Genomic DNA, 57,671 nt, shown 5'->3' with positions numbered 1-57,671 from the left:
GGCTCTTGGGTGTGGGGTGCAGCGGGTGCCCGAAGACCAGGGACTGCTCGGCGGCGAGGAAGTGGCTCGGCGGCACCCCGGGCTCGGCGGGTGCGGCGCGGCGTACGGCGAGGAACGCGGCGGTGCGGCGCACCGACTCCGCGACCCGGCCCACGAGCTCCGCGGCCTCCACCGCGCCGGGGATGCGCGCCGGTGCCGCGGCGCCGGTGACACCAGGCTCGCGGCCGGCGGTGTCGCCGCCGGGCCGGGCGTCACCGCCCGCGGGCCGGCCCCCGGTGTCCCCGCCGGAGCCGCCCGGGGCTCCGCCGGGAGCCGCGGGGTCTCCGCTCGCGGCTCCACCGGGAGTCGCGGGGTCTCCGCTCGCGGCTCCACCGGGAGTCGCGGGGGCTCCGCCCCGGGGTCCGGCGCCGCCGGCGGCCGGTCCTGTATCGCCGCCGCCGTCCGCGGTGCGGGGGTTCCGCACCAGGTGGGCGGCCTCGCGTCCGAGCAGGGCGGCGAGGGTCACCGCGTCCACCGGCGGCGCCGGATCCGGCGAGCCCTCCAGCACGGGGCTGCCGAACCGGTGCCAGCCGGTGGCGGACCAGTACCGGACCGGGACCCGCAGCGCCGCGCCACCGGAGGTCGGCGCGATACGCAGCCAGCTGCCCTCGGGGCGGGCCACGCCGGTTTCACGGACCCAGCAGCGCAGCAGGTTCTCCACCGCGGCGGCGTCGGCGGCGACTGCCGGGTCGGGAGCGTTCAGAAGGTCGCCGACGTCGGCGGTCGGCGCCGGGTCGGGAGCGTTCGCAGGACCGGCGCCGGTCGCTGCCGTACCGGGAGCGTTCACAGGACCGCCGACGTCGGCGGTCCGTGCCGGGGCGGGAGCGTTCGCAGGGCAGGCGGCGGCCGGTGCCGGTTCGGAAGTGTTCGGCGGGTCGTCGGTGGCGGCGGTCGGTACCGGATCGACCGAGGCCGCCGGACCGCCGGAGCCGGTGACGGTGGAGCCCGTGGCGGTGGCGGGTGGGGGTGCGGGGTCCGCCGCTCCGGCGGCCGCGGGGGCCGCAGCCGGGTGCCGCCCCTGCCGGGGCACGGCGGGCGCGGCCGCGGGCCCCGGCGTGTGGGCCGCCGCGGCGGGGTCTCCGGCATGGCGGCCGGTCCGGCCCGGTCGCGAGTCCCGGCCGGTCCGGCCGTCCCGCGGCTCCTCCCCTTCGGGCCCGGCCGGTCCGGCGCAGGTCGCCGTGTCCGGGCCGCTGGGGTGACGCCGGTCCGCCCGGTCCGGGCCGTCCCCGGGGTGCTGACCGGCCCGGGGGGCCTGATCCTCCCGGCCCTCCCGGTCTTTCCGGCCCTCCCGGCCCTCCCGGTCATCCCGGTGGTCCCTGCCCTCCCGGTGGTCCCGGGCGTCCGGGCGGGCGGCCGGCAGCGCCGGACCGGGGGCCGGGGCCGGGCCGGGCCGCGGACCGGTGGCGCCGGTGCCGCGCTCCGGGACGGTGGTGGGCCCATCCGGCGGAGCGGGCTGCCTGCGGGGCGCACCGGCCCCGGTGGAGTGCTGCATCTGTGCGGTGGCGCGGGGGTCTCGGCGGTCCTGCCGGGACTCCGGGCGCCTCCCTCCTTCGGCGTGGTCGGGTGGCTTCGGTGACGGGGGACATGGCTCCGGCGGTGGGCCGGTGGCGAAGGGGCGGCCACACCGCGGGGCCGGAGCCCGGCGGCCGTGTGCCGGCGGGACCCCTGTCGACGGCGGGACCCCTGTCGACGGCGGGACCCCTGTCGACGGCGGGACCGCGCCGGCTGCCGCCCGGCCCGGCGGCGGTGGTCCGTCCGCCACCACGGCCCGGGCGAGTGTGCTCACCGCGCGCGGGGCGGCGGCGGGCCGGGGCCGCGGCGGCCGGGGACCTCCCGGCGCCCGGTGGGGCGTCGCGCGCCGCACCCGCGCGGCGGCCGGGCAGCGGCTCCGGCGTCCCGGGCGGGCCGCGTCGGAGGTCGCCCGGGGCGCGGTGTCCGGGCCGAGGGCGGCGGGGCGGGGTTCCGGGCGGCCGCCGGAATCGGCCCGGCGGCAGGGTGCCGCCGGGGACCGCGCAGCCTGCGGCACCGGGAGACGCCGCGCACCCGACCGGCAGCCTTCGGCCGGGCGCCGGTCGGGAGTTGGGTCACGGCCACAGGCGTCGGCCCTCCTGCTGGTGGTGCACGCGGTCGGCTGGTCCCCCGCCCGTACCAACGACGCGGGCACCGGCGGATCACGGGCCGTCGGCAAGATCCTTGACCACCGGCGGAACCGGAGACCCGATGGCGGCCGTCGTAGGCGTCACCGGCATAGTGGGGGGCACCCCAGCTGCTGGGGTGGTGCATGACAAGTGCACGGCACGTACGGAGCAGTCCAGAACCTCTCAGGGGGAGTTCCACCGATGCGATCCATACGCCCGCGCGCCCGCAGGGGCACATCCGCCGTGGCGGCGGCCGCCTTCGCCACCGTGCTGGCGCTGACCGCCACCGCCTGCGGCCCGGAGGACGACACCGCGGACCCCGGTCCCACTGCCTCCGCCGACCAGCAGGGGACGGAGGACGTCGCCCTGCCGGACCTCGACCAGGTTCTGAAGGACCTCGACATCGACCTCGACAAGTGGAAGGACGGGGCCTGGGACAACTGGGACAAGGACAAGTGGCTCCGCGAGGCCGGGGAGTTCATCAACCCGATCATCGAGGACCTGTGGAAGCCGGACCGGATGAGGGAGGCTCAGGAGCCGGACAAGCCGGTCGAGGAGGAGGACATCTCCGGCGACCAGGGCGTCACCGACCCTGACCCGCAGCCGGTGGACGCCAAGCAGGTGTCCTCGCCGTACAGCACCGCCGTCCCTGAGGCGGGCAAGGTCTTCTTCGACGGCCCCGACGGCTCCATGGTCTGCTCGGCCACCGTGGTCCAGGACCCGGCGCACCCGGGCAAGTCCAACCTGGTGTGGACCGCGGGCCACTGCGTCCACGCGGGCAAGGGTGGCGGCTGGTACAAGAACCTCGCGTTCGTCCCGTCCTACAACGACGCCGGCAAGTCGGCGGCGGAGCTGGAGACCGCCACCCGCGAGGAGCTGGCGCCCAAGGGCGTCTGGTGGGCGGACTGGGCGCAGACCTCCTCGCAGTGGATCGACACCGGTGCCAGCGTCGGTGGCCAGGGTGCCCCGTACGACTTCGCGGTGCTGCACGTGAAGCCCGAGGGCGGCAGCGGCAAGTCCCTCGAGGAGACGGTCGGCGGCGCCCTGCCGGTCGAGTTCAACGCCCCGCAGGTCAAGGACATCGCGAACATCACGGCCACCGGCTACCCGGCGGCGCCGCCCTTCGACGGCCAGATGATGCACCAGTGCACCGACAAGCCCGGCCGGCTGTCGCTGGACAGCGCGCAGCCGACGATGTACCGGATCGGCTGCCGGATGACCGCCGGTTCCTCCGGCGGCGGCTGGGTCGCCACCGGCTCGGACGGCAAGCCCGCGCTGGTGTCGAACACCTCGATCGGCCCGGCCAGCGCGACCTGGCTGGCCGGACCGCACCTGGGCCCGGAGGCCAAGGGCGTCTACAACGCGGTGAGCAGGAAGTTCGCCAACAAGTAAGCGCCGGCAGGTGCCTCCCGCGCCGGGAGGCACCCGGCACAACGAGAAGGCCCGCCCCCTGGTGAGGGGGCGGGCCTTCTCGTTGTGTCCGGTGCGCCTGAGCGCCTCGGGCCTACGCGGAAGCCGGCAGGAAGGGCTGCAACTCGGCGGCCAGCTCCTCGTGCACCCGCGCCTTGAGCAGCGTGCCGTCGCCGGTGTGCTCCTCGGAGAGGACCTCGCCCTCGCTGTGCGCACGCGCCACCAGCTTGCCGTGCGTGTACGGCACCAGCGCCTCGATCTCGACCTCCGGGCGCGGCAGCTCCCGGTCGATCAGCGCCAGCAGCTCCTCGATGCCCTGCCCGCTGCGGGCCGACACCGCGATGGCGTGCTTCTCGACCCGCAGCAGCCGCTGGAGGACGAGCGGGTCGGCGGCGTCCGCCTTGTTGACCACCACGATCTCGGGCACGTCGAGGGCGCCCACGTCGCGGATGACCTCGCGCACGGCGGCCAGCTGCTCCTCCGGCACGGGGTGCGAGCCGTCCACGACGTGCAGGATCAGGTCGGAGTCGCCGACCTCCTCCATCGTGGAGCGGAACGCCTCGACCAGGTGGTGCGGCAGGTGCCGGACGAATCCGACGGTGTCCGCCAGGGTGTAGACCCGGCCGCTGGGCGTCTCCGCCCGGCGAACGGTCGGGTCCAGGGTGGCGAACAGCGCGTTCTCCACCAGCACGCCCGCCCCGGTCAGCCGGTTGAGCAGCGAGGACTTCCCGGCGTTGGTGTAGCCGGCGATGGCCACCGAGGGGACCTTGTTACGCCGGCGCTCCTGCCGCTTGATGTCGCGGCCGGTCTTCATCTCGGCGATCTCCCGGCGCATCTTCGCCATCTTCTCGCGGATGCGCCGCCGGTCCGTCTCGATCTTGGTCTCACCGGGACCACGGGTGGCCATGCCGCCGCCCGAGGAGCCCGAGCCACCGCCACCCATCTGCCGGGACAGCGACTGGCCCCAGCCGCGCAGCCGGGGGAGCATGTACTGCATCTGCGCCAGCGAGACCTGGGCCTTGCCCTCGCGGGACTTGGCGTGCTGGGCGAAGATGTCGAGGATCAGGGCGGTCCGGTCGACCACCTTCACCTTGACGACGTCCTCGAGGTGGATCAGCTGGCCCGGGCTGAGCTCACCGTCGCAGACGACGGTGTCGGCCCCGGACTCCAGGACGACGTCGCGCAGTTCCTGCGCCTTGCCGGAGCCGATGTAGGTGGCCGGGTCCGGCTTGTCCCGGCGCTGGATCACCCCGTCCAGCACCAGCGCGCCCGCGGTCTCGGCGAGCGCGGCCAGCTCGGCCAGGGAGTTCTCGGCGTCCCGCACGGTGCCCGAGGTCCACACGCCGACCAGCACCACGCGCTCCAGGCGCAGCTGCCGGTACTCGACCTCGGTGACGTCTTCGAGTTCGGTGGAAAGGCCCGCGACACGGCGCAGTGCCGCCCGCTCGGAGCGGTCGTACTGGTCGCCGTCACGCTCCTCGTCGATCTCCTGACTCCAGGCGACGTCCTCTTCCATCAGGGCGTCGGCCCGAAGGCTGTCGGCGACTCGCGGCTGCCGTTCCTGCGGAAGGGAAGAGGAGAAGGTCAATGCGATCCTTACGTCGTGGGAAGTTGTCACTGTCGACAACGCCGGAGGCCGCCGGAGGATTCCCCGGGGCGCGGCCGCGTTCGCCGACCCGATGATGGTCGCACGTCGCGGGCGGGCCGTCACTCGGGTTTCGGTGCGGGGCGCGACTCCGACCGGGCCCGCTTCGCCGCCGTGCGCCACTCCGGGTGGCCCGGCATCGGCGGGGTCGTCCGGCCGTACAGCCAGGGGTGGAGGAAGCCGGTCAGGTCCCGGCCGGCGATGCGCGCGGCCAGCCGGACGAAGTCCTCGGTGGTGGCCACCCCGTCACGGTGCCGCCGGACCCAGGCGCGCTGCAGCCGCTGGAAGGCGGCGTCGCCGATCTCCTGGCGGAGGGCGTAGAGGACCAGGGCGCTGCCGTCGTAGATCACCGGCCGGAAGATGCCGATCTGGTCCCCGGGGTCGGCGGCCCGGGGGGCGGCCGGCGGCCCGCCGTCGGCCCGCCACACGTCGGAGAGCAGGTACGCCTGGCGCATCCGCTCGGTCAGCGAGGCCTTCCCCCGCTGGTCGGCGTAGAGGGCTTCGTACCAGGTGGCGTGGGCCTCGTTCAGCCACAGGTCGGACCAGCGGTGCGGGCTGACGCTGTTGCCGAACCACTGGTGGGACAGCTCGTGCACCATGATCGATTCGATGTACCAGGCGGGGAAGGCGCCGTCGGTGAACAGTCCGCGCTCGAACAGGGAGAGCGTCTGGGTCTCCAGCTCGAAGCCGGTGGCGGCGTCGGCGATCAGCACACCGTAGTTCTCGAACGGGTAGCGGCCCACCCTCCGTTCCATCCAGGCGATCTGCCGCGGGGTCTTGGCCAGCCATTTCGCCAGCCGGGCGCGGTCCGCGGCGGGCACCACGTCGCGCACCGGGAGCCCGCCGGGACCGCGCCGGCGGACGACGGTGGAGCGGCCGATGGAGATCTGGGCCAGTTCGGTGGCCATCGGGTGCCGCAGCCGGTAGTGCCAGGTGGTGCGGTCCCCCTCCCGGGTCCGGCCCCGCGGCTGCCCGCCGGCGACCACCGTCAGCTCCCGGGGCGCGGTGACGTGGAAGGTGAAGACGGCCTTGTCGGAGGGGTGGTCGTTGCCGGGGAACACCCGGTGCGCGGCATTGGCCTGGTTGGCCATGACCAGCCCGTCCCGGGTACGGACCCAGCCGCCCTTGACCGGGCCGCGCGGGTCGCTGGTGTGCCGGACGGTGATCTCGAAGCGGTCGTGGGCGGCCAGCGGCGTCCGGGGGGTGATCACCAGGTCCTCACCGGCCGTGGTGAACGCGGCGCGCCGCCCGTCGACCGTGACCGAACGGACCGTGCCGTGCGTGAAGTCCAGGTTGACGCGGTTCAGCTCGCGGGTGGCTCGGGCGTCGATGGTGGTCACCGCGTCCAGCGGGCGCCGGTTGCCGTGGTAGTCGAGGTCGATGTCGTACGCGGCGACGTCGTAGCCGGGGTTGCCCAGGTGCGGGAAGAGCCGGTCCCCGAGACCCTGCGGGGCGGGCGGGGCCGGGGGGACGGCGGCCGCGAGGGCCGCGAGGGCGGCGGTCGCCAGGGCCGCGTTGCGGCGGTGCGCCCGGCGGCGGGGGAAAGTGATCGGCATGGGCTACCGCTACCAGCGCCCGCGGAGCGCCACGCGGTGCGGCGTTCCGGGTCCACCCGTTCGGCGGGCGGGCGGCGGAGCGGGTCAGGAGCCGGCCGCCGCCATCCGCCGCCCGGGCCGGGTGACGTCGTAGACCCCGGGCACCCGGCGCATGGCGCGCATCAGGTGCTGCAACCGGTCCGCGTCCGGCAGCTGGAGCGTGTAGGTGTGCCGGACGCGCTGCTCGTGGGGCGGCTCCACGGCGGCCGAGATGACCGCGACCCCCTCGGCGGCGATCGCCTCGGTGAGGTCGGCGAGCAGGTGCGGCCTGCTGAACGCCTCGGCGCACACGGTGACGCGGTAGTCGGTGCCGACCGGGCCGCTGTGCTGGTCCCGCCAGCGCACCCCGACCGGCTGCCGGCCGGCGGCGGTCATCCGCGCCACCGCGGGGCACTCCTGCCGGTGCACCGTGACCGCGCCGCCGCGCACGGTGAAGCCGGTGACCGCGTCCGGCGGCACCGGGGTGCAGCACCCCGCGAGCCGGACCGCCGCGGCGGGGTCGTCGGCGACCGCGCCGGCCTCCCGGGGGGCGCGGCCGGCGGGCCCCGGGGCGGCGGGCCGGCCGGTGCTGGGGACGTCGGCCGCGGGCCCTTCCGCGGCCCCGGGGTGGGCGGCCAGCCAGCCCTCGATGGCGATCCGCGCGGCGGGGGTGCGGGCGTGGTCGAGCCAGTCCCGCGACGGGCCGGAGGCGGCGGCGTCACGGGCCATCAGCAGTTGCAGGGTGTCCCCGTCGCGCAGCACCGTGCCCAGCCCCACCAGGCGGCCGTTGACGCGGGCCCCGATACAGGCGTGCGCGGCCTCGCCGTGCTCGGCGTAGGCGGCGTCCACGCAGCTGGCGCCCGCGGGCAGGCCCAGGGTGCCGCCGTCCGCCCGGAAGACGGTGATCTCCCGGTCCTGGGCGAGGTCGTCGCGGAGGGAGCTCCAGAAGGCGTCCGGGTCGGGGGTGGCGCGCTGCCAGTCCAGCAGCCGGGAGAGCCAGCCGGGCCGGGTGGGGTCGACCCGCTCGGCGTCCTGGCCGTCGGCCCCGCCGTCACCGGTGCCGGGGGCGTACGGGTTGCCGAGGGCCACCACGCCCGCCTCGGCGACGCGGTGCATCTGGTGGGTGCGGATGAGGACTTCGGCGATCCGGCCGTCCGGGCCGGCCACCGCGGTGTGCAGCGACTGGTAGAGGTTGAACTTGGGGACGGCGACGAAGTCCTTGAACTCCGCGATCACGGGGGTGAAGCAGGTGTGGAGTTCGCCGAGGACCGCGTAGCAGTCCGCGTCCTCGGCCACCAGTACCAGGAGCCGGCCGAGGTCGAATCCGGACAGCTCGCCGCGTTTGACCCGCACCCGGTGGACGGAGAGGAAGTGCCGTGGCCGGACGGTGACTTCGGCGGTGATCCCGGCCTCCTGGAGCACGCCGCGCACCTCTTCCGCGACCCGGGCGAGCGGGTCGGGCCGGTCGGCGTGGGCGAGGATCAGCTCACGGGCCCGGACGTACTCGTCGGGGTGGAGGATGGCGAACACCAGGTCCTCCAGCTCGGTCTTGAGCGCCTGGACGCCCAGCCGCTCGGCGAGCGGGATGAGCACGTCCCGGGTGACCTTGGCGATCCGGGCCTGCTTCTCGGGCCGCATCACGCCCAGGGTGCGCATGTTGTGCAGCCGGTCGGCGAGCTTGATGGACATCACCCGGACGTCGTTGCCGGTGGCGACGAGCATCTTGCGGAACGTCTCCGGCTCGGCGGCGGCCCCGTAGTCGACCTTCTCCAGCTTGGTGACGCCGTCGACCAGATAGCGGACCTCGGCGCCGAACTGTTCGCCGACCTGATCGAGGGTCACCTCGGTGTCCTCCACGGTGTCGTGGAGCAGCGAGGCGGTCAACGTCGTGGTCTCCGCGCCGAGTTCGGCGAGGATCAGGGTGACCGCGAGCGGATGGGTGATGTAGGGCTCGCCGCTCTTGCGCATCTGGCCGCGGTGCGAGGACTCGGCGAGCACGTACGCCTGGCGCAACACGTCGAGGTCGGCGCCGGGGTGATGGGCCCGGTGCACCTTGGCGACGTGCTCGATGGCGTCCGGCAGCCGGCCGCGGGAGGCCGGCCCGAGCACGGCGGTCCTGCTGAACCGGCGGATGTTCCGCAGATCGATACGGGGGAGGCCGCGCCTGCGGCCGAGGGCAGTGTGCTCCGTGGCCTCTGCGCTCATGGGCACCTCCGGCTGGTCGGACCGGCGTGGGCTCACCCCCGGGGCCGGTGCTTGATGCTATCGAGCCCATCACGCACGGCCGACCGCCTCTCGCCGAGAGTGAAACGGATCACCCATTCGAGCGAGTTATTTCTTCGGAAACTCGGTTATGGGGCCAGGCCCACCGGAGCCTCAGTGGAGGTTCGCGCCCCACCAGCCCGGATCGATCACGCCTTCGGCGACGATCTCCGCGGGGCCGGTCATCTCCACGGTGCCGTCCGGCAGCTCACTGATCACCAGGCGGCCGCCGAGCACGTCCACGGTGTAGGTGACGGGGACGCCGTCGGCCACCGGGTCCGCGCCGTCCCGGCGGGCGGTGGCCACCGCGACGGCGCAGGCCCCGGTGCCGCAGGAGCGGGTCTCGCCGGAGCCGCGCTCGTGCACCCGCATCGCCACGTGGCGGGGGCCGCGGTCGACCACGAACTCCACGTTGACGCCCTCGGGGTAGACACCGGCCGGCTCCACGCCGGGCGCCGACAGCAGGTTCCCGGCGTACTCCAGGTCCTCGACGAAGGCGACCGCGTGCGGATTGCCCATGTTGACGTTGCGGGCCGGCCAGCTGCGGTCCCCGACTCGCACGGTGGCCTGCTCCTCGGGCAGCCGGGCGCGGCCCATGCCGACCGTGACGTCGCCGTCCTTGGCGAGGTGCACCCGCTTCACGCCCGCCCGGGTGGCGACCGCCAGGTCGCCGGGGCCCACCAGGCCGGCGTGGTGCAGGTAGCGGGCGAAGACCCGGGTGCCGTTGCCGCACATCTCGGCGATCGAGCCGTCGCTGTTGCGGTAGTCCATGAACCACTCGGCCTCGGCCGCCATGTCCCGTGCCTCCGGGTGGGCGGCGGACCGCACGACCCTCAGCACACCGTCGCCGCCGATGCCGGCGCGCCGGTCGCAGAGCCGGGCCACCTCGGCCGCGGACAGCTCCACGACACCGTCCGGGTCGGGGACGATCACGAAGTCGTTCTCGGTGCCGTGGCCCTTGAGGAAAGGCAGGGGTCGCGTAGTGCTCACCCCTCGATCTTACGGGCCGCCGCCGCCGAGCGGCGGGCCGGGCGGGCGCGGCGCAGGTCACGAGGGCGGGCCGCGGGCCGGCCGGGCGCGCCTACCGCAGCCGGGCCACGCGCCAGATCGCCAGCGCGGCCAGCATCGCGACGACGGCCACGTAGAGGGCGACGAACCGCCAGTCCGGGCGGCGCCCGGAGCCGCGCGGCGGCAGCCCCGGCCAGGTGTAGCCGACCCGCCGGGCCGCCATCAGGCCCCAGCCCGCGGCGCAGCAGCTGAGCAGCAGGCCGAGCATGGCGACCACCGCGCCGCCGTCCCCGAACTCGAAGGCGAGCGGGAAGGCGAACATCAGCGAACCGAGGATGGCCAGTCCGACGATCGGGGCGATCTGCCAGATCCGCATCCGCCGCGGCGGACGCAGATCGCGGAAGGACTCACCGGGCGCGGACGCCTCCGGGCCGTCCGGGGCCCCCGGTTCGCCCTCGGTGTCCAGGGCCGCCGGATCGAGCGCGCCCGGGGCGTCCGGGTCGCCGGGGATCCCGTCGTCCCCGGGCCCGTCCGGGACGAGGATCCCCGGGTCGTCCTGCTGCTGCGAAGTGTCGCGAGGGCCGGCCTCCATCGCCACACGCCCTCCCAACTCCAGACACGGCACGATCGAAGCTCGATGATGGCACGGGCACGGCGGCGCTATTGACACACGGGGCGTCCCGATGCAATCACGTGATCAGGCTGTGACCGCTCGTTCGACCAACGCCAGCGCACGGGCCTCGAGTTCCGCCCGGTCGGCGGCCGCTCCGCTGAGCCAGTGGACCCTGGGGTCGCGGCGGAACCAGGAATCCTGACGGCGTGCGAACCGCTTGGTGGCGCGCACCGTCTCGGCGCGGGCGGCCTCCTCGGTGCACTCCCCGGCGAGCGCGGTGAGCACCTGCTGGTAGCCGAGCGCGCGGGAGGCGGTGCGCCCGGAGCGCAGCCCCCGTTCCGCCAGCCGGCGCACCTCGTCGACGAGTCCGGCGTCCCACATCCGGTCCACCCGCCGGGCGATCCGCTCGTCGAGTTCCGGCCGCTCCACGTCGACGCCGATCTGCAGGGTCTCGTAGACCGCCTCGTGGCCGGGGAGGTTGGCGGTGAACGGCCGGCCGGTGATCTCGATGACCTCCAGCGCGCGCACCACCCGGCGGCCGTTGCTGGGCAGGATGGCGCGGGCGGCCTCCGGGTCGGCGGCCGCCAGCCGGGTGTGCAGGGTGCCGGGGCCGACGTCGGCGAGCTCGGCCTCCAGGCGCGCCCGTACCGCCGGGTCGGTGCCGGGGAACTCCAGGGCGTCGATGGCACCGCGGATGTACAGGCCGGAACCGCCCACCAGGACCGGGGTGCGGCCGGCGGCGAGCAGCCGGTCGATCTCGGCGCGGGCCAGCCGCTGGTACTCGGCGACGCTGGCGGTCTCGGTGACGTCCCAGATGTCCAGCAGGCGGTGCGGGATCCCCTGTTGCTCGGCCGGGGTGAGCTTGGCGGTGCCGATGTCCATGCCCCGGTAGAGCTGCATGGAGTCGGCGTTGATCACTTCGCCGCCCAGGCGGCGGGCGAGGGCGACGCCCAGGTCGGACTTGCCGGCCGCGGTGGGCCCGACGACGGCGATGACTCGCGGTGGGGGAACTGCGCTGTTCACGGGGACAGTCTCGCAAACCTCGCGGGGCACCCCCGAACGAGCGACGTGACGCCCCGGCCGCGGGTTCGTTTGCCCGTTGCGAGGTTCTGTGGGCCGGTTGCCCCACCGGAGGGGCGGGGGACGCGAGGGGACACCCGCCCGGCACGTAATTTCGCCCACACGAGTAAGGTATGGAGTTGATATGGGCGTTTTTGCAAGGTTTCGCCGACGTAAGCCCGCGGCGCCGACCGAGACGTCGACAGACGAGACGGCGGCGTGCGCTCGAACGGAGGATCCGGCGGCCCCGGCCGGCGACGCCGCCCCGGAGGCGGCGGACCGGACGGCCGGGGAGCCGGCCCCTGAAGGCGTGGGCATTCCGAAGCAGCAGAGCGCGGACGAGGCGGCCGACAGCGAGACCGGCGAGGGCGCCCGCACCTAGTCGCTGACCAGGGAAGGTGGCTCATGGGCCTGCTGGACACACTCAAGGCGAAGGCCGGCGTCATGAAGGGCAAGGCCGGCGGTTTCGTGCAGCAGCACGAGGAGCAGATCGGCCGGGGCCTCGACAAGGCCGCGAAGACGGTCGACTCGCGGACCAAGGGCAAGTACCGCGACCGGATCGAGACCGGGGCGGGCAAGGCCAAGGGCGCCCTCGGCCGCTTCTCCCACCAGAACGCCGAAGACGGCACCGGCACCACCGGCCCGGGCGGCCGGACCGGTCCGGGGTCGCAGACCGGCACCGCGCCGGACCCGGGCACCGGTCCGGAGACCGGTTCCGGTCCCGGCGGCAGCCCGTCCGGAACATGATCACCGGCGGCCGCGGGCCGTCCGGTTCCGTGGCCGCCCCCGCCATGGAACGGCACCGCCCGCGCGCCCTCCCGGGCCGGGGCCGCCGGCCCTGGCCGAGTCCTGCCGCCGGACGATCGGTTCCGGTGTCGGCCGCCCGGGCGCACCGGCCCCACCGGCCCGGTACCCCGACCCGCCCGGGAAACGTCGCGTTCCGCCCGCGGTGCGCCCGGGTGCACCGGTCCTCGGCCGGCTGACGCGGCCGGCCGGCGGTTCAGGACCAGGTGGCCACCGTGTAGCCGACCCCGTACGGCGCGTCGTCGTAGAGCAGCGCACCGCTCAGCCCCGCGTCCTCGCCCGCCCCGGCCAGCACCTGCCAGCAGGCCCGGCCGGACACCCGCAGCTCCGCGGCGAGCCCCGGGTCCAGCGCCTGGAGTGCGCCGGTGTCGGCGGCGGCCAGCGCCCCGGTCACCGCGGCGTCGAACCCGGCCGCACGCTCGTCCAGGTAGCCCGGCGCCTTCAGAGTGCGGCAGGCGCTGCCGTCGCCCATCACCAGCAGTGCGAGCCGGTCCGCGGGGGCCGCCAGTTCCCGGCCGATCACCCGGCAGCGCTCGCCGGTGGTCGCCTCGCCGACGCCCAGCCCCTCGACCGGGGCCGCGGCCCACTCGGTGCGCTCCAGCAGCCAGGCGGCCACGGCGAGGGAGAGCGGCAGCGGCTCCGCCCCGGCCGGTTCGCCGGAGCCCAGCCGGACCGCCGCGTCCACGCCCAGACCCCGGAAGGAACCGGGCGCCCCCTGCGGATGGAGGCGCGTCCCGGCCCGCTCCGGGGCGGGGCCGACCACCACCAGCCGGTCCGGGCGGGCGGCGGCGAGCACCCCCACGGCGTCGGCGCAGGCGGCGCGCAGCGCGTCCAGTTCCGCTGCCGCCCCCGCCGCGACCTCGGGTACGAGCAGGGGCGGGCAGGGGCAGAGGGCAGCGGCGGCAAGCATGGCCGGAACCCTAGCGGAACCGCCCGGCCGCCGCCCGGCGCGTCAGTCGCAGCCGCAGCCGGCGGCCGGGGCCGGGGTGGGCGCCGGGGCCCCGATGGTGGGCAGGCCCAGCATCACGCCCGCGGGCTTCTCCTGCGGAGCGGCGTTCCGCTTCTCCCAGGCGTCGCCGGCGCGGGTCCGCCGCACGGCGAGCACCGGCCCCTCGGCCAGCAGGTGGTGCGGGGCGGCGTAGGTGATCTCCACGGTCGCCACGTCGCCCGGCCGCACCGGCTCGGCCGGCCGGGTGAAGTGGACCAGGCGGTTGTCGGGGGCGCGGCCGGAGAGCCGCTGGGTGGCCTCGTCCTTGCGGCCCTCGCCCTCGGCGACCATGACCTCCAGGGTGCGCCCGGTCTGCTTCTTGTTCTCCGCCCAGGAGATCTCCTCCTGGAGGGCGACCAGCCGCTCGTACCGCGCCTGCACGACCTCCTTGGGGATCTGCCCGTCCATCTCGGCGGCCGGGGTGCCGGGGCGCTTGGAGTACTGGAAGGTGAAGGCCTGGGCGAACCGTGCCTCACGCACCACGTGGAGGGTCTGCTCGAAATCCTCCTCGGTCTCGCCGGGGAAGCCCACGATGATGTCGGTGGAGATGGCGGCGTGCGGGATCGCGGCGCGCACCTTCTCGATGATGCCGAGGTAGCGGTCCTGGCGGTAGGAGCGGCGCATCGCCTTCAGCACCGTGTCCGAGCCGGACTGCAGCGGCATGTGCAGCTGCGGCATCACGTTGGGGGTCTCGGCCATGGCCGCGATGACGTCGTCGGTGAAGTCGCGCGGGTGCGGCGAGGTGAAGCGGACCCGCTCCAGGCCCTCGATCCTCCCGCAGGCGCGCAGCAGCTTGGAGAACGCCTCCCGGTCGCCGATGTCGGAGCCGTAGGCGTTGACGTTCTGGCCGAGCAGGGTGACCTCGGTGACGCCCTCGGCGACCAGCGCCTCCACCTCGGCGAGGATGTCGCCGGGCCGGCGGTCCTTCTCCTTGCCGCGCAGTGCCGGGACGATGCAGAACGTGCAGGTGTTGTTGCAGCCGACGGAGATGGAGACCCAGGCCGCGTACGCCGACTCGCGGCGGGTGGGCAGGGTGGAGGGGAAGGCCTCCAGCGACTCGGCGATCTCCACCTGCGCCGCTTCCTGGATCCGGGCCCGCTCCAGCAGCACCGGCAGCTTGCCGATGTTGTGGGTGCCGAACACCACGTCCACCCAGGGGGCTCGCTTGACGATGGTGTCGCGGTCCTTCTGGGCCAGGCAGCCGCCGACGGCGATCTGCATGCCCGGGCGGCGCGCCTTGATCGGGGCCAGGCGGCCGAGGTTGCCGTAGAGCCGGTTGTCCGCGTTCTCCCGCACCGCGCAGGTGTTGAACACGACGATGTCGGCTTCGCCCTCGGCGGTGCCCTCGGGCGCACGCACGTAGCCGGCGTCCTCCAGCAGGCCCGACAGCCGCTCGGAGTCGTGGACGTTCATCTGGCACCCGTAGGTGCGCACCTCGTAAGTCTTCGCAGTCATCTCAGTCGACCAGGGTACGTGGTCACACCGCTCCCCCGCCCCTCCCTTCTCCGGCGTCCTGCTGGCAGGATCCTCGTCATGTCCGACACCGCGCCCTCCCCGCGCCGCCGCCGTCTGCTGCAGTCCGCGGCCGCGGCCGCGGCCCTCGCGCTGCTGCTGTGGTGGCTGCTGCCGGTCGGCGGCGGCGCCACCCCCGGGGGCCGGGTGGTGCTGTCCACCGGCGTGCCCACCGGGGTCTACGAGAAGTACGGCAAGCTGCTCCGTGCCGATCTGCGCCAGGACCTGCCCGAGGTCGAGGTACGGCTGCTGCACAGCCAGGGCTCGATCGACAACGTGCAGCGGCTGGCCAGCGGGAAGGCGTCGTACGCCATCGCCACCGCCGACGCGGTCGCCACCTACGCCGCGGAGGGCGGGGCGGGCGCCGAGCGGCTGCGCGCCTGTGCGCGGCTGTACGACGACTACATGCAGCTGGTGGTGCCGCAGGGCTCCCCGGTGCGGTCGGCGCGCGATCTCAAGGGGCTCCGGGTGGGGGTCGGGGAGGACCGCTCGGGCGTGCAGCTGATCACCCGGCGGTTGCTGACCGCCGCCGGGCTGGACCTGGACCGCGACATCCGGGCCAGCCGGGTGGGCATCGACCGGATGACCCGGCTGATGCGGGAGAACCGGCTGGACGCGTTCTTCTGGTCCGGTGGGCTGCCCACGACGGCGCTGCAGGACCTGGCCCGGAACGTCCCCGTCCAGCTGGTCCCGCTGGACGACCTGGCCGGGCCGCTGTACGAGCAGGGCGAGCGCACCCGCTACTACCGGCCCGCGGTGATGCCGCCGGACGCCTACCCGTGGGTCCAGCGGGGCGAGACGGTCAAGACCATCGCGGTGGCGAACCTGCTGGTGACCACCGAGGACGCGGACCCCGCGCTCACCGAGCGGATCACCCGCACGGTGATCGGCAGCCGGGACCGGATCGGTGAGGTGGTGCACGCCGCGCAGAAGGTCGACCTGCGCACGGCGGTGTTCACCGACCCGCTGCGGCTGCACGAGGGGGCGGCGCGGTACTACCGGTCGGTCAAGCCGTAGCGCCCTCGGCGGCCGGTCCCCCCGGACCGGTCTCGGCGGGGGTGCGCGGGACGGTGATGGTCACCCGCAGGCCGGTGGGCTCGTTGGGGGCGAAGGCGAGCCCGGCGCCGCCGGCCGCGAGCAGCGCGCGGGAGATCGACAGGCCGAGGCCGGAGCCGGAGACGTTCTGGTGGCGGTTGCTGCGCCAGAACCGGTCGCCGACCCGGTCGAGCTCCTCGCCGGTGAGTCCCGGCCCGCCGTCGGCGACGGTGATCGTCACGGTGTCCGTGTCCGCCGGCACCGCCACCGTCACATGGACCGCCGCACCGGCCGGGGTGAACTTCAGCGCGTTGTCGACCACCGCGTCCAGGGCGCTGGAGAGGGCGACCGGATCGGCCCAGCCGGTGGCCGCCGCGGGGCCGCCGTGGGTCAGCCGGACGCCCTCGCTCTCGGCGAGCGGCAGCCAGGCGCCGACCCGGTCGGTGGTGAGTTCGGCGATGTCAGTGAGGACCGGCAGGCTGGTGGCGTGCTCGGCGAGGGCCAGGTCGAGCAGATCGTCCAGCACCCGGGCGAGGCGCTTGCCCTCGGCCCGCACCGAGGCGATCTCGGTGTGGCCCTCGGGCAGGTCCAGGGCGAGGAGTTCGATGCGCAGCAGCAGCGCGGCGAGCGGGTTGCGCAGCTGGTGCGAGGCGTCGGCGACGAAGGCCCGTTGCTGTTCCAGGACTTCCTCGACGTTGTCCGCCATCTCGTTGAATGAGCGGGCGAGGCGGCGGAGTTCGGGAGGGCCGGAGGCGGCGGCGACCCGGGAGTTCATCCGTCCGGTGGCGATGCCGTGGGTGGCCGCGTCCAGGATGCGGATGGGGCGCAGCACCCAACCGGTCAGCCGGATGGCCGCGCCCACCGCCAGCAGCATCGCGGCCGCCTCCCCGCCGGCGATGAGCAGCCAGCCGTGCAGGATGCGGGAGCGCATGGGGCCGGTGGGCGATTCGGTCACCACCACGTAGACCACGTCGCCGTCCCGGATCACCGGGGAGGCGACGGTGAGGCCGTCCCGCTGCCAGGGCCACACCTGGCCGGGGTCGTGGCTGCGGCGGCCCGCCAGGGCTTCCGCGAAGGCCTCCGCGCCCTCGCCCTCGCGGGGCACCTGCCACCCGGCGGGGGCCTGGGCCAGCGGGGTGCCGGTGCGCTGGAAGACGCCCACCTTGATGCCGTAGACCTCGTGGTAGCGGAGCAGGTCGTCACGGAGGGTGGACAGCCTGCGCTCCTCCTCCGCGGCGGAGGCGTCGTCCCCCCACTCGGTGAGCCGGCCGCCGGGCCCGGAGGTGACCGACTGGGCGAGCGCGGCGAAGCGCGCGGTGTCGTCGATCCGGTCGACGATCACCCGCTGCTGCTCGCGGGCGGCCAGGCTCACCGCGAGCGGGAAGCCGAGCGCCAGCAGCACGCTGGTCATGAGGACGATGAGGAGCGGGAGGAGTCGGGTGCGCACGGGACGGGCGGGTACCGGTCAGCGGGCGGCCGGGGCGACGAGCCGGTAGCCCACGCCGCGGACGGTCTCGATCAGGGCGGGCATGCGCAGCTTGGAGCGGAGCGAGGCGATGTGCACCTCCAGGGTGCGCCCGGTCCCCTCCCAGCTGGTGCGCCACACCTCGCTGATGATCTGTTCACGGCGGAAGACGACGCCGGGGCGCTGGGCGAGCAGCGCCAGCAGGTCGAACTCCTTGCGGGTCAGCGGCACGGCCGAGCCGCCCACCGAGACCTGGCGGGTGGGGAGTTCGATGGTGAGCGGGCCGAGGCGCAACGGGGGCTGGGGGCCCTCACCGGGCGTGTCCTCGGCGCCGCCGGGCCCGTCGGCGGGCACCGTGCGGCGGCTCACCGCGTGGATGCGGGCGAGGAGCTCCATCGGGTCGTAGGGCTTGACGACGTAGTCGTCCGCGCCGAGGTTGAGGCCGTGGATCCGGGAGCGTACGTCGGCGCGCGCGGTCACCATGATCACCGGCGTGCTGGTGAGTTTGCGGATCCGGCCGCAGACCTCGAAGCCGTCCTGGTCCGGCAGGCCGAGGTCGAGAAGCACGACACCGAACGGTGCCCGGCCGGGCAGCAGCGCCTGGAGCGCCTCCTCGCCGCTGCGGGCGTGCGTGACGTCGAACCCGTGCCGGCCGAGCACGGCGGAGAGGGCGGCGGCGACGTGGTTGTCGTCCTCGACGAGCAAAAGCCTCATCGCCCTCTCCTGTCTCGTTCGGGGCCACCGGTCGGTGTCGCCGGCGGGTACGCGGCGGGACTCCGGCGGGAACCGGACCGGTACGCCGGATGTCTTGGTCACAGGGCATCCACCCCGATGCGCGGGGCGCACGTCAAGACGCATCCGGGTCCGGGAGGGTTCCGTTATGGACCCGGTACGGAACATTCCGTGCCCTGTTCACGCAGAGTGTCGGTTTGCGGCCGGATCGTTATGCTCAATTTCCGCTCAGATGTACTGACGATGGTCGCACCCCGTCACTAAGGTCCTCCCAACCGAGGAGGATGGAGCGAGACGCCGATGAGCGAAGTACCGGTGACCAAGGACGCCGCACCCGCGGCGGGCGAACTGGTCACGCTGTCTGGAGTCAACAAGCATTTCGGCGCCCTGCACGTGCTCCAGGACATCGACCTGTCCATATCCCGGGGTGAAGTCGTCGTCGTCATCGGGCCGTCGGGTTCCGGCAAGTCGACCCTGTGCCGCACGATCAACCGGCTGGAGACGATCGACTCCGGGTCGATCACCATCGACGGGAAGCCGCTGCCCGAGGAGGGCAAGGAACTGGCCAGGCTGCGTGCCGACGTCGGCATGGTCTTCCAGTCGTTCAACCTCTTCGCGCACAAGACGGTGCTGGAGAACGTCACGCTGGGCCAGATCAAGGTCCGCAAGACGGACAAGCAGAAGGCCGAGCAGAAGGCCCGCGAGCTGCTGGACCGGGTCGGTGTCGGCACCCAGGCCGACAAGTACCCCGCGCAGCTCTCCGGTGGCCAGCAGCAGCGCGTGGCCATCGCCCGCGCGCTGGCCATGGACCCCAAGGTGATGCTCTTCGACGAGCCCACCTCCGCCCTCGACCCGGAGATGATCAACGAGGTGCTGGAGGTCATGCAGCAGCTCGCCCGGGACGGCATGACCATGGTCGTCGTCACGCACGAGATGGGGTTCGCGCGCTCCGCCGCGAACCGAGTCGTCTTCATGGCGGACGGCCGCATCGTCGAAGAGGCCCAGCCGGAGCAGTTCTTCAGCAACCCGCGGAGCGACCGGGCCAAGGACTTCCTGTCGAAGATCCTGCATCACTGACCGCCACGCGGTGAGCGCGCCCACCGGCCACCGCACCGCGATCACCCCCGACGACACACAGTTCCGACGACTCAGAGGTTCGACGACTCGAAGGTTCGACGACTCGACGACTCGACGTAGCCAAAGGATGTTCACCATGAAGTTCCGCAGGACGGCCGCCGCGGCCGCTGCCGTGCTCTCCCTGTCCCTGACCGCCACCGCCTGTGGCTCCGGCGACGAGGACAAGATCAAGATCGGCATCAAGTTCGACCAGCCGGGTCTCGGACTCAGGACGCCGGACGGCGACCACGAGGGCTTCGACGTCGATGTCGCGACGTACGTCGCCAAGGAACTGGGCTACGACGAGAAGGACATCGACTGGAAGGAGTCGCCCAGCGCCGAGCGCGAGAACATGATCTCGCGCGGTGACGTGAAGTTCGTGGTCGCCACCTACTCGATCACCCCCGAGCGCAAGGAGAAGGTCAGCTTCGCGGGCCCGTACTTCCTCGCCCACCAGGACCTGCTGGTCCGCTCGGACGACAACTCCATCAAGGACGCGAAGGACCTCAACTCCAAGAAGCTGTGCTCGGTGACCGGTTCCACCTCCGCGCAGAACGTCAAGAAGGACTTCGCGCCCGAGGCCGAACTGCAGCGCTACAACAAGTACTCGCAGTGCCTCACCGGCCTGGAGAACGAGAACCTCGACGCGCTGACCACCGATGACTCGATCCTGGCGGGCTACGCCTCGCAGAAGAACCACCAGGGCAAGTTCAAGCTCGCCGGGCTGAAGCTGAGCGACGAGAACTACGGCATCGGCATCAAGAAGGGCGACAAGGAACTCCAGGGGAAGATCAACAAGGCCCTGGAGAAGATGGTCAAGGAAGGCGCCTGGGACGAGGCCGTGAAGAAGCACTTCGGCCCGGCCAACTACAAGAACGAGCCGGCTCCGCAGATCACCGAGAAGAGCTGAGGACACGACGGCGTGCGCCGTCCCGCCCGGGACGGCGCCGGCCCAATCATCCGAACCTGGGGAGAGCGCGGTAGAACGTGTTCGATTTTCTTGAAGGGTACGACCTGCTGGCGGCCTTCTGGGTCACGGTGAAACTCACCGTGTTCTCGGCCATCGGCTCCCTGATATGGGGAACCGTCCTCGCCGCCATGCGGGTCAGCCCGGTTCCGGTCATGCGTGCCTTCGGTACCGCGTACGTGAACATCGTGCGGAACACTCCGCTGACCATCGTCATCGTCTTCGCCTCCCTGGGACTGCACCAGACGCTGGGCATCTCGCTGACCGGCGGCACGCTCGACGACATCAACTTCCAGCTGGCGGTGCTGGCGCTGAGCGCCTATACCGCGTCGTTCGTCTGCGAGTCGCTGCGCTCCGGCATCAACACCGTGCCGCTCGGGCAGGCCGAGGCCGCCCGGGCGCTGGGGCTGAACTTCCGTCAGGTGCTGACGCTGGTGATCCTGCCGCAGGCGTTCCGTTCGGTGGTGGCGCCGCTGGCCAACGTGCTGATCGCCCTCACCAAGAACACCACGGTCGCCGCGGCCATCGGGGTGGCCGAGGCCGCGGCGCTGATGAAGGACATGATCGAGAACGAGAGCGACGCCGTCTTCCTGGTGTTCTCCGTCTTCGCCTTCGGCTTCGTCGTCCTGACCCTCCCGGCCGGCCTGCTGCTCGGCTGGCTCAGCAAGCGTGTGGCGGTGAAGCGATGAGCAACAACCTCTCCGTTCTCTACGACGCCCCCGGCCCGCGGGCCAAACGGCGGAACCACCTCTACACCGCGCTGTTCCTGGTCGTGCTCGCACTGGCCGCCTGGTGGGTCCTGGACACCATGGCCGAGAAGCACCAGCTGGACGGGGAGAAGTGGAAGCCGTTCGTCACCGACGGCCGGGTCTGGACGGAATACGTCCTGCCCGGTCTGGGGGAGACGCTCAAGGCGGCGGTACTCGCCATCCTCATCGCGCTGCCGCTCGGCGCGGCGCTCGGCATCGGCCGGCTCTCCGACCACGCGTGGATCCGCGTCCCGGCCGGTGTGGTGGTGGAGCTGTTCCGGGCCATCCCGGTGCTGATGCTGATGCTCTTCGCCAACACGGCGTACTCGGAGTTCACCACCGTGGAGTCCGAGGTGCGTCCGCTGGTCGCCGTGGTGACCGGCCTGGTGCTCTACAACGCCTCGGTCATCGCCGAGGTCGTCCGGGCCGGCATCCTCTCGCTGCCCCGCGGTCAGAGCGACGCCGCCCAGGCGATCGGCATGCGCAAGGGCCAGATCATGATGTCGGTCCTGCTGCCGCAGGCGGTCACGGTGATGCTCCCGGCACTCGTGAGCCAGCTCGTGGTCATCGTGAAGGACACCGCGCTCGGCGGCGCGCTGCTGGGCTTCGAGGAACTCTTCGCCCAGATCTCGCTGATCGACTCGAACTACGCGAACACCATCGCCGCGCTGGTCGTCGTCGCCCTGGTCTACGTGGTCGTGAACACCCTGCTCACCTCCTTCGCCGGCTGGCTGGAGGGCAGACTCCGGCGCGGCCGGAAGAGCACCGGTGCCGTCCTCGCCGCCGGTCCCGGCGACCCCGCGGACGAACTGGTGAAGGCAACCGACCAGCAGAACGGCCGGGCGGTCTGACCGTCAGGCACCCTGTGTGAGCGGCCTCGGACGAGCAGGCGGCGGCGCTGTGCGCCGCCGCCTGCGCCGTATCCGCCTCTTTCCTCGCTTGACGCAAGCGCCCGCAGTGGGTTGCATACGCTGTGTGATCACGACCCGGGCTACCTCCACCGACTCCCCCACAGCCCTCCCCACCACCGGGCCGGGTGCCCCCGCCGTCCGCCGTGGCGCGTCCGCCACCGCCGCAGGAGCCGCACCGTGGACCCGGTGATCGTCGCCGGGGCCGGGCCGGTCGGCCTCGCCCTGGCCCTCGCCCTGGCCCGCCGCGAGGTACCCGTCGTGGTGCTCGACGAGGGCACCGGCGTGGACGAACGGCGCCCGGCCAGAACCGCCGTACTGCGGCCGGACACCGCGGCGCTGGTCAACCGGCTGGGCTGCGCCGAGGCACTGGGACGTGACCGGTGGACGGGCTGGCGGACGATGCGGCGGCGCCAGCTCGTCCGCCAGGTGCCGTTCGGCGCACCCCCGGGACAGCCGGAAACCGGCGGACCGGCCACCGCCGCCCCGCCCCCACCGGTCCACCTGGTGCAGCACGACCTCACCCGCGCGCTGCGGGCCACCCTCGCCCACATGGCGGGTTCCGGCCTGGTCACCGTCGCGCCGGGCAGCCGGGTGGACACCCTGGAACAGGACGCGGCGGGCGTCTCGGTGCACACCCGCGGACCCGCCGGCACCTGGTGGCGCGGCAGCTACCTGGTCGGCTGCGACGGCCCGCGCTCCACCGTCCGGAAACTGCTCGGGGTGCGCTTCCCGGGACGCACCGCGGTCGAGCGGCACGCCGTGGCCGCGCTCCACACCGAGCTGCCCTGGCCCGGCGAGGGCGTGCTGCACCGGTCGCCGGCGTGGCGCGGCGCCGACGGCGAGGTCACCGCCCGGCCGCTCACCGGCGGTGTCTGGCGGCTGGACTGGCTCCTCCCCCCCGGCCGCGACCTGGTCACCCCCGACGCCCTGCTGGCCCGGGTGGAGGACACCCTGACCGGCTGGTGCGGGGATCCGGCGCCCCCCTACCAGCTGCTGGACACCGGGGTGTACACCGTCCACCACCGGCTCGCGCGCCGCTGGCGGGTCGGCCGCGCCTTCCTCGCCGGGGACGCCGCCCACCTGCTCGGCGCCCTCGGCACCCAGGGGCTCGACGAGGGACTGCGGGACATCGCCAACCTGTCCTGGAAGCTCGCGGTGGCCTGGCACCGGGGGGCCACCGACGCCGACACCCTGCTGGACAGCTACCAGACCGAGCGGCGCGGCGCGGTCGGGGCCCGGCTGCGCGCCGCGGACCAGGCGCTGCCGCAGGTACGGGCCTCCGGCGGCTGGCCCGCGGTCCGCCGTACGGTGCTGCCGGGCGCGGTACGGAACCACGACACCCTCCTCACCGACGGTCACCTCGGTCAGGGCCCGCTCGGAGCGCCGCCGGTCTACGCCCGGTCGCCGCTGGCCCCCGCCGCGCCGCCCACCGGCTGCGTCACCGTGGCCACCGAGCCGGGCGCGCAGGCCGCCGACGTGCCGGTGACCGCCCCCGACGGCGCCACCGTCGGGCTGCGCGAGCGTCTCGGCGGGCAACTGCTGGTGGTGCTGGTCGCGCCGGGCACCGGGGTGTGGGACCGGCGGCACTGGATGCGTGCCGGGCTGATGCCCCGGCTGTCGGCGGCCGTAGCGGCGCTGCCGATGGACGCGGAACTGCTGGTCGCCGAGGAGTACCCGGGCGCTGCCGCGCACACCGTGCTGCTGATCCGCCCGGACGGGCACCTGGCCGCGGCCCTGTCGGGGGTGCGGCCCGCGGAGCTGTACGCCTGTGCGGACGCGGTCCGCGGTGGCGGGACGTCCCGGGGCGCCCAGCACACCGCGGCGGAGGCGGCCCGGGAGCCGTCACCGGGGTCGGAGGCCACGGCGCGGCGGTAGGCGGACCGGTCGGGCCTCCGCGGGTCCGGGCCGCCGGTGGGCGGACCGGTCCGGCACTCGCGGGACCGGCGGGCGGGCGGCCGGGCCGGCGGGTGGCCGGGGGCGGGGCCGGCAGGTGGGCCGGGGCAGCGCACCCCGGCGGCGGACCCGGTCGGTTGACCATGCTTGCGACGCATGGTTCACTGCGGAGCGTGACCGACACCCGGCTGCCGCGCTTCTGGCGGAGGGTCCATGTGGACCTGCTCCGCTACGCGGGCTGCGTGTGTCGCCCGTCCTGCTGATCGACATCCCCGCGCGGCCGCCCTGACGCCCGCGCCTCTCCGCGATCACCCAGGACGGTCTCCGTGTCCCCCGTGTCATCTGCTTCGCCCCTGTCCGACGGGCACCACCCCCGTGTCTCCCCGCCGCCGGACCCTGCGGGCCCGGCGCCCGGCGCCGGCCCGGCCACGCCGTCGTCCCCGGCGCCGGACTCCCCCACCGCCACCGGCCCGGCACCGGGCGGCCGCGCACCCGACGCCGCCGCGCTGCTGGCCTTCGCCCAGCGCATCGCCGCCGACACCGCGCTGGTCTCCTCCCTCCCTCTCGACCCCGAGGGCCGTACCTGGCTGCGGCTCCACGGTCCCGGCGGCAGCGAGGCATGGCTGATCGGCTGGCCGCCGGGCACCGGCACCGGCTGGCACGACCACGGCGGCTCGCACGGCGCCTTCGCCACCGCCGCCGGCGAGCTCACCGAACATTCCCTCGCCGTCCAGCTGCCCACCGAGGGCTGGAAGACCCTGGAACTGGCCGACGACGTCGACCGGGAGCGCCGGCTCTCCGACGGGCGCGGCCGGGCCTTCGGCCCGCACCATGTCCACCAGGTGTTCAACGCCTCGGCCGAGCGGCACGCCGTGTCGGTGCACGCCTACCACCCGCCGCTGCCACTCATGCGCCGCTACAGCCGTACCGGACCCGTGCTCCGGCTGGAGCAGGTCGAACGACCGGAGGAGTGGGTATGACCCGCCGCAGCATCGACGAACTGCTCGCCGACGCACGCGCCCAACTCGACCGGGTGGGCCCGGCCGAGGCCGCTTCGATACGCGCCGGGGGCGGTGTCCTGGTGGACATCCGCTATGCGGCGCTCCGCGACCGCGACGGCACCATCCCGGGCGCGCTGATCGTGGAACGGAACGAACTGGAGTGGCGGCTGGATCCGCTCTGCGACCACCGGCTGCCCGAGGCCACCGGCCACGAGCTCCCGGTGGTGGTGATCTGCAACGAGGGGTACGCGTCGAGCCTCGCCGCGCTCTCCCTGCGCCGGCTCGGTCTGCGCCGGGCGACCGACCTGGTGGGCGGCTTCCAGGCCTGGCGCACGGCTGGTCTGCCGGTGCGCCGCTGACCGCTCCCCGCTGACCGCTCGTCCCCGCCCCTGCCGCGTCCGGAGCGCTGGTCGCCGGAGCCCGGTACCGCTCACCGGCCCCCGGGCGGGCTCAGGCCGGACTCGGGTCGGACCCAAGCCAGACTCAGGCCGGGCTCGGGCAGGACTCAGGCTGGGTGACCCGCGGACCACACGGGGAGCCGGTCCGGCGTCTCCTGTCCGTCCCGGTTCTCCGACCCCGGTCCGCGGGCCGGGACTCCGGTGCCCGGCCGGCGTCTCCGACTCCTGGCCCGGCGTCTCCGCCCCGGGCCGAGGGCCCCTTCGGAGCGGCGTCTCCGGGTCCGGGCCTCCGGTCCCGGCACGGGCCTCCGCCCCTGGCGGGGCGTCTCCGGTCCCGGCTCGCGTCTCCGGTCCCGGCTCGGCCGGCATCGTGGCGGGCCGGCCGTCAGCCCTCGGGGTAGTGCTCGTCCAGCAGCTCGGTGTCCTCGCCCTCTTCCTCCAGTGCCCGCCGTACCACCCGCAGGGCCAGCCCCTCCGGGTATCCCTTGCGGGCCAGCATCCCCGCCAGGCGCCGGAGCCGCCTGTCGCGCTCCAGGCCACGGGTGCTCCTGAGCTTGCGCTCCACCAGCTCCCGGGCGGTCTGCTCCTCCTGCTCCGGATCGAGCCGGCCCACCGCGTCGTCGATCAGCGCGGAGTCCACGCCCTTGGTGCGCAGTTCCCGGGCCAGAGCGCGGCGTGCCAGGCCCCGGCTGTGATGCCGGGACTCCACCCAGGCCCCGGCGAACGCCGCGTCGTCGATCAGGCCGACCTCCTCGAACCGGGACAGCACCTCCGCCGCCACGTCCTCGTCGATGCCACGCTTCCGCAGGGCGTCGGCGAGCTGCCGCCGGGTGCGCGGAGTCCCGGTCAGCAGCCGCAGGCAGATCGCCCGGGCCTGCTCCTCGGGGTCGGCCGGCGGCTGCCGCCCGGCCGACCCCGGCGCCGTCTCCCCGAAAGGGGGCCCGGCGGACGAGCGGGAGTCACCACCGGTCGTACCGAAGGCAGGGCGGCCGGCCTCCCCGGGGCCAGGGCCACTGCCACCGCCGATCGGTCGGTCCGGCAGATCCGGCCAGTCGGTTCGCCGCGTCACGGATCAGCTCTTGGCCGCCGCGGCCTTGGTCACCTTCGCTCCGGCCTTCGCCGCGGTGGTGGCCGGGGCTGCCTTCACCGGTGCGGCGACCGTGGCGGCGGGTGCCGCCGCGTCGGCGCCGGGCTCGCCGGCCGGGTCCTCGGCCTTGACTCCGATGCCCAGCTTCTCCTTGATCTTCTTCTCGATCTCGTCGGCCAGGTCGGGGTTGTCCTTGAGGAAGTTGCGGGCGTTCTCCTTGCCCTGGCCGAGCTGGTCGCCCTCGTAGGTGTACCAGGCGCCGGACTTGCGGATGAATCCGTGCTCGACACCCATGTCGATCAGGCCGCCCTCGCGGCTGATGCCCTGGCCGTAGAGGATGTCGAACTCGGCCTGCTTGAACGGCGGCGCGACCTTGTTCTTGACGACCTTGACCCGGGTGCGGTTGCCGACCGCCTCGGTGCCGTCCTTCAGGGTCTCGATACGGCGGATGTCCAGACGCACCGAGGCGTAGAACTTCAGCGCCCGGCCACCGGTGGTGGTCTCCGGGGAGCCGAACATCACGCCGACCTTCTCGCGGAGCTGGTTGATGAAGATCGCGGTGGTCTTGGACTGGTTGAGCGCACCGGTGATCTTCCGCAGCGCCTGGCTCATCAGCCGGGCCTGGAGGCCGACGTGCGAGTCGCCCATCTCGCCCTCGATCTCGGCGCGCGGCACCAGGGCGGCCACCGAGTCGATGACGATCAGGTCGAGCGCGCCGGAGCGGATCAGCATGTCCGTGATCTCCAGCGCCTGCTCGCCGTTGTCCGGCTGCGACAGGATCAGGGAGTCGGTGTCCACCCCGAGCTTCTGGGCGTAGTCCGGGTCGAGCGCGTGCTCGGCGTCCACGAAGGCCACGGTGCCGCCGGCCCGCTGGGCGTTGGCGACCGCGTGCAGCGTCAGGGTCGTCTTACCGGAGGACTCCGGCCCGTACACCTCGACCACCCGGCCACGCGGCAGACCACCGACCCCAAGGGCGACGTCGAGAGCGGTCGACCCGGTGGGGATGACCTCGATGGGCTCGTTCGGCCGCTCGCCCATGCGCATCACGGCGCCCTTGCCGAATTGCCGTTCAATCTGTGCGAGCGCGGCGTCGAGCGCCTTCTCGCGGTCGGTTCCTGCCATGGGTTCCACCCGGTTTGCTTGAGTCGATCGCTTCACGTCCACGACGCTAACGCCTGCCACTGACAATGCGCCCGGACGGCGGCCGGCCTGTGGAAAACCTCGGTGGAAAACCTCGACGGGGCCTCGGCCGGTACCCCCATGAGAATGGATGTTCGATTTGCGTGTCAACCGCGCCGCGCGAGCGCCCCGCGGAACCGCGTGAGGGCCGACGGGCCGGGCTCCCGCCGCGCCCGCCTGCCGTGCACCCGCGGATCGTCGGTGACGTCGTACCGCTTGATGTACGCGCCGAGGAAGGCCTGCAGCGTCGCGGTCGCCGGGATCGCGATCAGCGCGCCCACCGCGCCCAGCAGCGCGGTGCCCGCGATCACCGAACCGAAGGCCACCGCGGGGTGGATGTCGACCGTCTTCGCGGTGATCCGCGGCTGCAGCAGATAGTTCTCGAACTGCTGGTAGACCACCACGAAGCCGAACACCCACAGCGCGTACCAGGGGTCGATGGTGAACGCGATCAGCATCGGCAGCGCACCCGCCAGATAGGTGCCGATGGTCGGGATGAACTGCGAGATCAGGCCCACCCAGACGGCCAGCGCCGGGGCGTACGGCACGCCCAGGCTCTCCAGCAGGATGTAGTGGGCGGCGCCGGAGATCAGTGCCATCAGGCCGCGCGAGTAGAGGTAGCCGCCCGTCTTGGCGACCGCGATCTCCCAGGCGCGCAGCACCTCCGCCTGCCGGTGCGGCGGCAGCATCGAGCACAGTCCGCGGCGCAGCCGGGGCCCGTCGGCGGCGAAGTAGAAGGCGAACAGCGTCACCGTCAGCACCTGGAACAGCCCGCCGAGAACGGCGGCGGAGACGTCGAGCACGTTGTCCGCACTGTCCTTGGCGTACTTCTGCAGCGTCTCGGAGTGGAGCAGGCTGTCCTGTATCTCCACCCGGGACAGCTCGGTGTGGAACGTCTGGTTGCTCCAGTTGATCAGCTTGTCGAGGTACGCCGGGAAGTCCTCGACCATCTTCACGATCTGGTCCGCCAGCATCGAACCGAGCAGGGTGAAGAATCCCGCCACGAAGACCAGGATGCCGAGGAAGACCAGCCCGGTGGCGGCGCCCCGGCGGACGCCGCGGGCCGCCATCCGGTCCACCGCGGGCTCGATGGCCAGGGCCAGGAAGAACGCGATGAGGATGTTGAGCAACAGCCCGGTGAGCTGGTCGAAGGCCCAGATGGCAAGCTGGAAACAGGCCACGAGCGCCAGCGCCAGCACCATCGCTCGAGGGAGCCAGCGCGGCATCCGCGCCGCAGGCTGCGCCTGAGGTCGCGGGCGGTCGTCGTCCGGGGCGATCGTCTCTTCTGTCGTGGCCACCCGCCAAGTGTGGCGTACGGGAGCCATAAACTTCCGGCCACCCCGCAAACCGATCCCTCCGGTGACCGGCGGACGACGGGCGCGGAACGAACCGTTCAACGCGCGCTGCACAGCATCCCAACGCCCGCGGTACGGCATCCCACGGCACATCCCCGGGCGGCCCCGGGGCGGCCGGGGAGGTGCCGTGGGGCGGCCGGGGCCGCCTCGGCCTGGCCCCGGCGATCGCCGCCCCGGGCCGCGGTACGGGTCCGGTCAGCGCCGGTCGTACGGCACGTCCACCGCGCGGCACACCCCGCGCCAGACGTCCTTCGCCGCCCAGCCCGCGTCCAGCGCCTGGTACACGGTCCGCCCGCCCAGCTCGGACATCACATGATCACGTGCGAAGGAGTCGGCGTACGCCTCACCGAAGTGATCCGCCATCCGCTGCCAGAAGTCCGTCAACCGCATGCGACCAGTATCCCGCCCCTGCGGGTGCAGCGGCGTCCGAGCGGCCTCCCGCGGCAGGCGGCTCCGCCTACGGTCGGAGGATGGACCGTTCCGAGACAGCTGCCACCACTCCGCTCGCCCGTGCCGAGCGGTTCGTCTGGCTGACCGCGCGCGTACTGGAGCAGCACCGATTCGCGTACCACTTCCTGGGCGGCCAGGCCGGCCCGGTCGAGACCGCGCTGGCCGCGTACGAGCGGGACGACGGCGGCTACGGGTACGGGCTGGAGCCGGACCTGCGGGGCCCGGTCAGCCAGCCACTGCCCACCCTGCACGCCCTGCGGGTGCTCGACGGGATCGGACGGTGCGGGGGCGCCCGGGTGGAGCGGATCTGCCGGTTCCTGACGGAGATCGCCGGGCCGGACGGCGCGCTGCCAGCGCTGCTCCCGACCCAGCGCGACTACCCGGCGGCCCCCTGGCTGCCGGTCCGTGAGCACCCGCCGAGCGAACTGCTGGCCACCGGACCCGTGGTCGGGCTGCTGCACCGCAACGAGGTGTGGCACGCCTGGCTGTTCCGGGCCACCGACTTCTGCTGGGCCGCGGTCGAGTCGCTCGCGGACGGCGCCGCGACCCACCCGTACGAGGTGGTGGCGGCCGTGTCGTTCCTGGACGGCGCCCCGGACCGCCCGCGGGCGGAGGCGCTGGCGGAGCGGCTCGGGCAGCGGGTCCGGCAGCAGGAGCTGCTGGTGCTCGACCCGGACCGGGCGGCCGGACACCCCGTGCCGGACGGCTACGCCCCGGGCGAGCACCACTTCCCGCACGACGTCGCGCGAACACCCGGGTCGGTCGCCCGCCGCTGGTTCACCGGGGACGAGATGAAGCGCTCGCTGGACCACCTCACCGCCCTCCAGGACGAGGACGGCGGCTGGCCGATCCGGTGGCGCGGCTGGGCACCGGGCACCGCCCTGGAAGGGCGGCCCATGGTCACCCTCGACGCGCTGCTGACCCTGCGCGCCTACGACCGGCTCGACTGAGCGGGCGCGGAAGGCCGTCCCGGCCTGCCCCGCCCGACCTGGCTCGACTCGACGGGGGCGGGGGCGGGGCGGCTCCGGCGCACGGTGCCGGTCCCGGGGCGCCCCGGGACCGGGACCGGGGCAGGGACCCGACCGGGACCGGAACACCACCGTCGCGTCCGGGGCGCGGACGCGACCGGTCAGCCGGTCAGCCGGTCAGGGCCCGCAGCGCGGCGGTCACCGCCACCGCGGCCCCCACCACGACGAGGAAGGGGGCGCGCAGCAGCAGGGCGAGCGCCGCGGCCGCAAGCCCGGCCGCCCCCGCGTCCAGCTTCAGGCTGTGACCGGCGCTGAAGGTCTGCTGGGCGGTGAGCGCCGCCAGCAGCGCCACCGGGACCAGGGCGGCCAGCCGCTTGACCACCGGGCGTTCCAGGACCCCGGCCGGCACCGACAGGCCCAGCAGCTTCACCAGATAGCAACCGGCCGCGGTCACCGCGATGGCGATCCAGACGCTCACCGTGCTTCCTTCCCGACCTCGTCGGTCTTCTCGGTCCCGCCCGTCTTCACGGCCTTCCCGGCTGTCCCGGCCTTTCCGGTCTCCGCGACGTCCCCAGCCTCCACGGCCTCGGGCCGCCCGGTCTCCCCGGCCGCCCCGGAGCCGGGGGCCGCGCCTCCGGTGCGGGGCACCGGGCCCGCCGCGCGCCCGGCGACCGCGAGCACCACCGGCGCGGCGAGCGCCGCCACCAGCACCGGCACCCCGGCCGGCAGCACCGGCACACAGGCCAGCACCAGCAGCACCCCGAGTGCGGCGACGGCGCGTTCGACGCCGCTGCTCAGCTTGGGTGCCAGCAGTGCCAGGAACACCGCCGGCCCCGCGGCGTCCAGCCCCCAGGCGTCGGTGTCACCCAGGGCTGACGCGCCGAGGGCGCCGATCAGGGTGGTGAGGTTCCACAGCGCGAACACGCTCACCGCGGTGACCGAGAAGCCGAGCCGCGCCGAGCGCTGGTCCGGCTGGGCGAGCGCGACGGCGGCGGACTCGTCGATGACGCCGTGCGCGGCCAGCGGCCGCACCGACCGGGGCAGCCGGAGGAGCCCGGAGAGCCGGAGCCCGTAGAACGCGTTGCGGACGCCCAGGAAGAACGCCCCGGCCGCGGCGGTCAGCGGGTTGCCGCCCGCGGCCAGCGCGCTGACCAGTGCGAACTGGGACGCGCCGGTGAACACGAAGAGACTGAGGGCACAGGTCTGGAGGACGTCGAGCCCGGCGTCCGCGGAGGTCACGCCGAAGGCGAAGCCGGAGAGGCCGACCGCGACGCCGACGCCGAGGGCGTCGCGGACGACCGCGCGGTCCGGCCTTGCGGGACCGGCGCGGGTATCGGACTCGGTGGTGATGTCTGCTGGTTCTGCCACGCCCCGAGGCTAGGGACGCAGCGCGTCGCCGGTCTTGTACGTTCTTGCGCGTTCCCGCTGGTAGGCGCCCGGAGGCACGCCCACGATCCGGGTGAAATGCCGGTTCAGGTGGGGTTGGTCGGTGAACCCGACCGCGGCGGCGGCGACGGCGGGAGGGGTGCCCGCGTCCAGCAGCAGCCGGGCGCGCCGCACCCGGGCGTCGGTGAGCCAGGTGTGCGGCGGCATGCCGTAGGTGGCGCGGAACGCGCGCAGCAGGGCGAAGGGGCTGGTGCCCAGCTCGGTGGCGAGCTTCTCCAGCGACGGCGGGGCCGCCATCCGCTCCTCCAGGACCGCGCGGGCGCGGACCGCGTTGCGCGCGCCCGCGCTGGGCGCCGTGCGCGCGGCGGCGGGCGCCCCGTAGAGCCTGAGCAGGCGGGCGACCGCGATCCGCAGCAAGCCGTCGGCGGCCAGCGCGTTGCCCTCCTCGGCCGCCCGGTGCACCGCGATGAGCAGCCGGTGGCTGCGCGGGTCCGACTCGACGACCACGTCACGGAACCCCGGGGTGCCGCGGATCGCGGTGGTCTCCGCGGCGATGTCCGCGATCAGCTCCGGGGCCGGGTACAGCACCCGGTAGGTCCACCCCTCCGGCACCCCCGCGTACCCGGTGTGCGGCACGTCCGGATTGACCAGGGCGACCCCGCCGGGGCCCACCCGCTCGATGTCGGTGCGGTGCCGGAACTCCTCGACGCCTTCGGTGATCGCCGCGAGGGCGAAGGTGTCGTGGGTGTGCGGCGTGAACGCCTTGCGTATGTAGCGGGCGCGCAGCAGATCGACCCCGGGCAGCTCCGGATGGGTCCAGTACCGTGCGCTCTCTCCGCTGCCCATGCGGCTCATTCTCCCCCGCCGGGCCGATGCGCCGGCCGCCCGTCCGGCCCGTTGTCAGTGGCTCGGTGCACGATGGAGGGCATGGCGAGCACAGCACTCGACGCCTTCTCTCCGGCGACCCGCGGATGGTTCACCGGAGCCTTCAGCGCGCCCACCGCCGCGCAGGAGGGCGCCTGGCGGGCCATCGGTCAGGGATCGGACGTGCTGGTCGTCGCCCCGACCGGCTCGGGGAAGACCCTCGCCGCCTTCCTCGCCGCACTGGACCAGCTGACCAGCGCCCCGCCCCCGGCCGAGGCCCGGAAGCGGTGCCGGGTGCTGTACGTCTCCCCGCTGAAGGCCCTGGCGGTGGACGTGGAGCGCAACCTGCGCAGCCCGCTCACCGGCATCCGCCAGGAGTCCGTGCGGCTGGGTCTGCCGGAGCCGGAGGTCCGGGTGGCCATCCGCTCCGGCGACACCCCCGCGGCCGAACGGCGCGCCATCGCCACCCGCCCGCCGGACATCCTGATCACCACCCCCGAGTCGCTGTTCCTCATGCTCACCTCCGCCGCCCGGGAGGCGCTCAGCGGCGTGCAGACGGTGATCCTGGACGAGGTGCACGCGGTCGCCGGGACCAAGCGCGGCGCCCATCTGGCGCTCTCCCTGGAGCGGCTGGACCTGCTGCTCGACCGTCCGGCGCGGCGCATCGGCCTGTCCGCCACGGTCCGGCCGGTGGACGAGGTCGCGCGGTTCCTCTCCCCGCAGCGGAAGGTCGAGATCGTCCAGCCCCCGTCCGGCAAGGAGTTCGACCTGTCGGTGGTGGTGCCGGTGGAGGACCTCGGCGAACTCGGCGGGTCCCCGGTCCAGGAGGACGGCACCGGGGAGCGCCCGTCGATCTGGCCGCAGGTGGAGGAGCGGATCGCCGATCTGGTGCAGAGCCACCGGTCGACCATCGTCTTCGCCAACTCGCGCCGCCTGGCCGAGCGGCTGTGCAACCGGCTCAACGAGATCGCCTACGAGCGGGCCACCGGTACCGCCGTTCCCGAGGACCACTCCCCCGCCGAGCTGATGGGCGGCTCCGGCGCCGCGAAGGGCGCCCCGCCGCTGCTCGCCCGCGCGCACCACGGATCGGTGTCCAAGGAGCAGCGGGCGCTGGTGGAGGAGGACCTCAAGGCCGGGCGGCTGCCGGCCGTGGTCGCCACCTCCAGTCTGGAGCTGGGCATCGACATGGGCGCGGTGGACCTCGTGGTCCAGGTGGAGTCCCCGCCGTCGGTCGCCTCCGGGCTGCAGCGGGTGGGCCGGGCCGGCCACCAGGTGGGCGCGGTGTCGACCGGGGTGGTCTTCCCCAAGTACCGCGGCGACCTGGTGCAGGCTGCGGTGGTCACCGAGCGGATGCGGCAGGGGGCCATCGAGTCGCTGCGGGTGCCCGCCAACCCGCTGGACGTGCTGGCCCAGCAGCTGATCGCCATGACCGCGCTGGACACCTGGGACGTGGCGGAGCTGCTGGCCGTGGTGCGCCGCGCCGCGCCGTTCGCCTCCCTGCCCGAGTCGGCCTTCACCGCGGTGCTGGACATGCTCGCCGGCCGGTACCCCTCCGACGCCTTCGCGGAGCTGCGGCCGCGCGTGGTGTGGGACCGGATCGCCGGTACGGTCACCGGCCGGCCGGGCGCCCAGCGGCTGGCCGTCACCTCCGGCGGCACCATCCCCGACCGCGGCCTCTTCGGTGTCTTCCTGGTCGGGTCCGACCCGCGGAAGGGCGGCGGCCGGGTCGGCGAGCTGGACGAGGAGATGGTGTACGAGTCCCGGGTCGGGGACGTCTTCACCCTGGGCACCACCTCCTGGCGCATCGAGGACATCACCCGCGACCGGGTCCTGGTCTCCCCCGCGCCGGGGATCCCGGGGCGGCTGCCGTTCTGGAAGGGCGACCAGCTCGGGCGGCCGCTGGAACTCGGCCGGGCGCTCGGCGGGTTCCTCCGCGAGATCGGCGGGATGGAGCCGGAGGCCGCCCGGGAGCGGCTGGCCACGGCCGGACTGGACGACTGGGCGGCCGGCAACGTGCTGTCCTATCTGGCCGAGCAGCGCCAGGCGTGCGGCCATGTGCCGGACGACCGCACCATCGTCGTGGAGCGCTTCCGGGACGAGCTCGGCGACTGGCGGGTGGTGGTCCACTCCCCCTTCGGGGCCCAGGTGCACGCGCCGTGGGCGCTGGCGCTGGGCGCCCGGCTCGGCGAGCGGTACGGCCTGGACGCCCAGGTGATGCACGCCGACGACGGCATCGTGCTGCGGCTGCCCGACGCGGACACCATGGGCCTGGACTTCCTCGACGCCGACCCCGCCGCCCCGGGCCCGGAGTACGACGCCGAGCAGTCCCCGGTCGGGGCCGCCGACGTCGTCTTCGACAAGGGCGAGATCGACCAGGTCGTCACCGACCAGGTCGGCGGCTCGGCCCTGTTCGCGGCCCGGTTCCGGGAGTGCGCGGCCCGCGCCCTGCTGCTGCCCCGGCGCAACCCCGGAAAGCGCACCCCGCTGTGGCAGCAGCGGCAGCGGGCCGCCCAGTTGCTCCAGGTGGCCAGCGAGTTCGGCTCCTTCCCGATCGTCCTGGAGGCGGTCCGGGAATGTCTCCAGGACGTGTTCGACGTCCCCGGGCTCGCCGAGCTGATGGGGGACATCGAGGCCCGCCGGGTGCGGCTGGTGGAGGTGACCACCCCGGAGCCGTCGCCGTTCGCCCGTTCGCTGCTCTTCGGCTATGTCGCGCAGTTCCTGTACGAGGGGGACTCGCCGCTCGCCGAGCGGCGTGCGGCGGCGCTTTCGCTGGACTCCCGGCTCCTCGCCGAGCTGCTGGGCCAGGCCGAGCTGCGCGAGCTGCTCGACGCGGAGGTGCTCGCCGAGCTGGAGCGGGAGCTGCAGTGGCGTACCGAGGACCGCCGCGCCAAGGACGCCGAGAGCGTCGCCGACCTGCTCCGGCTGCTGGGCCCGCTCACCGCGGGGGAGCTGGCCGAGCGCGGGGCGGAGCCGGAGTGGATCGAGGAGCTGGCGGCCGCCCGGCGCGCCATCCCGGTCCGGATCGCCGGTCGGCAGCAGTGGGCGGCGGTGGAGGACGCCGGGCGGCTGCGGGACGCGCTGGGCACCGCGCTCCCGGTGGGGGTGCCCGAGGCGTTCACCGAACCGGTCAAGGACCCGCTGGGCGACCTGCTGGCCCGGTTCGCCCGCACCCACGGCCCCTTCACCTCCGCCACCGCCGCCGCGCGGTTCGGCCTGGGCGCCGCGGTCACCGACGGCGCGCTGCACCGGCTCGCCGCCGCGGGCCGGGTGGTGCAGGGCGAGTTCCACCCGGCGGGCATCGGCCAGGAGTGGTGCGACGCCGCGGTGCTGCGGCGGTTGCGCCGCCGGTCGCTGGCCGCGCTCCGCGAGGAGCTGGAACCGGTGCCGCCCGCCGCGCTCGCCGCCTTCCTCCCGCAGTGGCAGCACGTGGGGGCCCTGTACCCGAAGACCCGGAACCGCGCGGAGGCGGAGCGGAACACCGGCCACAGTCTGCGGGGCATCGACGGCCTGGTGCGTGCCGTCGAACAGTTGCAGGGCGCGCCGGTGCCGGCCTCCGCGCTGGAGAAGCTGGTCCTGCCCTCCCGGGTCGCCGACTACTCCCCCACCATGCTGGACGAGCTCACCGCCACCGGCGAGGTGCTGTGGGCCGGCGCCGGCGCTCTGCCGGGGAAGGACGGCTGGATCTCCCTCCACCTCACCGACGCCGCCCCGCTGCTGCTCCCCTCGCCCCATCCGCTGGAGCTCGGCCCGCTGCACCGGGCCGTGCTGGACGCGCTCTCGGGCGGATACGGCCTGTTCTTCCGGCAGATCGCCGACCAGGTGCGCGCCGCGCACCCGGAGTGCGGTGACGCGCAGCTGGCCGACGTGGTGTGGGAGCTGTCCTGGTCCGGCCGGCTGACCAACGACACCCTCGCCCCGCTGCGCTCGTTGCTCGGGTCGGGCCGGACCGCGGGCGCCACCGCCCATCGCGCCAAGCGGTCCGTCCCGCGCGGCCGGTACGGCTCCCTCACCGGCCGGACCGGCCGTCCGACGGCGTCGCGGAGCGGGCCGCCGACGGTCGCGGGCCGCTGGGCGCTGCTGCCCGAGCGGGAGCCGGACCCCACCCACCGGGCCCATGCGCTGGCCCGCACCCTGCTCGACCGGCACGGCATCGTCACCCGGGGCACGGTGGCGGCCGAGGGCGTGGAGGGCGGTTTCTCCGCGGCGTACCGCGTGCTGGCCGCGTTCGAGGACACCGGGCAGGCGCGGCGCGGGTACGTGGTGGAAGGTCTGGGGGCGGCGCAGTTCGCGATGGACGGCGCGGTGGACCGGCTGCGCGCCGTGAGCACCGCCCGGGACCGGGCGGCGGGGCTGGCCGCGGACAGCGGGGAGGTCTTCGGCGCGCCACCGGTCGGCCGGGCGGTCGTCCTCGCCGCCGCGGACCCGGCCAACGCCTATGGTGCGGCGCTGCCCTGGCCGGAGCCGCCCGCCGGAGCCGGGCACAAGCCCGGGCGCAAGGCGGGCTCGCTGGTGGTGCTCGTCGACGGCGAGCTGGCGGTCTACATGGAGCGGGGCGGCAAGACCCTGCTCGCCTGGCCGTCCGGCCCCGCGGAGGCGGAGTCCCCGGACGACGACGCCCGGCTTCGGGCGGCGGTGGAAGCGCTGGCCCTGGCCGGACGGCAGGGCGCCCTGGGCACGGTCACGGTGGAGCGGGTCAACGGCGCCCCGGCCCTCACCTCGCCGATGGGCCGCACCCTGGAGACGGCGGGCTTCCACCCCACCCCGCGCGGCTTCCGGCTGCGCTCCCCCTAGCTGTACTGCCCCGCGTCACCGGCCCCGGCACCGCGGCAGGCCCCGGCGCGGGCGGGGCCCGGGCATCATGGGCCGTATGCCCGAAGGAGACACCGTCTGGCGGACCGCCCGCAAGCTCCACCAGGCCCTGGCCGGGAACCGCCTCACCCGCTGCGACCTGCGGGTGCCCCGGCTGGCCACGGTCGACCTCACCGGCCGCACGGTCAGCGAGGTGGTCCCGCGCGGCAAGCATCTGCTCATCCGGGTCACGGGTGAGGAGCCCGGCGGGCACGCGTCCCGGGCCGAGGGCGGGCTGACCCTCCACTCGCATCTGCGGATGGACGGCTCATGGCGGATCCACCGGGCCGGTGAGCGGTGGACCGGCGGGCCGGGATACCAGATCCGCGCCGTGCTGGGCACCGCGGAGCGTACCGCCGTCGGCTACCGGCTGCCGGTGCTCGACCTGCTCCGCACCGCCGACGAGGAACGGGTGGTCGGGCATCTCGGGCCCGACCTCCTGGGCCCGGACTGGGATCCCGCGGAGGCGCTGCGCCGGTTGCTCGCCGACCCGTCGCGTCCGGTCGGCGACGCGCTGCTGGACCAGCGGAACCTCGCGGGGATCGGCAACGTGTACCGGTGCGAGCTGTGCTTCCTGCTGCGGGTGACGCCGTGGCTGCCGTTCGGTGACCTCCCGCGTCCGGAGCGGGTCACCGCACTGGCCAGGAAACTTCTGGAGGCCAACAAGGACCGCCCGGTGCGGATCACCACCGCGGACCCGCGCGCGGACCGCGGACTGTGGGTGTACGGGCGGGCGGGCCGGCCCTGCCGCCGTTGCGGTACGGCCGTCCGGACGGCCGTACCGGACGAGGCCGGCGGCCGCGCACAGGAGCGGGTCGCCTTCTGGTGCCCTCGCTGCCAGTCCGGCCCTGGGCCGGCTGACGGCTGACGGCTGACGGCTGACGGCTGACGAGCGTCCCGGCGGTACGAACGGCCGTCAGTTCCCGTGTCCGGGCGGCGCACGGCCGGCGTCCCACCCCGCGCCGTGCCTGCAGGCCGGAGGCTTCCGCGTCCCGACCCCGCGCTGTTCCGGGCGGCCACCGGTGGCGCTGGTCCCCCGCCCGCACCCGGAGGGGCACAGCGGAGCCCGGGGGCCCGTGGGTCCCTTGGGACCCTTGGGACCCGGTGGGGTCAACTCCGCCGCCGTCGGCCGCCGCTGACGTTCCGGAGGCACCGCGCGGAACTCCACACCGCCCGCCAGGACGGCCACGGCGTGCCCCGTGCGGCGCGTCCCCGCCGGGCGGTGTCACCGACCGAGCGGGGGACGCAGTGCACCGGCAGCAGACTCAGGCCCCACCCGCCGGCCACGATCGCGGATTCCACCGGCCCGGCCGCCGCCGGGTGCAGTGCCAGCCGCACCGCCGCCCACCACCACACCACTCCGAGCAGCGGCAGGAAGAGCCACCGCACCGCCCGGCGGCCGGTGCCGCCGTTCCCGTGGGCTGCCATGGCTGCCTCCTCCGGCCGGCGGCGTGTGCCCGTCCACCCCGGGCGCGGGGCACCCGGCCGGGCGGTGTGCACGGCGGGTTGGGGCCGTCACCGGTGGCCGTGCCCCGCCCGCGCTCCTCCCGGTTCTTGCCCGGTCCGGCTGCGTCCCGCACGGCCGGCGCCCCACGTGCCCGGGTGCATCGGCGCATTCACGGGGCGGGCGGAGGTTCGCGGTCACTACCAGTGCCGCGGGGTCCAGGTGTACTTGTCTCCGCCCACCCACCGGACGTCGTCCGGGTCGTCGAAGTCCACCTTCCCCAGGCCGGCCCGGTGGGCGATGTCGATGACGTCGGCCAGCGAGTACGCCTTGCCGACGAGTTCCCCACCCAGCTCCACCAGCCGGAACGGCGGCTCGCCCGGTTGCACGGCCGAGACCGTCATCCGCGGTGAGGTGACGCGCAGTCCCTCGGACCCGGTCATGGACGGCCCCTCAGCTCTGACGGGTGTTCGGTTCCCCCGCGGCGGCCGATGTCACGCCCCCGGCCCGCCGTTCACGTTCTCCGCCTGGAACATCCAGTGGTGCTTCTCCAGGTCCCTGGTGAGGCCGATCAGGATGTCCTGGGTCACCGGGTCGGGGTCGGCGGTGGCCTCGATCCGCTCCCGCATCCGGCCGATGACCGTGGAGAGCGCGCCGATCAGGCTCCGGACCGCCTCGACGTCCCCGCTCCAGCCGTCCTTGACCGTGTCGATGCCGCTGGACTTGGCGACCGTCTCGGCCCGGCCGTCCGGTGCCACGCCGATCGCGGAGGCTCGTTCGGCGACGGTGTCCATGTGCTGGCGGGCGGTGTCCACCACTTCGTCGAGCTGCAGGTGTACGGAGCGGAAGCGCGGTCCCACCACCGTCCAGTGGACCTGCTTGGCCACCAGGGAGAGGTCCACGAGGTCGACGAGCGCGCCCTGCAGCGCGTCACCCACTATCTGGCGGTTCTCCTCCGACAGAGGGCTCTTCAGCACAGACATCCGCATCCTCCTGTTCGTGTCGCTGGAGGTCCGCAGCCGACCGCACCGTCCACATGGTGGCCGCGATGGGCTGCCGGTCCTTTCTCCACCATGACACATACCCCGCGAACCGGCTTGAAACAGACAAGTGCCCGCCCTTCCGGCACGGGTGCCGAAGAGCGAGCACTTGACAAGCTTGTCGATAGGTCGACCGGTCGCGGTGGGGCCGGTGACCGCGGGACCGTCAGGCGGCCACGACGTCCACGGCCTCCGCGGGCGCCTTGATGGTCACCCGATCCCCGGAGGACACCGACACCGAATTGAGCATCGGCCGCACGGGCGCCGGCACCGACTCGCCGGCCGCGGCCGACTCCGCCAGCTCCGCGAGCGACAGTTCGTCACTGACCTCACGCATGACCTGCGACATCCGGACGTCCAGCGCGTCGCAGATGGCGGACAGCAGCTCGGACGAGGCCTCCTTCTGGCCCCGCTCGACTTCCGACAGATAGCCGAGCGACACCCGGGCGGAGGAGGAGACCTCGCGCAGAGTACGGCCCTGGCGCTGGCGCTGCCGGCGCAGCACGTCACCCAGCAGGCGACGGAGCAGAATCATCGCTGGCTCCCTCCTCGGACCTCGGATCCGGATCCTTCACGCCCCACCGTACCGCCTTCGGCTCCACCCGTGCGGGGAGCGATGTCGTGTTCACTCAGGGCTGCAAACACTAATTCCCCCCGTGTTGTTCCGTATCCTGTGCCCTTGCATTTTCGATCAATTCGTTGAGCAGGAGTTCGAGCGCGGCGATCGCGCTCGAGGCGCGGATCTCGCCGCGGTCCCCGCCGAGCCGCAGGGACGCCGTGCCGTGCACCCCGCCGGGCCCGCTGACCGCGGTGAACACCGTGCCCACCGGCCGGCCGTCCTGACCGGTCGGGCCGGCCACCCCGGTGGTGGCGACCCCCCAGTCGGCGCCCAGCAGGCGCCGTACGCCCCGCGCCATCTGCCGGGCGACCTCCGGGTCCACCGCCCCGCGCTCGGCCAGCAGCGCCCCGTCCACACCCAGCACCTCGCGCTTGACCTCGGTGGCGTAGGCGGTCACCGAGCCCCGGAAGGAGCGGGAGGCACCGGGTACCGCGGTGAGCTCCGCCGCCACCAGCCCACCGGTGAGCGACTCCGCGACGGCCACCGTCTGGCCCCGTTCCACCAGCAGCTCCAGCACCCGGACGGCCGGTTCCGCGCCGGGGGCCGGGGACCGGGTCACCGCACCGACTCCCGCTCGGCCCGCTCGCGCTGCGCGGCCAGGCCCGCGCGCCGCAGCCGGAACGCCTGGCGCACGTAGTCCAGGCCGGTCAGGAGCGTCAGCGCGACGGCGACCGCCATCACCCAGAAGCGCAGGGTGGCGAGCGGCCCGGTGAGCGCGAGGATGTACATCCCGACCGCGGTGCCCTGGGCCAGCGTCTTCATCTTGCCGCCCCGGCTGGCCGGGATCACCCCGTGCTTGATCACCCAGAAGCGCATCAGGGTGATGCCGATCTCCCGGAACAGGATCGCGCCGGTCACCCACCACGGCAGGTCGTCCAGCGCGGAGAGGCAGACCAGCGCCGCACCCATGATCGCCTTGTCGGCGATCGGGTCGGCGATCTTGCCGAAGTCGGTGACCAGGTTGTAGCGGCGGGCCAGGTGCCCGTCGAACAGGTCGGTGATCATGGCGATGGCGAAGGCCGCCCAGGCGAAGGCGCGCCAGGCCGGGTCGTAGCCGCCGTTGTGCAGCATCAGCAGCACGAAACCGGGGACCAGGAGCAGCCGGACCATGGTCAGGATGTTCGCCACGTTCCACAGGCCGGCCGGTCGCACGGACACGGCCGACGAACGGGCGCCTCCCGCGGTGGAGGCCGGGACATGGGTCATCTGACCGCCTCCTCGCCACACGCGCCACCCTGCAGCGGCAGCGGCTCCGCCACCAGATCCACTCCCTCGGTCGCGACCACCTTCGCGACGACCATACGGCCGGGCGACAGGTCCGCGCCGCCGGTGAGCAGGGTCTGGCCGTCGGTCTCCGGGGCCTGGTGGGCTCCCCGGCCGACCGGGCCGTCCTCCTCGTCGATCCGGTCCACCAGGACCTCGACGGTCTCGCCCAGCCGCTCCTCGGCACGCTGCGCGGTGAGCTCCTCGGCCAGCTGCGACAGGTGCGCCAGCCGCTCGGCGATCACTTCCGGGTCCAGCTTGTGGTCGTACCCGACCGCCTCGGTGCCCTCCTCGTCGGAGTACCCGAAGACGCCGATGGCATCCAGCCGCGCGTTGCTGATGAAGCGCTCCAGCTCGGCGAAGTCCTCCTCGGTCTCGCCGGGGAAGCCGACGATGAAGTTGGACCGCGCGCCGGCCTGCGGCGCCTTGGCTCTGATCCGATCCAGCAGGTCCAGGAAGCGGTCGGTGTCGCCGAACCGGCGCATGGCGCGCAGCACGTCCGGCGAGGAGTGCTGGAAGGACAGGTCGAAGTACGGGGCGACCTTCTCGGTCGAGGTGAGGACGTCGATCAGGCCCGGCCGCATCTCGGCGGGCTGCAGGTAGCTGACCCGGATGCGCTCGATGCCGTCGACGGCGGCCAGCTCCGGCAGCAGCGTCTCCAGCAGCCGGATGTCGCCCAGGTCCTTGCCGTAGGAGGTGTTGTTCTCGGAGACCAGCATGATCTCCTTGACGCCCTGCTCGGCGAGCCAGCGGGTCTCCCCCAGCACGTCGGAGGGGCGCCGGGAGATGAAGGAGCCGCGGAAGGACGGGATGGCGCAGAAGGAGCAGCGCCGGTCGCAGCCGGAGGCCAGCTTCACCGAGGCCACCGGGCTGCTGTCCAGCCGGCGGCGCAGCGGGGCGCGCGGCCCGGAGGCCGGCGCGAGCCCGTCGGGCAGGTCCGCGGGCGCCGAGGCGAGCGCCTCGTCCGCGGCGGCGCCGTGGCCGGGCAGTGCCACACCACCCGCCCGCTGCCGGTCGGCGGGGCTGATGGGCAGCAGTTTGCGCCGGTCACGCGGGGTGTGTGAGGCGTGGATGCCACCGGAGAGGATGGTCTGCAGGCGGTCGGAGATGTCCGCGTAGTCGTCGAAGCCGAGGACTCCGTCGGCCTCGGGCAGGGCATCGGCCAGGTCCTTGCCGTAGCGCTCGGCCATGCAGCCGACCGCCACGACGGCCTGGGTCCTCCCGTGGTCCTTGAGGTCATTGGCCTCGAGCAGGGCGTCCACCGAGTCCTTCTTGGCGGCCTCGACGAATCCACAGGTGTTGACGACGGCGACATCCGCGTCCGCGGCGTCCTCGACGAGATCCCAGCCGTCCGCTGCCAAGCGGCCTGCCAGCTCCTCCGAGTCCACCTCGTTACGGGCGCAGCCGAGCGTGACAAGGGCGACGGTACGGCGTTCGGGCATACGCTCAGACTACTTCGTCCCGGCCGCCCCTCCCGCTGCCAGGGCTGTGGATCTCCCCCGGCTCAGCCCGCCTCGGGGTCTCCCTTGGTGTAGCTCAGCCGCTGGACCTGCCCGTTCGCTCCGACTTCCTTGACTTCCTTGCCGTTGACGAACAGCTGTACGGCGCCGGCATTGCCCAGGACGAGGTCGATCCGCTTGCTGTCGGTGAAGGTGCGGGAGTCGCCCTCGCGCAGGACGCCCTCGTGGAGCAGCCGGCCGTTGTGGTTCCGGGCGGAGATCCAGCTCTGCCCGTTCTCGGCGCTGAGCTTGACCGTGACCTTGTTGACCGGGACCCCGGCGACGGCGCTGGTGGACGGCTCCGGCTCGGGGTCGGCCGGCTTGCCGGTGGTGGGACGCGCGGTGCCGGGTTCGGTCTGCGGGGGCTCCTCGGCGACCGTGCGGCCCTCGTCGCCCCCGCCGGTGAAGAGGGTGAAGCCCACGAAGCCGACCACGACCACGATGGCGGCGACCATCGCGGCGGTCCAGTTGGGGCGGCGCGGCTCGGACCGGATGCGCTCGGCCTCGAAGAGCGGCGCCGCCGGGGTGGGTTCCGGGCGCCCGCCGTGATCCGCGTCGTACTGGGCGACCAGGGCGGCCGGATCCAGGCCGACCTCGCGGGCCAGCGCGCGGATGTGGCCGCGTGCGTAGACGTCGCCGCCGCAGCGGCTGAAGTCGTCCTGTTCGATGCCGCGCACGAGCGGGACGCGCACCCGGGTGATGCTGCTGACCTCGTCGACGGAGAGGCCGGCGCGGATCCGGGCCTGCTGGAGGGCACGACCGACCGACGGCCGGTCGTCTTCGGGGGAGTTGCCGATGGACACGGGGGCGCCTTTCGAGCGTGTAGCCACCTGCTGGAGGTTCAGTCTAGGGGTGGTACGAAAGGGTCGGGCAAGCGGGAGGGCGGTCTTTGTACGCCATCAGAACAGGCCGCTCGCGGACACCGTGGCACATCGATCCATCACCTCGCTCAACTTGACGTATCGACCCGGGAAACGGTTGCCCGCCGTTTCCCTCACGGTTGAGCCTCCCCCCGGATCACCGCCAGCACTCCATCCAATTCCTCCGGTTTGACCAGGACGTCCCGGGCCTTGGAACCCTCGCTCGGGCCGACGACGCCCCGCGACTCCATCAGGTCCATCAGCCGGCCGGCCTTGGCGAACCCCACCCGCAGCTTCCGCTGGAGCATCGAGGTCGACCCGAACTGGGTGGAGACCACCAGTTCGGCCGCCTGGCACAGCAGGTCGAGGTCGTCGCCGATGTCCTCGTCGATCTCCTTCTTCTTCGCCGTCCCGACCGTCACGTCCTCCCGGAAGACCGGCGCCATCTGCGCCTTGCAGTGCTCGACGACGACGGCCACCTCCTGCTCGGTGACGTAGGCGCCCTGCATCCGGACCGGCTTGCTCGCCCCCATCGGCAGGAAGAGGCTGTCGCCCTTGCCGATCAGCTTCTCGGCCCCCGCCTGGTCGAGGATCACCCGGCTGTCGGCGAGCGAGGAGGTGGCGAAGGCGAGCCGGGAGGGCACGTTCGCCTTGATCAGGCCGGTCACCACGTCCACCGAGGGCCGCTGGGTGGCGAGCACCAGGTGGATGCCGGCGGCCCGGGCCAGCTGGGTGATGCGGACGATGGAGTCCTCCACGTCGCGCGGCGCCACCATCATCAGGTCCGCCAGCTCGTCGACGATCACCAGCAGGTACGGGTAGGGCCGCAGCTCGCGCTCGCTGCCCTCGGGCGGTACGACCTTGCCCTTGCGGACGGCGGCGTTGAAGTCGTCGATGTGCCGGAACCCGAACGCGGCGAGGTCGTCGTAGCGCAGGTCCATCTCCCGCACCACCCACTGCAGCGCCTCGGCGGCGCGCTTCGGGTTGGTGATGATCGGCGTGATCAGGTGCGGGATGCCCTCGTACGCGGTCAGCTCGACCCGCTTGGGGTCCACCAGCACCATCCGCACGTCGTCCGGGGTGGCCCGGGCCATCACCGAGGTGATCAGGCAGTTGATGCAGGACGACTTGCCGGACCCGGTGGCGCCCGCCACCAGCACGTGCGGCATCTTCGCCAGGTTGGCCGAGACGTAGCCGCCCTCGACGTCCTTGCCCAGCCCTACCACCAGCGGGTGGTCGTCGCCGACCGCCTCCGCCGACCGCAGCACATCACCCAGGTTGACCATCTCGCGGTCGCTGTTGGGGATCTCGATGCCGACCGCGGACTTGCCCGGGATCGGGCTGATGATGCGCACGTCGGGGCTGGCGACCGCGTAGGCGATGTTCTTGGTGAGCGCCGTGATCCGCTCCACCTTCACCGCCGGGCCCAGCTCGACCTCGTAGCGGGTGACCGTCGGGCCGCGGGTGAAGCCGGTCACCGCGGCGTCCACCTTGAACTCCGCGAAGACGTTGGTCAGCGAGGCGACCACGGCGTCGTTGGCCGCGCTGCGCGTCTTGCCGGGCCCGCCGCGCTCCAGCAGGTCCAGCGAGGGCAGTGCGTAGGTGATGTCGCCGGACAGCTGGAGCTGCTCGGCCCGCGGCGGCAGCGGGTCCGCGGGTTCGGGCGCGGTCCGGGTCAGGTCGGGGACGACCTGGGTGCGCTCCTCCTCCCCGGCGGACCCCGCGGCCGCACGGCCCGGCGGCACGGCCCCCCGGGCGGACGGCACCCCGGCGCCGGTGCGCTCGCCGGAGATGCCGGTGCTGAGCCCGGCCACCAGCGGCGACGGCTGCACGCCGTGCAGCACCGCACCGTCCAGCGCGGCCGCCGCGGCGGCGGCCACGTCCACCGCGTCCGGCGGACCGCCCGCCGGCGGCTCGACCGCCGCGCCCCGGCGGGACCCTCGGCGCCGGTCCAGCGCCTCCTCCTCGGCTTGCTCGGCGTCGGGACCGCCGGCCGCGGCGGCCCGGGCGGCCGCGGCCCGGCGCGGCCGGCGGGGACGCGGCTCCCGCCACTCCTCGGCGTACTCCCCCGGCTCGTCCGCCACCTCCTGCTCGACGGCGTACCCGTAGTCGTACACCTCGTGGTGACCGTGGTCGCGGAGCAGCCCGAGCCGCACGCCGAGGGACCGCAGCCGCTGCGGGACCGCCGCCACCGGGGTCGCGGTCACCACCAGCAGACCGAAGACGGTGAGCAGTACCAGCAGCGGCACGGCCAGCACCGCGCCCATCGCGTAGACCAGCGGGGCGGAGAACGCCCAGCCGATCAGGCCCCCGGCGTCCTGGACCGCCTCGGTGTCGGCCCGGGCCGGTGAACCGCAGGCGATGTGCACCTGCCCCAGCACGCCGACGACGAGCGCGGACAGGCCGATGACGATGCGCCCGTTGGCCTCGGGCTTCTCGGGATGGAGGATCAGCCGGGTGGCGATGGCGCCCAGGAGTATCGGCACGATGAGGTCGAGCCGGCCGAACGCCCCGGTCACCAGCATCTCGACCAGGTCGCCGACCGGGCCGTGCAGATTGGACCAGGTGCCGGCCGCCACGATCAGCGCCAGGGCGAGCAGCAGCAGCGCCAGCCCGTCCTTGCGGTGCGCCGGGTCCAGCCCCTTGGCGCCCCGCCCTATCCCCCGGAACAGTGCGGCCACCCCGCGGGCGATGCCCATCCACACCGCCCGGACCGCGCGGAACACCCCGTTGGAGGGCGAGGGCGCGGGCTTGGCCGGCACTTTGGCCACGGCCTTCCTCGCCGGTGCCTTCTTCGCGGGCGCGGCGGGCTTCTTGGCGGGCGCCTTCTTGGCCGCCGTCTTCTTCGCGGGCGCCTTCTTCGCAGCGCCCGGCGGCTGTCCGGCGCGCTGCTTGGAGGTGCCCGCCGTGCTCTGGGAACCCTTGCCGGACGTACGAGAGGCCATGAGGGCGAGATTACCCGCGTCCGCCGGACGGGGCACGTATGGCCGACCGTTTCACCGAGGCGGGCCCGGGGCGGCCCGCCGCGCGGCGTGACGGCGCGTCAGCGGTCAGCCCTGGGAGGGCACCTGGCCGCCGCCCCCGCCCGCGCCCGGCTCCAGCGCGTCCAGCGCCCGGCGCAGTCCGGTGAGTTTGCGCTCCAGGTGCGCCGCGGTGGCCACCGCGGCCGCGTCCGCCGACTCGTTCAGCTGCTTGGACAGCGCCTCGGCCTGCTCCTCGACGGCGGCCAGCCGGGCGGACAGCTCGGCGAGCAGCCCGGCCGGCTCCTTGCCGTCCACGGCGAGCGGCTGGTCGTTCTCCAACTGCAGGCGCAGCAGCGCGGCCTGCTCCCGCAACTGGCAGTTCTTCATGTACAGATCGACGAAGACCGAGACCTTGGCGCGCAGCACCCACGGGTCGAAGGGCTTCGAGATGTAGTCGACCGCGCCCGCCGCATAACCCCGGAAGGTGTGGTGCGGACCGTGGTTGATCGCGGTCAGGAAGATGATCGGGATGTCCCGGGTGCGCTCCCGCCGCTTGATGTGCGCGGCCGTCTCGAATCCGTCCATCCCCGGCATCTGGACGTCCAGCAGGATGACCGCGAAGTCATCCGTGAGCAGCGCCTTGAGTGCTTCCTCCCCTGACGATGCCCGTACCAGGGTCTGATCGAGCGCGGAGAGAATGGCCTCCAGCGCCAGCAGATTCTCCGGCCGGTCATCGACCAGGAGGATCTTGGCCTTCTGCACCATGGCCGACCGTCCTCCTCGCCCTGGCATCGGGCCGCCCCTGCTCTCCGAGCTCGGGGAAGCGCGGTGCGCCACCCCAGGGGACGACTCCCTCGCGCCGCCCGTCCTTGTGCCGGTCATGGTAGCCGCACCCCGCCTGTCGACACACCCTGTCACCGCGATGTCACTGCGCACGTAAGCGAAACGCGGTGGGAGACCAGAAGGTTCCCCACCGGCCGCCGTTCCACACGTGCCGGGCCACGGAGTGTCAGCAAACTGCCGCCGTGGCCCCGGACCGTCACTCGGTGCGCATCCACTGCTCCATCACCGTGAGGAGGTGGTCGGTGTCCACCGGCTTGGTGACGTAGTCCGACGCGCCCGACTCGATGCTCTTCTCCCGGTCCCCCTTCATCGCCTTCGCGGTGAGCGCGATGATCGGCAGGCCCGCGAACTGCGGCATCCGCCGGATCGCCGCGGTGGTGGCGTACCCGTCCATCTCCGGCATCATGATGTCCATCAGGACCAGCACCACGTCGTCGTGCTGCTCCAGGACCTCGATGCCCTCCCGGCCGTTCTCCGCGTACAGCACCTGCAGCCCGTGCTGCTCCAGCACGCTGGTGAGCGCGAAGACGTTCCGGATGTCGTCGTCGACGATCAGCACCTTCTCACCGTGGAATCCGGTGCCCTGGTCGGTGGCCACCAGGTCCTGGCCGCCCAGCAGCCAGGGCTCGGGGGCCTGACCCGCCGTCCCGCGCTCGCCCTCGCCGCCCCGGGCGGCCCGCTGCCGCCGCCGGGAGAGCGCGCCGGCGCCCCGCGGCTGCGGTGCCGCGGCGGGCGCCTCGGCCTGGGCCGCGTGCTGCTCCGCCGGCTCGCCCGCCTCCAGGGCCGGCAGGTCGGCGGCGTCGCCGCCGGGAGCGAGCTGCGGGTAGCCCTGCGGCGGCAGCTCGCTGGGGTGCAGCGGCAGGTAGAGGGTGAAGGTGGAGCCGCGCCCCGGTTCGCTGGCCGCGTGGATCTCACCGCCCAGCAGCCGGGCGATCTCCCGGCTGATGGACAGCCCCAGCCCGGTGCCGCCGTACTTGCGGCTGGTGGTCCCGTCGGCCTGTTTGAACGCCTCGAAGATGACCCGCATCTTGCTGGCCGCGATGCCGATCCCGGTGTCGGTCACCGAGAACGCGATCATGCCGGCGTCCGGGTCGCGCAGCGCGCCGTGCTCCAGCAACTGCTCGCGGATCGCGTCCGGGACGTCCGCCCCGGCCGGCCGGATCACCAGCTCCACCGCGCCGGTGTCGGTGAACTTCACCGCGTTGGACAGCAGGTTCCGCAGCACCTGCAGCAGCCGCTGCTCGTCGGTGTGCAGGGTCGCGGGCAGCTCCGGGGAGACCCGGACCGAGAAGTCCAGGCCCTTCTCCGCGGTCAGCGGCCGGAACGTGGCCTCCACGTAGTCCACCAGCTGCACCAGGGCGATACGGGTCGGGCTGACGTCCATCTTGCCCGCCTCGACCTTGGACAGGTCCAGGATGTCGTTGATCAGCTGGAGCAGGTCGGAGCCGGCCCCGTGGATCGTCTCGGCGAACTCCACCTGCTTCGGCGACAGGTTGCCGTCGGCGTTGTCGGCGAGCAGCTTGGCCAGGATGAGCAGCGAGTTGAGCGGGGTGCGCAGCTCGTGCGACATGTTGGCCAGGAACTCGGACTTGTAGCGCATCGAGACGGCGAGCTGCTCGGCGCGCTCCTCCAGGACCTGCCGCGCCTCCTCGATCTCGGTGTTCTTCACCTCGATGTCGCGGTTCTGCCGTGCCAGCCGCTCGGACTTCTCCTCCAGCTCCGCGTTGGACGCCTGGAGGGCCTTCTGCCGGTTCTCCAGCTCCGCCGAACGCTCCCGCAGCTGCTCGGTGAGCTCCTGGGACTGCTTGAGCAGTTCCTCGGTCTTGGTGTTGACGCTGATGGTGTTGACGCTGGTGCCGATCATCTCGGCGATCTGGTTGAGGAAGTCCTTCTGGATCTGCGCGAAGGGCTGGAACGAGGCGAGCTCGATGACGCCCAGCACCTTGCCCTCGAAGAGCACCGGCAACACGATGACGTGCGCCGGGGCGGCCTCGCCGAGCCCGGAGGCGATCTTGAGGTAGCCCGGTGGCACGTGCTCCACCAGGATGGTGCGCTTCTCCTTCGCCGCGGTGCCGATCAGCGTCTCGCCGGGGCGGAAGGAGGTCGGCATCGACCCCATCGAGTAGCCGTAGCTGCCGATCAGGGTGAGTTGGTAGTTCTCGTCGTACCCGCCGTCCGCGCCATCCGCGCCGGCCGCGCCCGCCGCCTCGAGCTCGGCCACCGGCACGGCCAGGAAGAACGCGCCGTGCTGGGCGGAGACCACCGGGGTCAGCTCGCTCATGATCAGCCCGGCGACGTCCTCCAGCTCCCGCCGGCCCTGCATCAGACCGGAGATGCGGGCCAGGTTCCCCTTGAGCCAGTCCTGCTCCTTGTTGGCGAGTGTGGTCTCGCGCAGGTTGGCGATCATCGTGTTGATGTTGTCCTGGAGCTTCAGGATCTCGCCCGCGGCGTCGGCGTCGATCTTGAGGTTGAGATCGCCGCGGGTCACCGCGGTGGCGACCTCGGCGATGGCCCGCACCTGCCGGGTGAGGTTCCCGGCCATCTCGTTCACCGACTCGGTGAGGTCCTGCCAGGTGCCGGCCACGTCCCGGACCCGGGCCTGGCCGCCCAGCTGCCCCTCGGTGCCCACCTCCCGGGCCACCCGGGTCACCTCCTCGGCGAACGAGGACAGCTGGTCGACCATGGTGTTGATGGTGGTCTTCAGTTCGAGGATCTCGCCCCGGGCGTCGATGTCGATCTTCTTGGTGAGGTCGCCGTTGGCGATCGCGGTGGTGACCATCGCGATGTTGCGGACCTGGCCGGTGAGGTTGTTGGCCATCGAGTTGACCGACTCCGTCAGGTCCTTCCAGGTCCCGGAGACGCCGGGCACCCGGGCCTGGCCGCCGAGGATGCCCTCGGTGCCCACCTCGCGGGCCACCCGGGTCACCTCGTCCGCGAACGACGAAAGCGTCGTCACCATCGTGTTGACGGTGTCGGCGAGCTGGGCCACCTCGCCGCGCGCCTCCACGGTGACCTTCTTGCTCAGGTCGCCGTTGGCCACCGCCGTGGCCACGTGGGAGATGTTGCGCACCTGGTTGGTGAGGTTGTTCGCCATCAGGTTCACATTGCTGGTCAGGTCCTTCCAGATGCCGGTGACACCCGGCACCCGGGCCTGGCCGCCCAACTGGCCCTCGGTGCCCACCTCACGGGCCACCCGGGTCACCTGCTCGGCGAAGTCCGACAGCTGGTCGACCATGGTGTTGACCGTGGTGACCAGTTCCAGGATCTCGCCCTTGGCGTCCACGGTGATCTTCTTCGACAGGTCGCCCTTGGCGACCGCCGTGGTGACCTCCGCGATGTTGCGCACCTGCGAGGTCAGGTTGGCGGCCATGCCGTTGACGGACTGGGTGAGGTCCTTCCAGGTGCCGGAGACGCCCTGCACCTCGGCCTGGCCGCCGAGGATCCCCTCGGTGCCCACCTGGCGCGCCACCCGGGTCACCTGCTCCGCGAACGACGACAGCTGGTCGACCATCGTGTTGAGGGTGTTGCGCAGCTCCAGGATCTCGCCGCGGGCGTCCACGTCGATCTTCTGCGACAGGTCGCCGCGCGCCACCGCGGTGGCGACCTGCGCGATGTTGCGGACCTGTGCGGTGAGGTTGCCGGCCATCCCGTTCACCGAGTCGGTCAGGTCCCGCCACACACCGGCCACCCCGGGCACCTGGGCCTGGCCGCCCAGCCGCCCGTCCGTACCCACCTCGCGGGCCACCCGGGTCACCTGCTCGGCGAAGTCCGACAGCTGGTCGACCATCGTGTTGATGGTGTTCTTCAACTCCAGGATCTCGCCGCGGGCGTCCACCTCGATCTTCTGCGACAGGTCGCCGCGCGCCACCGCGGTGGTCACCTGCGCGATGTTGCGCACCTGCGAGGTCAGGTTGCCGGCCATGAAGTTGACCGAGTCGGTGAGGTCCTTCCAGGTACCGGAGACGCCGTCCACCTTCGCCTGGCCGCCCAGCCGGCCCTCGGTGCCCACGTCCCGGGCCATCCGGGTCACCTGGTCGGCGAACGAGGACAGCTGGTCCACCATGGTGTTCACGGTGTTCTTCAGCTCCAGCATCTCGCCGGAGACGTCGACGGTGACCTTCTGCGACAGGTCGCCGTTGGCCACCGCCGTGGTGACCTGCGCGATGTTGCGGACCTGGCCGGTGAGGTTGCGGAACGCGGTGTTCACCGAGTCGGTGAGGTCCTTCCACGTGCCCGCCGCGCCCGGCACCTGCGCCTGGCCGCCCAGCTCGCCCTCGACCCCGATCTCCCGGGCCACCCGGGTCACCTCGGAGCCGAAGGACTGGAGCTGGTCCACCATCGTGTTGACGGTGTTCTTCAGCTCCAGCATCTCCCCGGCCACGTCGACGGTGACCTTCTGCGACAGGTCGCCGCTCGCCACCGCCGTGGTCACCTGCGCGATGTCCCGCACCTGCGCGGTGAGGTTGCGGAACGCGGTGTTCACCGAGTCGGTGAGGTCCTTCCACGTCCCCGCCGCGCCCGGCACCTGCGCCTGGCCGCCCAGCAGGCCCTCGGCGCCCACCTCGCTGGCCACCCGGGTCACCTCGTCCGCGAAGGTGCGCAGCGTCTCGGTCATGGTGTTGATGGTGTCGGCGAGCTGCGCGACCTCGCCGCGCGCGCTCACCGTGACCTTCTGCGACAGATCACCGCTGGCGACCGCGGTGGTCACCTGGGCGATCCCGCGCACCTGCGCGGTGAGGTTCCCGGCCATCAGGTTGACCGAGTCGGTCAGGTCCTTCCAGACGCCGGCCACCCCGGGCACCTTCGCCTGGCCGCCGAGTTCGCCCTCGGTACCGACCTCCCGGGCCACCCGGGTCACCTCGGAGGCGAACGACGAGAGCTGGTCCACCATGGTGTTCACGGTGTTCTTCAGCTCCAGCATCTCCCCGGCGACGTGCACCGTGACCTTGCGGGAGAGGTCGCCCTTGGCCACCGCCGTGGTGACCAGGGCGATGTCCCGCACCTGCGCGGTGAGCCGGGACGCCATCGTGTTGACGGAGTCCGTGAGGTCCTTCCAGGAACCGGACATACCGCGCACCCGCGCCTGGCCGCCCAGCTTCCCCTCGGTGCCCACTTCACGGGCGACCCGGGTCACCTCGTCGGTGAACGCCGACAGCTGGTCCACCAGCCCGTTGACGGTACGGCCGACCCGGAGGAACTCGCCGCGCAGCGGATGCGGCGCGGTGCCGTCCGGTGCCTGCGCCCGCAGGTCCATCCGCTGGTCCAGATCGCCCTCGGCGACCGCCGTCAGCACCCGGCCGACCTCGGACACCGGCCGCACCAGGTCGTCGACGAGCGCGTTGGAGGCGTCGATCGCGGCCGCCCAGGCGCCCTCGCACGGGCCGGTCTCCAGCCGCTCGGTCAGCTTCCCCTCCCGGCCCACCACCCGGCGGACCCGGGCCAGCTCCCCGGTGAGCTGGAGGTTGCGTTCCGCGATCTCGTTGTACACCTCGGCGATCTCGGCCATCACGCCGTCGCCGGAGACCGCCAGCCGCTTGCGGAAATTACCGTCCCGCATCGCCGTCATCACGTTGAGCAACCGGTGCAGCGCAGCCGTCTCCACCTCGATCGTCCCGCTGCGCTGTTTGGCCCGGGACTGTCCGCCCTTCGTGCGCGTGTTCCTGCCCCGCGCCGCTGCGCCAGACTCCACCGTGTCCCTCCCGCAGGTCGACCGTCGGGTTCTTCCGCTTCCGAGCTTCCCAGTCTTTCACTCCGGGAACGCCGGGCCGTAACAGTTGGGGCAGCATCGCACACCGGACAGGGCACTCTCAGGGTGGAAACACTTCCCACCGGCATTCGCGTGAGCCGTGGAGGTAAGTAACCTGGCATCCGGCTAGGGCATCGGAGGGGCGCTGCACATGGGTGAGCAGATCGCCGGGACACACATGAGGAGACCTGTGATCACGGCGCGAGCGGCCGCCACCTTCGAACCGGTGGGACGCTCGGTCGCCTCCGCCCGTACCTTCGTCCGGGACACGCTGCAGGGCTGGGGCCTCACCGACATCGTCGACGACGCGGTGGTCCTCACCAGCGAGCTGGTCACCAACGCCGTGGTGCACGCCGGCACCGCGGCCGACGTCAGCTGCGTCCGCGCCGAGTACGGGGTGCGGGTGGAGGTCGCCGACCGCTACCCGGAGCGCGAGCTGCCGCTGGAGAACGCCGGGCGCAACTACGGCTCACCGGATCGCGAGGGCGGCCGGGGTCTGCTCCTGTGCGCCGCGCTCGCCTCCCGCTGGGGCGTGGAGTACAGCGCCGCGCAGAAGCAGGTGTGGTTCCAGCTGGACTTCCCCGACCGGCCGGCGGGCACCCGCTCGGCGGGCCCGGCCCTGCCGTCCGAGGCGCTGCCGGTGACCGACACCCGGGTGCGGGTCGCCGTGATCCAGATCGACCACACCACCGCGATCAGCGCCTGGAACGACGACGCCCAGGAGTTGTTCGGCTACCCGGCGGAACAGGTCGTCGGCAAGCCGCTGGCCGACCTCGCCGCCTGGCCGCACACCCCGGGCACCGGAACCGGCATCGCCGAGGCGCTCCGGCTGTCCCGCTGGGAGGGCAGCTACGGCATCCGCGGCGCCGACGGCCGGGTGCTCCCCGTCTACGCGTCCCACCTGCGGGTCCGGGACGCCGACGGCGCCCCCTCCACGGTCTGCCTGCTGGTCCGCGACCACGAGCGCGCGGTGCTGCAGAGCCCGGTGCGCGGGCCGTCCGGCGACGGCGGCAGCGTCCCCGAGCGGGGCACCTCCAGTGACGCCTTCGAGGTGTTCATCGGCTCCCCGGCGCCGGACGACCTGGACGGGCTGCTGCAGCGCACCGTGGAACGGGCCCGGGACATGCTCGACGGCGACTCGGCCTATCTGCTGCTCGCCACCGACGACGAGACCGAACTGGAGGTGCGCGCCTCCACCGGACTGCCGTCCGCCCGCCAGCGCTTCGCCCGGGTGCCCGTCGAGGCCGGCACCGGCCGCTACGGGTCGGCCCGCATGCCGGCCGTCCACGAGGACCTCACCGTGGTGCCGGGCGCCGTGCCGCTGCTCGCCAACACCGGCATGCGCTCGGTCGTCACCGTCCCGCTGAAGGTCGAGGGCCGGCTGACCGGGTCGCTGGGCGTGGCCGCCGAGGCCCCCGGCCGCTACAGCAACGAGGAGGCGCTGCGGCTGCAGTTCGCGGCCGACCGGATCGCGCTCGCCGTCGAGTCCGCCCGGCTGACCGAGCTGGAACGACTCCGCCGCGGCTCGCTGTCCTTCCTCGTGGAGGCGTCCGACCTGCTGGCCGGAACCCTGGACCGGGACCAGACGCTGGCCCTGATGGCGCAGATGACGGTGCCCACCCTGGCCACCTGGTGTGCCGTGTACACCATCGCCGACCCGTCCTCGGAGCCCGAGCTCAGCTATGTGCTGCACGAGGACGAGGACCGCATCGACGGGCTGAAGGCGCTGCTGGCGAAGGTCGATCCGCCGGAGCCGGTGACCACCCCGGGCGCCCGGGTCTGGTCGGCGCCCGCCGACGCGGCGAACGCCGCCGCGCTGCGCACCACGCTCCGCAGCCTCAACCTCGGCGACGCCGCGCGCCCCTCCTCCGGTCCCGGGGCCACGCTGGCCACCGCCGCCGCGGTGGGCGGCGAGACCGTGGTGCTGCCGCTGGTGGCCCGGAACCGGGTGATCGGCATGCTGACCCTGGGGAAGCCGACCGACGAGCACTTCCGCCAGGAGATCCTGGAACTGGCCGAGGACCTCTCCCGGCGGGCGGCGCTGGCGCTCGACAACGCCCGGCTGTACTCGGAGCGGACCGCCATCAGCCAGTCGCTGCAACGCAGCCTGCTGCCGCCGGAGCTGCCCGAGGTCGCCGGCGTCGAGGTCGAGGTGATCTACCGGGCGGCCGGTGAGGGCAACGAGGTCGGCGGTGACTTCTACGACCTGTTCCCGATCCGCGACGGCGCCTACGGCTTCGCGATCGGCGACGTGTGCGGTACCGGTCCGGAGGCCGCCGCCGTCACCGGCCTGGCCCGGCACGCCCTCCGCCTGCTGGCCCGGGAGGGCTTCGGCGGCCCGGCGGTGCTGGAGCGGCTGAACGCGGCCATCCTCGACGAGGGCGCCCGCAGTCGCTTCCTCACCCTCCTCTACGGCGAGTTGTGGCCGCAGCCGGACGGCAGTGCGCTGCTGAAGGTGGTGTGCGCCGGGCACCCGCTGCCCCTGCGCCTGCGGCCGGACGGCACGGTGGACGCGGCCGCCGAACCGCAGCCGCTGCTCGGCGTGATGGACGACCTCGAACTGTACGAGCAGACGGTGTCGCTCGACCCGGGCGATGTCCTGCTCTGCGTCACCGACGGGGTCACCGAGCGCCGTGAGGGTTCCCGGATGCTCGGGGACGACGGTCTCGCGGATGTGCTGACCACCTGTACCGGTCTCACCGCCGGCGCGGTCGCGGCCCGGGTGCTGCGGGCGGTGGAACGGTTCGCCGTCGAGCCGCCCTCCGACGACATGGCGATCCTGGCGATGCGGGTGCCGGAGCCGCGGGCTCCCGAGGACTGACGGCGCCGGCCCCGGTGCGCGGCGGCCCCGGCGAGGCCGCCGGCGCCGCCGCGCACCGGGGCCGCACACGAAGAAAGGCCCCCGCCGAACGGCGGGGGCCTTTCCTTCTTTTCCAGAGCCCCAATACGGAATCGAACCGTAGACCTTCTCCTTACCATGGAGACGCTCTGCCGACTGAGCTATTGGGGCGGGCCAACGAAAAGAATCATACCCGAACTTGGGTGCGCTCCGAACCACCCGCCCCATCAGCCCCGCGCGGCGACTCGCGACAGGTTCTCAGGCGGCGGACCGCAGCAGACCGCCCAGCGCGTTGCAGGCCGACACGACGCGCTGCAGCTCCCGCCGGGACATCGACGCGTCGACCGGCAGCGCCAGGCACTCGTCGGCGGCCCGTTCGGTCTCCGCCAGCCACAACTCCCGCCGGAAGCGCGGCAGACGGTGCACGGGGGTCTGTACGGGGACGTGGCAGACGACGCCCCGGGAACGCAGCGCGCGGGCGAACGCGTCCCGGTCCGGCCGGCCGTTGCCGGGGACCCGCACCACGTACTGCTGGTAGCTGTGCACCACCCCGGCGGCCACCACGGGGGTGAGCACGCCGCGCAACTTCCCGTCCAGGAAGGCGGCGTGGGCCTGGCGCCGGCCGATCTCGGCGATCGGCTCGTGCACCGCGCCGTACCCGATGACCCGCACGTCGTGCCGGGCGCCGAGTTCGTTGAAGCGTGCCATGTCGGCCGGGTGTCCGAAGGTGTGCACGGGGACGACGGCCGCGGTCCGCCCGGTGACCGCCGCGGCCGCGGCGGCCGGGTCCAGGCAGTAGGAGTCGGCGTCTATGTCCACGAACACCGGGCGGGCGCCGGCCAGGAGCACCGCTTCCGCGGCCTCGGGCGTGCCGTAGGCAGGCACGATCACCTCGTCGCCGGGACGCACGCCCGACTCTGTCAACTCACGTCGCAGCTCATCCGCTGGAGTCCCCATGGCCGCATCGTGCCCAGGCAACATGAACGTGGAGTGTCCCGGAACGCAACGCAGTGAAGCCCTGCCAGGAACCTCCGAAGAGGCTCCCGACAGGGCTTCACACAAAAATTGTTCGGCGGCGTCCTACTCTCCCACAGGGTCC

At 73.5% G+C, this 57,671-nt stretch carries 45 protein-coding genes and 1 tRNA gene (1 of these 46 running past the window's edge); 15 read left to right on the top strand and 31 right to left on the bottom strand.

All coding sequences use genetic code 11. From position 1 onward, the window contains the following. Positions 1-661 carry the beginning of an IucA/IucC family protein gene (locus tag ACH4B3_RS06615; RefSeq protein WP_398462300.1) on the bottom strand. 1,313 nt of this gene lie to the left of the window's left edge, so the window shows 661 of its 1,974 coding nt (coding positions 1-661); the start codon lies at positions 659-661; the stop codon falls past the left edge of the window. 1,717 nt (positions 662-2,378) lie between these two features. Here ACH4B3_RS06615 and ACH4B3_RS06610 point away from each other — a divergent pair. Next, positions 2,379-3,569, top strand: coding sequence for a trypsin-like serine peptidase (locus ACH4B3_RS06610; RefSeq protein ID WP_398461646.1), 1,191 nt, complete (start codon positions 2,379-2,381; stop codon positions 3,567-3,569). A gap of 112 nt (positions 3,570-3,681) precedes the next feature. On the opposite strand, the gene hflX is transcribed toward ACH4B3_RS06610, so the two are convergent. From hflX to miaA, 6 genes are all read right to left on the bottom strand, one after another. Continuing rightward, positions 3,682-5,175 carry a GTPase HflX gene (gene hflX / locus ACH4B3_RS06605; protein WP_398461645.1) on the bottom strand — a complete coding sequence of 498 codons (1,494 nt, stop codon included), beginning with the start codon at positions 5,173-5,175 and terminating at the stop codon, positions 3,682-3,684. Between the two features lie 119 nt (positions 5,176-5,294). Beyond that, positions 5,295-6,788 carry a M1 family metallopeptidase gene (locus tag ACH4B3_RS06600; RefSeq protein ID WP_398461644.1) on the bottom strand — a complete coding sequence of 498 codons (1,494 nt, stop codon included), beginning with the start codon at positions 6,786-6,788 and terminating at the stop codon, positions 5,295-5,297. A gap of 84 nt (positions 6,789-6,872) precedes the next feature. Next, positions 6,873-9,011 (bottom strand): RelA/SpoT family protein, encoded by a 2,139-nt coding sequence (locus tag ACH4B3_RS06595; RefSeq protein ID WP_398461643.1) that lies wholly within the window; start codon positions 9,009-9,011, stop codon positions 6,873-6,875. 171 nt (positions 9,012-9,182) lie between these two features. Then, the gene (gene dapF / locus ACH4B3_RS06590; RefSeq protein WP_398461642.1) at positions 9,183-10,058 is read right to left on the bottom strand and encodes a diaminopimelate epimerase; all 876 of its coding nucleotides are present in this window, start codon (positions 10,056-10,058) and stop codon (positions 9,183-9,185) included. A 91-nt stretch (positions 10,059-10,149) separates the two neighbouring features. After that, positions 10,150-10,668, bottom strand: a complete 519-nt coding sequence (locus ACH4B3_RS06585; protein ID WP_398461641.1) for a hypothetical protein — start codon at positions 10,666-10,668, stop codon at positions 10,150-10,152. A gap of 105 nt (positions 10,669-10,773) precedes the next feature. Continuing rightward, positions 10,774-11,712 carry a tRNA (adenosine(37)-N6)-dimethylallyltransferase MiaA gene (gene miaA / locus ACH4B3_RS06580; protein WP_398461640.1) on the bottom strand — a complete coding sequence of 313 codons (939 nt, stop codon included), beginning with the start codon at positions 11,710-11,712 and terminating at the stop codon, positions 10,774-10,776. 441 nt (positions 11,713-12,153) lie between these two features. Between miaA and ACH4B3_RS06575 the strand changes: the two genes are divergently transcribed. After that, positions 12,154-12,495 (top strand): antitoxin, encoded by a 342-nt coding sequence (locus ACH4B3_RS06575; protein ID WP_398461639.1) that lies wholly within the window; start codon positions 12,154-12,156, stop codon positions 12,493-12,495. Between the two features lie 253 nt (positions 12,496-12,748). On the opposite strand, the gene ACH4B3_RS06570 is transcribed toward ACH4B3_RS06575, so the two are convergent. Together ACH4B3_RS06570 and miaB are read right to left on the bottom strand one after the other, a co-directional pair. Further along, positions 12,749-13,462 (bottom strand): class III extradiol dioxygenase subunit B-like domain-containing protein, encoded by a 714-nt coding sequence (locus ACH4B3_RS06570; RefSeq protein ID WP_398461638.1) that lies wholly within the window; start codon positions 13,460-13,462, stop codon positions 12,749-12,751. A 42-nt stretch (positions 13,463-13,504) separates the two neighbouring features. After that, complete coding sequence (gene miaB, locus ACH4B3_RS06565) at positions 13,505-14,995, bottom strand: tRNA (N6-isopentenyl adenosine(37)-C2)-methylthiotransferase MiaB (protein ID WP_398461637.1); 1,491 nt, start codon at positions 14,993-14,995, stop codon at positions 13,505-13,507. A 78-nt stretch (positions 14,996-15,073) separates the two neighbouring features. On the opposite strand from miaB, the gene ACH4B3_RS06560 reads away from it, so the two are divergent. Further along, on the top strand, positions 15,074-16,069 hold the full coding sequence (locus tag ACH4B3_RS06560; protein WP_398461636.1) for a TAXI family TRAP transporter solute-binding subunit: 996 nt from the start codon (positions 15,074-15,076) through the stop codon (positions 16,067-16,069). Here the strand turns inward: ACH4B3_RS06560 and ACH4B3_RS06555 are convergent. Both ACH4B3_RS06555 and ACH4B3_RS06550 read right to left on the bottom strand, forming a co-directional pair. Then, positions 16,059-17,534: a sensor histidine kinase gene (locus ACH4B3_RS06555; protein WP_398461635.1), complete on the bottom strand. Its 1,476-nt coding sequence runs from the start codon at positions 17,532-17,534 to the stop codon at positions 16,059-16,061. The genes ACH4B3_RS06560 and ACH4B3_RS06555 overlap by 11 nt on opposite strands. Before the next feature lie 18 nt (positions 17,535-17,552). Beyond that, positions 17,553-18,266 carry a response regulator transcription factor gene (locus ACH4B3_RS06550; protein WP_398461634.1) on the bottom strand — a complete coding sequence of 238 codons (714 nt, stop codon included), beginning with the start codon at positions 18,264-18,266 and terminating at the stop codon, positions 17,553-17,555. A 318-nt stretch (positions 18,267-18,584) separates the two neighbouring features. On the opposite strand from ACH4B3_RS06550, the gene ACH4B3_RS06545 reads away from it, so the two are divergent. From ACH4B3_RS06545 to ACH4B3_RS06510, 8 genes are all read left to right on the top strand, one after another. Continuing rightward, positions 18,585-19,361 (top strand): amino acid ABC transporter ATP-binding protein, encoded by a 777-nt coding sequence (locus ACH4B3_RS06545; protein ID WP_398461633.1) that lies wholly within the window; start codon positions 18,585-18,587, stop codon positions 19,359-19,361. A 136-nt stretch (positions 19,362-19,497) separates the two neighbouring features. Beyond that, positions 19,498-20,310 carry a glutamate ABC transporter substrate-binding protein gene (locus tag ACH4B3_RS06540; protein WP_398461632.1) on the top strand — a complete coding sequence of 271 codons (813 nt, stop codon included), beginning with the start codon at positions 19,498-19,500 and terminating at the stop codon, positions 20,308-20,310. Between the two features lie 77 nt (positions 20,311-20,387). Continuing rightward, on the top strand, positions 20,388-21,056 hold the full coding sequence (locus tag ACH4B3_RS06535) for an amino acid ABC transporter permease (RefSeq protein ID WP_398461631.1): 669 nt from the start codon (positions 20,388-20,390) through the stop codon (positions 21,054-21,056). Then, complete coding sequence (locus ACH4B3_RS06530; RefSeq protein ID WP_398461630.1) at positions 21,053-21,967, top strand: amino acid ABC transporter permease; 915 nt, start codon at positions 21,053-21,055, stop codon at positions 21,965-21,967. Before ACH4B3_RS06535 ends, ACH4B3_RS06530 begins: the two co-directional genes overlap by 4 nt. Before the next feature lie 237 nt (positions 21,968-22,204). Then, on the top strand, positions 22,205-23,902 hold the full coding sequence (locus ACH4B3_RS06525) for an FAD-dependent monooxygenase (RefSeq protein WP_398461629.1): 1,698 nt from the start codon (positions 22,205-22,207) through the stop codon (positions 23,900-23,902). Positions 23,903-24,093: 191 nt separating this feature from the next. After that, positions 24,094-24,183 carry a putative leader peptide gene (locus tag ACH4B3_RS06520; protein WP_372442714.1) on the top strand — a complete coding sequence of 30 codons (90 nt, stop codon included), beginning with the start codon at positions 24,094-24,096 and terminating at the stop codon, positions 24,181-24,183. Between the two features lie 72 nt (positions 24,184-24,255). Beyond that, on the top strand, positions 24,256-24,900 hold the full coding sequence (locus ACH4B3_RS06515; protein WP_398461628.1) for a cysteine dioxygenase: 645 nt from the start codon (positions 24,256-24,258) through the stop codon (positions 24,898-24,900). After that, positions 24,897-25,280, top strand: a complete 384-nt coding sequence (locus ACH4B3_RS06510) for a rhodanese-like domain-containing protein (RefSeq protein WP_398461627.1) — start codon at positions 24,897-24,899, stop codon at positions 25,278-25,280. Before ACH4B3_RS06515 ends, ACH4B3_RS06510 begins: the two co-directional genes overlap by 4 nt. Positions 25,281-25,704: 424 nt before the next feature. On the opposite strand, the gene recX is transcribed toward ACH4B3_RS06510, so the two are convergent. From recX to ACH4B3_RS06490, 4 genes are all read right to left on the bottom strand, one after another. Continuing rightward, a complete protein-coding gene (gene recX, locus ACH4B3_RS06505) occupies positions 25,705-26,388 on the bottom strand; it encodes a recombination regulator RecX (protein ID WP_398461626.1) in 684 nt (227 codons plus the stop codon). A 3-nt stretch (positions 26,389-26,391) separates the two neighbouring features. Further along, complete coding sequence (recA, locus tag ACH4B3_RS06500; RefSeq protein ID WP_398461625.1) at positions 26,392-27,528, bottom strand: recombinase RecA; 1,137 nt, start codon at positions 27,526-27,528, stop codon at positions 26,392-26,394. A gap of 164 nt (positions 27,529-27,692) precedes the next feature. After that, positions 27,693-28,883 carry an AI-2E family transporter gene (locus tag ACH4B3_RS06495; RefSeq protein WP_398461624.1) on the bottom strand — a complete coding sequence of 397 codons (1,191 nt, stop codon included), beginning with the start codon at positions 28,881-28,883 and terminating at the stop codon, positions 27,693-27,695. A gap of 252 nt (positions 28,884-29,135) precedes the next feature. Further along, a complete protein-coding gene (locus ACH4B3_RS06490) occupies positions 29,136-29,330 on the bottom strand; it encodes a DUF3046 domain-containing protein (RefSeq protein ID WP_398461623.1) in 195 nt (64 codons plus the stop codon). Between the two features lie 80 nt (positions 29,331-29,410). Between ACH4B3_RS06490 and ACH4B3_RS06485 the strand changes: the two genes are divergently transcribed. After that, a complete protein-coding gene (locus tag ACH4B3_RS06485) occupies positions 29,411-30,340 on the top strand; it encodes a hypothetical protein (protein WP_398461622.1) in 930 nt (309 codons plus the stop codon). Between the two features lie 187 nt (positions 30,341-30,527). Here ACH4B3_RS06485 and ACH4B3_RS06480 read toward each other — a convergent pair whose 3' ends face one another. From ACH4B3_RS06480 to ACH4B3_RS06470, 3 genes are read right to left on the bottom strand one after another with little or no spacing between them, the layout of a single operon-like run. Beyond that, positions 30,528-30,836, bottom strand: a complete 309-nt coding sequence (locus ACH4B3_RS06480; RefSeq protein WP_398461621.1) for an AzlD domain-containing protein — start codon at positions 30,834-30,836, stop codon at positions 30,528-30,530. Beyond that, complete coding sequence (locus ACH4B3_RS06475; RefSeq protein ID WP_398461620.1) at positions 30,833-31,726, bottom strand: AzlC family ABC transporter permease; 894 nt, start codon at positions 31,724-31,726, stop codon at positions 30,833-30,835. Before ACH4B3_RS06475 ends, ACH4B3_RS06480 begins: the two co-directional genes overlap by 4 nt. A gap of 9 nt (positions 31,727-31,735) precedes the next feature. Continuing rightward, entirely contained in the window at positions 31,736-32,590 is an 855-nt protein-coding gene (locus ACH4B3_RS06470) for an AraC family transcriptional regulator (RefSeq protein WP_398461619.1), read from the bottom strand. Positions 32,591-32,671: 81 nt separating this feature from the next. Between ACH4B3_RS06470 and ACH4B3_RS06465 the strand changes: the two genes are divergently transcribed. Both ACH4B3_RS06465 and ACH4B3_RS06460 read left to right on the top strand, forming a co-directional pair. After that, positions 32,672-37,399: an ATP-dependent helicase gene (locus ACH4B3_RS06465; RefSeq protein ID WP_398461618.1), complete on the top strand. Its 4,728-nt coding sequence runs from the start codon at positions 32,672-32,674 to the stop codon at positions 37,397-37,399. 76 nt (positions 37,400-37,475) lie between these two features. Continuing rightward, a complete protein-coding gene (locus tag ACH4B3_RS06460; protein WP_398461617.1) occupies positions 37,476-38,324 on the top strand; it encodes a DNA-formamidopyrimidine glycosylase family protein in 849 nt (282 codons plus the stop codon). Between the two features lie 242 nt (positions 38,325-38,566). On the opposite strand, the gene ACH4B3_RS06455 is transcribed toward ACH4B3_RS06460, so the two are convergent. From ACH4B3_RS06455 to ACH4B3_RS06405, 11 genes are all read right to left on the bottom strand, one after another. Next, complete coding sequence (locus ACH4B3_RS06455; protein ID WP_398461616.1) at positions 38,567-38,884, bottom strand: hypothetical protein; 318 nt, start codon at positions 38,882-38,884, stop codon at positions 38,567-38,569. A 216-nt stretch (positions 38,885-39,100) separates the two neighbouring features. After that, the gene (locus ACH4B3_RS06450) at positions 39,101-39,343 is read right to left on the bottom strand and encodes a hypothetical protein (RefSeq protein WP_398461615.1); all 243 of its coding nucleotides are present in this window, start codon (positions 39,341-39,343) and stop codon (positions 39,101-39,103) included. A 51-nt stretch (positions 39,344-39,394) separates the two neighbouring features. Further along, positions 39,395-39,883, bottom strand: coding sequence for a Dps family protein (locus tag ACH4B3_RS06445; RefSeq protein ID WP_398461614.1), 489 nt, complete (start codon positions 39,881-39,883; stop codon positions 39,395-39,397). Positions 39,884-40,106: 223 nt separating this feature from the next. Then, entirely contained in the window at positions 40,107-40,475 is a 369-nt protein-coding gene (locus ACH4B3_RS06440; protein WP_398461613.1) for a helix-turn-helix domain-containing protein, read from the bottom strand. 109 nt (positions 40,476-40,584) lie between these two features. After that, positions 40,585-41,118, bottom strand: a complete 534-nt coding sequence (locus tag ACH4B3_RS06435) for a CinA family protein (protein ID WP_398461612.1) — start codon at positions 41,116-41,118, stop codon at positions 40,585-40,587. Continuing rightward, the gene (gene pgsA, locus ACH4B3_RS06430; protein ID WP_398461611.1) at positions 41,115-41,765 is read right to left on the bottom strand and encodes a CDP-diacylglycerol--glycerol-3-phosphate 3-phosphatidyltransferase; all 651 of its coding nucleotides are present in this window, start codon (positions 41,763-41,765) and stop codon (positions 41,115-41,117) included. The genes ACH4B3_RS06435 and pgsA overlap by 4 nt, the downstream gene beginning before the upstream one ends. Further along, a complete protein-coding gene (gene rimO, locus ACH4B3_RS06425; RefSeq protein ID WP_398461610.1) occupies positions 41,762-43,264 on the bottom strand; it encodes a 30S ribosomal protein S12 methylthiotransferase RimO in 1,503 nt (500 codons plus the stop codon). Before rimO ends, pgsA begins: the two co-directional genes overlap by 4 nt. Before the next feature lie 62 nt (positions 43,265-43,326). Then, positions 43,327-44,124: a helix-turn-helix domain-containing protein gene (locus ACH4B3_RS06420; protein ID WP_398461609.1), complete on the bottom strand. Its 798-nt coding sequence runs from the start codon at positions 44,122-44,124 to the stop codon at positions 43,327-43,329. A gap of 191 nt (positions 44,125-44,315) precedes the next feature. Beyond that, entirely contained in the window at positions 44,316-47,126 is a 2,811-nt protein-coding gene (locus ACH4B3_RS06415) for a DNA translocase FtsK (protein WP_398461608.1), read from the bottom strand. 105 nt (positions 47,127-47,231) lie between these two features. Then, positions 47,232-47,909 (bottom strand): two-component system response regulator, encoded by a 678-nt coding sequence (locus ACH4B3_RS06410; protein ID WP_398461607.1) that lies wholly within the window; start codon positions 47,907-47,909, stop codon positions 47,232-47,234. A gap of 274 nt (positions 47,910-48,183) precedes the next feature. Then, positions 48,184-53,676, bottom strand: coding sequence for a HAMP domain-containing protein (locus ACH4B3_RS06405; protein WP_398461606.1), 5,493 nt, complete (start codon positions 53,674-53,676; stop codon positions 48,184-48,186). Between the two features lie 247 nt (positions 53,677-53,923). Here ACH4B3_RS06405 and ACH4B3_RS06400 point away from each other — a divergent pair, with 247 nt between their 5' ends. After that, on the top strand, positions 53,924-56,554 hold the full coding sequence (locus tag ACH4B3_RS06400; RefSeq protein WP_398461605.1) for a SpoIIE family protein phosphatase: 2,631 nt from the start codon (positions 53,924-53,926) through the stop codon (positions 56,552-56,554). A gap of 116 nt (positions 56,555-56,670) precedes the next feature. Here ACH4B3_RS06400 and ACH4B3_RS06395 read toward each other — a convergent pair. Together ACH4B3_RS06395 and ACH4B3_RS06390 are read right to left on the bottom strand one after the other, a co-directional pair. Next, positions 56,671-56,743: transfer RNA gene (locus tag ACH4B3_RS06395), tRNA-Thr, on the bottom strand. An 87-nt stretch (positions 56,744-56,830) separates the two neighbouring features. Then, entirely contained in the window at positions 56,831-57,529 is a 699-nt protein-coding gene (locus ACH4B3_RS06390) for a DegT/DnrJ/EryC1/StrS family aminotransferase (RefSeq protein ID WP_398461604.1), read from the bottom strand. Positions 57,530-57,671: the final 142 nt, after the last annotated feature.

This window comes from Streptomyces sp. NPDC018031 (assembly GCF_044327625.1).
Classification (GTDB): domain Bacteria; phylum Actinomycetota; class Actinomycetes; order Streptomycetales; family Streptomycetaceae; genus Streptomyces.
Note: the sequence above shows the minus strand (reverse complement) of the source record. Positions and strands in the feature narration are given on the sequence as shown.

Bases quoted from the DNA above. Each gene is read 5' to 3' on its own strand.
- ACH4B3_RS06610 (WP_398461646.1), top strand. From the start codon at position 2,379: ATGCGATCCATACGCCCGCGCGCCCGCAGGGGCACATCCGCCGTGGCG.
- ACH4B3_RS06600 (WP_398461644.1), bottom strand. From the start codon at position 6,788: ATGCCGATCACTTTCCCCCGCCGCCGGGCGCACCGCCGCAACGCGGCC.
- ACH4B3_RS06595 (WP_398461643.1), bottom strand. From the start codon at position 9,011: ATGAGCGCAGAGGCCACGGAGCACACTGCCCTCGGCCGCAGGCGCGGC.
- ACH4B3_RS06585 (WP_398461641.1), bottom strand. From the start codon at position 10,668: ATGGAGGCCGGCCCTCGCGACACTTCGCAGCAGCAGGACGACCCGGGG.
- ACH4B3_RS06575 (WP_398461639.1), top strand. From the start codon at position 12,154: ATGGGCCTGCTGGACACACTCAAGGCGAAGGCCGGCGTCATGAAGGGC.
- ACH4B3_RS06570 (WP_398461638.1), bottom strand. From the start codon at position 13,462: ATGCTTGCCGCCGCTGCCCTCTGCCCCTGCCCGCCCCTGCTCGTACCC.
- miaB (WP_398461637.1), bottom strand. From the start codon at position 14,995: ATGACTGCGAAGACTTACGAGGTGCGCACCTACGGGTGCCAGATGAAC.
- ACH4B3_RS06560 (WP_398461636.1), top strand. From the start codon at position 15,074: ATGTCCGACACCGCGCCCTCCCCGCGCCGCCGCCGTCTGCTGCAGTCC.
- ACH4B3_RS06550 (WP_398461634.1), bottom strand. From the start codon at position 18,266: ATGAGGCTTTTGCTCGTCGAGGACGACAACCACGTCGCCGCCGCCCTC.
- ACH4B3_RS06545 (WP_398461633.1), top strand. From the start codon at position 18,585: ATGAGCGAAGTACCGGTGACCAAGGACGCCGCACCCGCGGCGGGCGAA.
- ACH4B3_RS06540 (WP_398461632.1), top strand. From the start codon at position 19,498: ATGAAGTTCCGCAGGACGGCCGCCGCGGCCGCTGCCGTGCTCTCCCTG.
- ACH4B3_RS06530 (WP_398461630.1), top strand. From the start codon at position 21,053: ATGAGCAACAACCTCTCCGTTCTCTACGACGCCCCCGGCCCGCGGGCC.
- ACH4B3_RS06510 (WP_398461627.1), top strand. From the start codon at position 24,897: ATGACCCGCCGCAGCATCGACGAACTGCTCGCCGACGCACGCGCCCAA.
- recA (WP_398461625.1), bottom strand. From the start codon at position 27,528: ATGGCAGGAACCGACCGCGAGAAGGCGCTCGACGCCGCGCTCGCACAG.
- ACH4B3_RS06490 (WP_398461623.1), bottom strand. From the start codon at position 29,330: ATGCGGTTGACGGACTTCTGGCAGCGGATGGCGGATCACTTCGGTGAG.
- ACH4B3_RS06485 (WP_398461622.1), top strand. From the start codon at position 29,411: ATGGACCGTTCCGAGACAGCTGCCACCACTCCGCTCGCCCGTGCCGAG.
- ACH4B3_RS06470 (WP_398461619.1), bottom strand. From the start codon at position 32,590: ATGGGCAGCGGAGAGAGCGCACGGTACTGGACCCATCCGGAGCTGCCC.
- ACH4B3_RS06465 (WP_398461618.1), top strand. From the start codon at position 32,672: ATGGCGAGCACAGCACTCGACGCCTTCTCTCCGGCGACCCGCGGATGG.
- ACH4B3_RS06460 (WP_398461617.1), top strand. From the start codon at position 37,476: ATGCCCGAAGGAGACACCGTCTGGCGGACCGCCCGCAAGCTCCACCAG.
- ACH4B3_RS06455 (WP_398461616.1), bottom strand. From the start codon at position 38,884: ATGGCAGCCCACGGGAACGGCGGCACCGGCCGCCGGGCGGTGCGGTGG.
- ACH4B3_RS06450 (WP_398461615.1), bottom strand. From the start codon at position 39,343: ATGACCGGGTCCGAGGGACTGCGCGTCACCTCACCGCGGATGACGGTC.
- ACH4B3_RS06445 (WP_398461614.1), bottom strand. From the start codon at position 39,883: ATGTCTGTGCTGAAGAGCCCTCTGTCGGAGGAGAACCGCCAGATAGTG.
- ACH4B3_RS06440 (WP_398461613.1), bottom strand. From the start codon at position 40,475: ATGATTCTGCTCCGTCGCCTGCTGGGTGACGTGCTGCGCCGGCAGCGC.
- pgsA (WP_398461611.1), bottom strand. From the start codon at position 41,765: ATGACCCATGTCCCGGCCTCCACCGCGGGAGGCGCCCGTTCGTCGGCC.
- rimO (WP_398461610.1), bottom strand. From the start codon at position 43,264: ATGCCCGAACGCCGTACCGTCGCCCTTGTCACGCTCGGCTGCGCCCGT.
- ACH4B3_RS06415 (WP_398461608.1), bottom strand. From the start codon at position 47,126: ATGGCCTCTCGTACGTCCGGCAAGGGTTCCCAGAGCACGGCGGGCACC.
- ACH4B3_RS06410 (WP_398461607.1), bottom strand. From the start codon at position 47,909: ATGGTGCAGAAGGCCAAGATCCTCCTGGTCGATGACCGGCCGGAGAAT.
- ACH4B3_RS06390 (WP_398461604.1), bottom strand. From the start codon at position 57,529: ATGGGGACTCCAGCGGATGAGCTGCGACGTGAGTTGACAGAGTCGGGC.